Source organism: Kribbella sindirgiensis (assembly GCF_004331435.1).
Lineage (GTDB): Bacteria > Actinomycetota > Actinomycetes > Propionibacteriales > Kribbellaceae > Kribbella > Kribbella sindirgiensis.
On record NZ_SJKA01000016.1, the window covers coordinates 115,343 to 168,878 of the forward strand.

Sequence of the window (53,536 nt, forward strand, 5' to 3'; positions counted from 1 at the left end):
ATCGACCTCAAGAAGGTCCGCGTCATCCCGAGCGGCTGCGCGAACTCGACGTACCCGTTCTTCTGCGAGTACGTCGTCTCCAAGCTCAAGGCGAACAACGCGTTCGGCAAAACACCGGAGGAGCGCGAGAACTACATCGAGACCGCCGGCCTGGTGATAAAGACCTCGCTGGACCGGAAGATGCAGGCCGCCGCCGACATCGCCGTCGCCAAGCACTCGAAGGCGACCGACGACGTGGTGGCTGCGATCACGATGGTGGAGCCCGGCACCGGCCTGGTGAAGGCGATGGCGCAGAGCCGCCTGTACGGTTCGAAGAAGGGACAGACGGCGTACAACTACAACGTCGAGAAGTCCTACGCCGGCGGGTTCGGCGGGTTCCAGAACGGTTCGACGATGAAGGCGTTCACGATCGCCGCCGCGATCGGCAAGGGCGTGCCGACGACCTACCGGATCCGCTCGCCGCAGACGATCAGCCTGGGCGGCCAGAACTTCAGTACCTGCAACGGCCCGATCTCGGTGCCGTCGTACGACCCGAAGAACTCGACGCGCACCGTTCTCGATCCGTCGATGGTCCAGGCGGCCAAGGCCTCGACCAACACCTACTTCCTGCAGCTGTCGCAGCAGATCGGTCTGTGCCCGATCACGACCATCGCGTCCAAGCTCGGCATGTACAACGCGCAGACCCTGAAGCCGCTGGAACAGGTCGTCTCGTTCACGCTCGGTTCGGCCGGTCTGATCACGCCGCTGATGCTGTCCAACGCGTACGCGACGTTCGCCGCCCGCGGCATGTACTGCAACCCGCAGATCGTCACGTCGATCGCCTCGCTCAAGACCGGCAAGTCGATCCCGACGCCCGGCCCGAACTGCCACCGGGTGTTGTCGCCGAGTGTCGCGGACGGCGTCAACTACGTGCTGCAGCAGGTGATGGCCAAGGACGGGACCGGCGGGAAGCTGAAGTTCGGCAAGAGCGACCTGGCCGGCAAGACCGGTACCACCAACGAGAACCAGGCGGTCTGGTTCGCCGGCTACTCGTCGAGGCTCGCAGCGGCTTCCGTGGTCGCCGACGCCGATCCGAAGCTCGAGAACATGATCGGCCAGGTCTTCAACGGCAAGAAGCTCAAGGACGCCTCGGGTTCCGGCACCGCCGGCCCGATCTGGGAGGCCGCGCTGCAGGGTGCCTTGCAGGGGTTCCCGACCACCAAGTTCGTGAAGCCGGACGACATCATCATCCGCGGCAAGGTGAAGGACCTGCCGTACCTGAAGGGCATGACGCCCGCCGACGCGGCCGCGAAGCTGCTGTCGATGGGCTTCAAGGTCCAGATGAGTCACGGTCCGCAGGTCGACTCGGACGCGCCGGCCGGGACGGTCGCCTGGACGAACCCGCGGCAGGAGGACGGCGCACCCGAAGGCGCGATGGTCCTGCTGTACATCTCCAACGGCAGCAAGGCCAAGCCACCAACGCCACCGGTCACCCCGCCGACGCCGCCGGGGACCATCAAGCCGCCGCCGGGGATCCCGACCTGTATGCCGTGGGACCCGCGCTACCCCAAGTGCAGACGCGGCTGACCCGCCCTGTTTCCGCGCTCCGTCGGGTCATCACTAGGCTGGGGGCCAACACCTAGTACTTGGGAAAGGACTCCCCCGTGAGTGTCGATGAGCTGACTGGTCAGGTTGAGCGTGCGCGTCTGGATTACGAGGCGCTGGTGGCCAAGGGGCTCAAGCTCGATCTGACGCGGGGGAAGCCGTCGCCCAAGCAGCTGGACGCGGCGAACGGTGTGCTGGAGCTGAGCGGCGACCCGGTGAGCGCGGACGGGACGGACCTGCGGAACTACGGCGGGCTCAACGGGCTGCCGGAGGTGCGGGCGATCTTCGCCGAGGACCTGCAGGTACCTGTGGAGCAGCTGCTCGCGGCCGGGAACTCCAGCCTCGAGCTGATGCACGACGCGATCGTGTACGCCCTGCTCGGCAAGGTGCCGGGCGCCGAGCGGCGGTGGGCCGACGTGGAAGGGCTGGCGTTCCTCTGCCCGGTCCCGGGGTACGACCGGCACTTCGGGATCTGCGAGCGGTACGGGATCAAGATGATCCCGGTGCCGATGACCGCCGAAGGCCCGGACATGGACGTCGTCGAGCGGCTGGTCGCCGAGGACGCCGCGATCAAGGGCATCTGGTGCGTGCCGAAGTACAGCAACCCGGACGGCACCGTGTACTCCGACGAGACGGTACGGCGGCTCGCCGCGATGCAGACGGCCGCGCCGGACTTCCGGATCTTCTGGGACAACGCGTACGCCGTGCACCACCTGACCGACTCCCCCGCGCAACTCGCCGACGTCCTCGCGCTGTGCGCCGAGAACGGGAACCCGGACCGGGTGTTCGTGTTCGGGTCGAGCTCGAAGATCACGTTCGCCGGCGCCGGGGTCGCGTTCTTCGGGTCGTCGCCGGCGAACATCGAGTGGTGGCTGAGCCACACGGTCAAGCGGAGCATCGGGCCGGACAAGATCAACCAGCTGCGGCACGTGCAGTTCCTCCGCGACGCCGAGGGGCTGCGGGCGCACATGCGGACGCTGGCCGCGCTGATCCGGCCGAAGTTCGACGCGGTCGACAAGATCCTCACCGCCGAGCTCGGCGGCACCGGCCTCGCGTCCTGGACGGCGCCGGCCGGCGGGTACTTCGTCAGCCTGCAGGTCCCCGAGGGCTGTGCCCGCGAGGTCGTCGCCAAGGCGAAGGCGGCCGGCATCGCGATCACACCGGCCGGCGCCACGCACCCGTACGGCGACGACCCGACCGACCAGGTCATCCGGATCGCCCCGACGTACCCGGAGCTGCCCGAGGTCGAGGCGGCGATCACCGGCCTGGCCACCTGCGTCCGGCTGGTCGCTTCGGAGAAGCTCCTCGCCGATCAGGCCGGCTGAGCCGATTCAGGCGTGCGGTAGTTCGAAGATCAGACAGGTCGACGTCGCGTGGGCGAGCAGTTTGCCGCGTTCGTCGTACAGGTGGGACTCCGCGACCGCCGTACGGCGACCGCGGCTGACGATCCCGCCCTCACACCGCAGCAGGCCCGAGTCGACGGTGACCGGCTTGATGAAGCGCGTCATCAGGTCGAGTGACGTGTAGCCGACGCCGGCCGGCAGCGTCGAGTGGACGGTGCAGCCGGCGGCGGTGTCGAGCAGGGTCGCGATGACGCCGCCGTGCACGGAGCCGAGCGGGTTGTAGTGGAACTCGGCCGCGGGCATCAGCACCGTGACCTTGCCCTCCTCGGCCTCGAACCCGGTCGCCCCGACCAGTTGCAGGATCGGCGGCGCCGGGATCAGCCCGTCCCGCATCGCCTGCAGCATCTCCAGCCCGGTCGAGCCCCCGACCTGCGCCGCGGTCTCGGCCGGGTCGGTCCAGGTGAAGGTCCGGCTCCGCGCCGCCTGCTGAGTCTCCGTCATGGACCGAGCCTCACACCACCTACCTGGGTCTGTCAACGAGACTTAGCACTCAGTGACTGGCAAACGTATGAAATACAAGGGATTCAGCGGGTGGGGGTTTCTCTTCGCGGCGGGGTGGCTAGGGTGCTGCTGGGAGGATGGAAGTGAGGCAGTTCAATACGCCGCCGGAGTGGCCCGACCCGCCGACACCGGACTGGCGACCACCGCGACGGTGGCAGCCGCCGAAGTCGTGGCCGGCCGCACCGGCGGGATGGAGATTTTGGGTCGACAAGCACGGCCGAGCGGTGCGCGGACCGATCGGGAGGTACGGCGGACCACGTCCGCTGGCGGCCGCTGCGATCATCGCGGTGCCCGTGACTCTGATGGTGCTCGTGCTGCTGAGCCCGTTCGGTCGCGGCAGCGAATCCACGAGTACGGCGCCGGCGATCCGGCCGAGCGCGCCCGTGACGACACCGGTGCCATCGGCCCCGACCCGTAGCACCGAGCAGCCCGTACGGATCACCGCTCGAACGCCGACGCCGACACCATCGGAGTCCAGGACACCGTCGCCGTCCGAGGCGACCACACCGACTCCGACACCCACGCCTGTACCGACACCGGCACCGACGCCCACCGCCGTACCGACACCGACGTCCGCGCCGACGACCACGACAGTCGTGTTCCGGAGCTGTGCGGAGGCTCGTGCGGCGGGCAAGGCGCCGCTGCACCGCGGCGATCCGGGCTACTCGGCGGCGCTCGACCGCAACGGCGACGGCGTAGCCTGCGACCGCGGCAACTCCTGACGCCCCTGCGTTCAGGGGCGTACGACGAGGGGGCGGAAGGCCGCCTGGACCTGAGCGTTGCTCGGGGTCACGCTCTCTTCCTCCGTGGAGATGTTGTCGATGCGGTACGGGCAGGCCTCGCCCGACATCGTCACGACGGTGTTCAGCACCAGGCGCCCGGTGCGCAGCTCGTACACCTTGGCCGGCACTGTGACTTTGCGGAACGTCACGTAGCTGATCTCTCCCCCGTACGGGTTAGATTCCGGTACGTACGGGCAGGTCTGCACCGCGGCGCCCATTCCCGCCGCCTCGGTGCACACGACGATGGTCGCCCGGTACGGGTCGTCGATCGACCACGCGGCCGGCAGCTGGTCGGCGTACTGGGAGCCGTCGCCGAGGAAGATCGCCGGGTTGAAGCCGCGGCGGTACGGCTTCGCGCCGCTGTACTTCGCCGGACTCTCGCAGTACGACCCGCCCTGCACCAGGCTCCGGACGTTCTCCAACTCGATCGCCAGCGTGGCCTTCGCGAGTCCGGCGCGCGCCCTCGCGGTCTGCTTGGCCTTGGGGTACGTCGCGACAAGCCGCTGGTACGTCGCCCGCGCGGTCACCCAGTTCTCGCGGGACGCGTACCCGTCGGCGCAGGCCAGCAGGGCGTTCGGCTCGATCCGGGGTACGACGGCATTCGCGCGATCGAGCAGGTTCTTGGACAGCGTGCGGGTCCGCAACCAGGCGGTCATCGTGATCTGCCCGCACGGCTCCATCGCCTGCAGGTCCTTGACGAACCGATCCATCACGGCACCCGCGGTCGCCTGCTGCCGCGGGTCGGAGGCGATCGGCCCGAGGACGACGTACGCCTGCTGGAGGGACCTCACGTCGGTCAGTCCAGTGGCCGCGGTGAGGTTCCCCTTCGCCGTGTCGATCCGGCCGCAGGTCTCCACGTCGCTGTCGCCACGATCCATGTCCTGCCCGGCGACCAGACGGTCACCGAACCAGACCTTGTCCTGCGCCTGCACGACCTTGGTGCAGTCACCGGCCCGTCGCGCCGCGGTCACCTCGCCGGCGACGTCATCGGCGCCACGCTTCAGCACGACGCCCGCCGCCACGACCGCGAGCGTCACGACAGCGGCGACGATCCGCTTCGGGATACTGGCTTTCCGCACCGGTGGCCGGGTCGCGAGGTACAGACCGTGCAGCACCTGCAGCAGTCCCCACCCCAGCAGCCCGAACTGGTACGCCAGGTCCTTGCGCTGGTACATGAGGACGAGGAGTGCCGCCGTACCGGCGAGGCCGAGGAGACCGAAGATCCAGCGGCGGATCAGGAAGTAGCCGAGGCCGAGCAACGAAGCGTTGCCCAGGGCAACCGCCAACGGGTCGTGCGGACGCAGCCGCTTCGGCGGCTTTCCTGGGTACGGCGTGCCCTGCGGCGGAGGTGGCGGTTGCTGGTAGGTCATCTGTATCGCTCTCAGTCACGAGTGGTCACCGCCCACTGTGACGTCGTCCACCTCCGCCCGCGGCCCGCTGGCCGGTTCCTGTCACCCGAGCCGGATGGACTTCTTGTTCATGAACTCCTCGATACCGGCCGGGCCGAGTTCACGGCCGAGGCCGGAGCGTTTGATGCCGCCGAACGGGAGGTCGGCCTGGGAGCCGCCGGCGCGGTTCAGGTAGACCATGCCGGCGTCGATCCGGTCGGCGACGCGGCGGTTGCGGTCGGGGTCGGTGCCCCACACCGACGCGCCGAGGCCGAACGGCGTGTCGTTCGCGAGTTCGACCGCGTGGTCCTCGTCCGTCGCCTTGAAGACGATCACGACCGGACCGAAGATCTCCTCGTAGTACGCGTCCATCGCCGGCGTGACATCGGTGAGGACGGTGGCTTCGAGGTAGGCGCCGGGCGTGATCCGGTGCCCGCCCGCGCGCAGCGTCGCACCCTGGTCGACCGCCTTCGCGACCTGGGCGGCGACCTCGTCGGCGGCAGCGGCCGAGGCGAGCGGCGGGAGCTTCGTCGCGGGATCGGCCGGGTCGCCGGGGACGTAGTACTCCGTGACGCGTTTCGTCAGCCGGTCGACGTACTCGTCGTACAGGCCGGCCAGGACGATCATCCGCTTCGGGGCGTTGCAGGACTGGCCGCAGTTGCGCATCCGCGCGGTCGCGGTGGCGTTGACGGTCTCGTCGAGGTCGTCGGTGTCGAGGACGATCAGCGGGTCGGAGCCGCCGAGTTCGAGCACGGTCTTCTTCAGGTTCTTCCCGGCCTCGGCCGCGACCGAGATCCCGGCCTGCTCGCTGCCGGTCAGCGAGACGCCGGCGATCCGCGGGTCGGCGAGGATCGCGGGGATCTGCCGGCTGGACGCGTACGTGTTCACGTAGACGTCGTCCGGTACGCCGGCCGCGTGCAGGATCTCCTCGATCGCGCGCGCCGACCGCGGGCAGATCGAGGCGTGCTTGAGCAGGATCGTGTTCCCGAGCACCAGGTTCGGCGCGACGAACCGGGCGACCTGGTAGCACGGGAAGTTCCACGGCATGATCCCGAGCAGGGCGCCGATCGGCCCCTTGGTGATGACGGCCTTCCCGTCCCTGAGGTCGATCGGTTCGTCGGCGAGCAACGCCGTACCGTGCTCGGCGTAGTACCGGAAGATGTCGACCACGATTCCGACCTCGCCGCGGCCCTCGTTGACCCGCTTCCCCATCTCGAGCGTCATGATCGCGGCCAACTCGTCGGCCCGCTCCGCGAACAACTCCGCCGCCCGAGCGACCACCGCGGCCCGCTCCCCCACCGAGCGCCCGCGCCACCCCGGATAGGCCCCGGCCACCCGCCCGATCGCCGCCCGCACCTCCTCCTCCGTCGAGTTGGCCACTTCCTCCACCAACACCCCACGCGCCGGATCGGTGACTGAGTACATGGGCTACCTCCATCCAAATCCACGAAACGCCACCATACTGTATACAGCATCCCCTCGATCTGTCGCCGTCCAACTTTGGCAGCGCGCCGTGTGCTGTTGTGACATTTGCGTCCTGGGGGCATGCTCATGGCTGGTCCCGTTGTCCCGCCTCTTGATCGGATGCCCGCCCGTGTCTGAGCAACGGAAGTTTCGTCGTGTTGTGCGGCTGGTCGCTGTGCTGGCCGTTGTTTCGGTGCCGTCGATGGCGCTCGCCGCGCCGAGTGCACCCCCGGACCCCGCGAACGCATGGCAGTACCCGCACTGGCCGCAGAAGCAGCCCTGGCAGGAGTCGGGGCCGGACGCCCGCGTCGCGAAGACCCTGTCGAGCGGGTTGCCGGGCCCGATCGACCCGCAGAACTGGGAGAACCCGGACCACATGACGTGGGACGACTACGTCAAACCGCCGGGCACGAACTGGGCCGACCCCAACGTCAAGGGGTCCGAGCGGACCTTCAAGGGCGCGCTCGTCCTGCTCGACTACCCGAACCAGGACTTCGTGGTCACCAAGCCCAAGGGCTCGACCGTGTTCGGCAACCCGAGCGCGGCCGCGAACGGCGTACCGCGTGAGCAGGTCGCGAGCTTCTACCACGACTTCCTCAACAAGCCCGAGCCACTGAACCACGGTCACACGCTGCACGAGTACTGGATGGAGGACTCCGGCGGCCGCTACGGCGTCGACCTCACCGCGTTCGGCCCGTACCGGATGCCGGGCAAGTCGCACGAGTACGCGATGGAGTTCCAGGGCGGCACGGCCTGCCCGGCCGGCGACAGCTGCAACCGCGACATCCGTACCGACGGCCGCGCCGCGTGGGTCGCCGACCAGGGTCCCGACGTACCGGCGGGGTACGACTTCGTGTTCTTCCTCAGCGCCGGGCAGGACGAGTCGTCCACCTGGCAGGAGTTCGGGATGATGAAGTTCCCGACCAAGGAGGACGTCACCGACGACTTCGGACCGCCGGACCCGGCGCTGCCGAACTGGTCGAACACCCGCTACGTCGACTGGACCTCGTGGGCGGCCGGCGCGTCGATCTGGCCGAACGCCGGCGGCGGCTCCTCCACCCAGGCGGAGAGCTCCGGGATGGCGGTGTTCGCGCACGAGTTCAGCCACATCCTCGGCATCGGCGACAACTACAACAACCCGTACGGCGTCCCGCCCAGGCGCGCGTACACGGGCATCTGGGAGATGCTCAGCCGGGGCAGCTTCAACGGCCCGGGCGGCCCGCACAGCCGCTGGATGATTCCCGCGACCGGCGGCGCGTCGATGGGCGCGCAACACATGCTCCGGAACAAGATCAAGCTCGAGATGGTCGACGAGCAGAACGTCCTGCGGCTGTCCCGCGAGGCGCTCGCGACGTCGGGTGTGGTGATCGCTCAGGTGACGGCGCGGAGCGTGAACCCGGGCGCTCGCGATCTCTCCGGCGTGAACATCGAGCTCGGCGGCGCCGGTGATCTCGACGCGCCGTGCGACGCGACGAAGGATCCGCTCTGCGACGGCCGCGGGTACCAGAACTACACGGTCGAGGTCGTGGACCGGATGGGCACCGACTCGTTCACGCCCGATGCCGGCGTGCTGCTCGCGAAGACCAAGAACCAGGACCGCGCGCCGTTCGAGTGGGTGATCGACGCGAACCCGCAGGACATCAACCTGACCGACTACGTGCTGCCCGACGGCACGAAGGTCCCGATCACGATCGGCGACTACCGGCAGTTGTCCGACGCACTGTTCCACGCAGGCACGAACTCCGGCAGCGAGTACGAGTACACCGACACCGCCAACCGCCTGCACTTCTATATCACCAACGTGCACCGCAACGCTCAACGCGAGCTGTCGTACACGGTCGCGATCCGCTCGCTCGACGGCGCCGGCGCGCAGAAACGCGGCGTACGGCTGCTGCCCACGGTCGCGAAGCCGGACCGTGGCGGCGTCCAGACGTGCAACTTCACACTCACGAACACCGGCAAGGCCGGTACGACGTCCGGCCCGGAGGACATCACGCAGTACGTGAAGGGCGACGTCTACCGCCTGTCCGCGAAGTCCAACGGCTGGCCGATCTCCCTGCCCAACGCCCTCGCCACCGCGAACGCGGGCCAGCAGGTCACCGTCCCCGTCCACACCAAGGCCGGCACCGGCCCCCTCGCCAAGATCACCCTCACCGCCACCTCCGAAAGCGACCCGACCAAGTCAGCGTCCGCGACCTGCATCGCCGTCAAGGGCTGACAGCAGCGCGCCGGGTGTCCATCCGAGTTGGACACCCGGCGCGGCGTGCAGGTAGTCGACCACCTGCGCCAGCCCCCATCCGTGCGCCTCGATCAGCCCGGTCGCGATCCAGTGCAGGTACGACGCGGTTGGCGCGACCGGAGCGAGGTCGGCGACTGTGCCGTGGGTGACGGTGAACATCGGCAGGCCGTCCAGTTCCCCCAGTCGTACGACGGTCTCGTACCGGCCCGCGCCGAGTGAGTGGAGCTCGGCGACCTCCGGAACGAGAGCAACGAGCTCCCTCGCGTAGGCACCGCCCGGCTCGCGCCACATCTCCTGGGCTGCCACATCGGCCAGCTGGTCCAAAGTGACGAGATAGGCGCGGCCGGCGAGCTGCTTGGGTGCGGCTGCGTTGTAGAACGCCGAGCCACCGCCCCACACCTTCGACGCACCCGCGAACACCAGCCCGCCCGGCACTGTGACTGCCGCGGTCCGCTGGGGTGAGGTCCGATCGCGGCAGCCCGGATAGACGCGAGCGCCGCCGCGCGGGCGGCCGCCGTACAGGTAGCAGCTGAACCGTTCGAGGGCGAGGTTGGACCCGTAGGCGACGTACCAGACACGTTCCACGGAACCTCTGTCAACTCCTCGGGCTTCTGATTGCTATGGGCAACAACAAGCTGAGCGCCGCCTTGTAACACTACATGCTCACCCTCACGCGTGGACACGGAATCGCACTCTGTGGATAACTCGGATTCCCTTGAAAACAAGGGCATCTGGCTTTGAAAACTGTCGGAGGGGGTGTCTACGCTGTGGGTATGGAGATTCTCGGGGACCGACCGGTGTGGTCGATGAGCGGCGACGAGATGGTGTCTGCTCTCGACGCAACGTATGCCGAGATCGCCCGCCTGAAGACCTACGCCCTGCACCTGACCGGCGGCCTCGAGACGATCGGCTACGCCAAGGAAGTCGGCGCCGGCACCACCGCGCGGTTCCTGACCTTCCGGTACCGCATCGACGCCACCGAGGCGCGCCGCGACGTCCACCTGGCCAACGCGCTACCGAAGTATCCCGCTGTCGCGGCCGCGCTCCCCAACCCTGCCCCCGAGGCCGCCGTTGACGACGCCGCCGAGGGCGATACTGGCCGTGGGGTGCTGTTGCATCCAGCACAGGCCGAGGCGATCGTGTCCGCGTTGGACAAGGTGCCCACCACGGTGCCGGTCGAGGACCTGGCAGTCGCGGAGCGGGAAATGGTGGAGCTTGGCCGCACCCATGGTCCGCTCGACCTCCGCAAGGCCGGCGTACAGGTCCGCAACCGGCTCGACACCGACGGCCCCGAACCCGCCGAACAGGAGGCGTACGACCGCGAGACCCTGACATTGAAGACCGTCGACAACGGCGTCGCATTCACCGGGTTCCTGGCCAACGAGAACGCCGAACTGTTCCGCACCCTGATCGACACCCACGCCAAACCGCACAGAACCGTCGACGGCGCCCTCGATCCCCGCTCCCGCGACCAGCGCCAAGCAGACGCCCTCACCACCGTTCTCAACACCGCCACGAGCGCCGTCACCAACACCGCTCCCAGTCCCGCCACTGGCGGGCTCATCCCTGGGCACGGGCAGAAGCCGCAGATCATCGTCACCATCGACTTCAACGACCTCAAGGCCGCCGACGCGACCGCGACCGGTCAGCTGATCTACGGTGACGCCCTGTCCGCGGCCACCATTCGGCGCCTGGCCTGCGACGCGCACATCCTGCCCGTTGTGCTCGGCTCGGACTCCCAGCCACTCGACGTCGGCACCACCGTCCGCCTGGCCACCGGCCCCATGCGCAAGGCTCTCATCACTCGCGACAAAGGCTGCGTGTGCTGCGGAGCCCCACCTCTGTACTGCGACGCTCACCACGTCATCAGCTGGATCGACGGCGGCGAAACCAACATCACCAACCTCGTCCTCCTGTGCAAACGCTGCCACCGAGACCTGCACGCCGGCCACTGGAACATCAACATCACCGACGGCACCGTCCACGTCACCCGCCCCACCTGGGCCACCCCGGCCCCGGTCCCCCGTGGCAGATACCGCCCACCGACAACCACTCGCCACCCCACCGAGACCCCACCGGCTACAGCTCCACCCGGCCCAGGCACGTCCGGCGTACCGGCACGCGCCTGGCCTCGGGACACCGATCCACCCTGGATCACCCCCGAAGCCGCCGCACGCCTCAACCCCTGGGGCGACACCCCCAACGAGCAGCCGACGGGGATCGATGGTGGGCTCGGTACGGAAAGTGAGTTGGACGCGACCGTCGATCGCCGAAGCAAGGCCGCGCTGGACAGCGACGGCGTGTTCGACCCGTGGAGTGATCTTGCCCCAGGATGCGCTGAGGACCTGAACGCCGTTGCGGACGGCTCGGAAACCGCAACGGCCCCCTGGGATGAGGTCCGCGATTCACGCGGCGACGGTGCAGCGGCGTAGAACGACGTACCGACTTCTGACGAACCCACCGTCGCGCCGGCGTGCCCATCCGAGCCGTTTGCGGGCCGGCCGGGCGCCCAGCACTAGCATCAGCGCATGCCTTTGCTCGTGGATCCGGCCTTACCTCAGGGGACGTTGCGGGACATCGCACAGCCGCGCCTGGTGATCGATGGGCTGGTACTGCGGCCGTGGCGGAGGAGCGACGCCGCAACGGTGCGGGCCGCATTTGCCTGTCCCGATATCCAGCGCTGGCACGTTCGACGGGTCGACAGTCTCGACGAGGCTGATGAGTGGATCACGCAGTGGGCCGACCGGTGGGCCAGTGAGACCGCGGCGAGCTGGGCAGCTGTCGATGGAGACGACCAGCCGCTCGGCCAGGTCGGGCTGCGCGACATCTCTCTCGCCGAGGCGTCAGCCTCGCTGTCCTACTGGGTGGCCCCGGCCGCCCGGCGCCGATCCATCGCCGCGAGATCCGTGGATGCCCTGTCTGGCTGGGCTTTCGGGCTGATCGGCTTCAACCGGCTGAACGTCCACCACTCCACCGCCAACACCGCGTCCTGCCGGGTCGCCGAGCGCACCGGCTACCGGCTCGAGGGCACCCTGCGGCAGGCGATCAAGCACGCCGACGGCTGGCACGACTGGCACATCCACGGCCGCCTGCGCACCGATTCCTGAGCAGCAACCGGCGGCCCCACTTCGATAGTGAGCCACCAGATCATGCTTGGAATAGTTTGAAAGTCACCCGGTGTGGACAGCAGAGTTCATCTACCGTCGGTTAATCGTTCAGGCTAGGGTGCCAGCCACGCCGTACTGGTGACACAGACTCCATCCGCCCCGTTAGGAGACTCGCATGCCAGCTATCAATCGTCGTAGGTTTCTGCAGATGGCCGGAGGGTCGGCCGCGTTTGCCGCGATGGCGAACAGTATCGAGCAGGCCGCCGCGATCCCCGCGCACCGCCGGTTCGGCAGCATCCAGGACGTCGAGCACATCGTCGTCCTGATGCAGGAGAACCGGTCGTTCGACCACTACTTCGGCAGCCTGAACGGCGTCCGCGGGTTCGGTGACCCGCGACCGGTCACGCTGCCGAGCGGCAAGCCGGTGTGGTACCAGAAGAGTGCCCTCGGCCAGGAGACCCTGCCGTTCCGGCCGGAGGCGGACAACCTCGGCCTGCAGTTCATCCAGGATCTCGCCCATGGCTGGTCCGACGGTCATCTGGCCTTCAACAACGGCAGGTACGACCAGTGGATCCCGGCGAAGAGCACCACCACGATGGCGTACCTGACCCGCGAGGACATCCCGTTCCATTACGCGCTGGCGGACAAGTTCACGATCTGCGACGCGTACCACTGCTCGTTCATCGGCTCGACCGACCCCAACCGCTACTACATGTGGACTGGCTACACCGGTAACGACGGTACGGGCGGCGGCCCGGTCCTGGGGAACGACGAGGCCGGCTACGGCTGGACGACGTACCCGGAACGCCTGGAGCAGGCCGGTGTCTCGTGGAAGATCTACCAGGACATCGGCGACGGCCTGGACGCCGCGGGCAGTTGGGGCTGGATCGACGACGCGTACCGCGGCAACTACGGCGACAACTCGCTGCTGTATTTCAACAACTATCGCAACGCCCAGCCCGGGAATCCCCTGTACGACAAGGCCCGCACCGGCACGAACGCGAAGGCCGGCGAGAGCCTGTTCGCGCAGCTGACCGCTGACGTGCAGGCGAACCGGCTGCCGAAGATCTCCTGGATCGCGGCGCCCGAGGCGTTCACCGAGCACCCGAACTGGCCGGCCAACTACGGCGCCTGGTACATCTCCCAGGTCCTCGACGCGCTCACCGCGAACCCCGAGGTGTGGAGCAAGACGGCGCTGTTCATCACGTACGACGAGAACGACGGCTTCTTCGACCACGTCGTACCGCCGTACCCGCCGATGGATGCCAACCAGGGCCTGTCGACGGTCGACCCGAACCCCGATCTGTACACCGGTTCGAAGGCCGCGCACGGCGCGTACGGTCTCGGCCAGCGGGTGCCGATGCTCGTGGTGTCACCGTGGAGCACCGGCGGCTACACCTGCTCCGAGGTCTTCGACCACACGTCGATCATCCGGTTCATGGAGTCCCGGTTCGGCGTCCACGAACCGAACATCTCGCCCTGGCGGCGGGCGATCTGCGGCGACCTGACGTCGGCGTTCGACTTCGGTACGGCGGCGACGCGGCCGGCCACGCTCCCGGACACCAGCGCGTACGAGCCGCCGGACAACAAGCGGCACCCGGACTACGTGCCGACGCCGCCCGCGGTCGGCAAGGTCCCGGTGCAGGAACGCGGGCGCCGCCGTACCCGGCCGTTGCCGTACGCACCGGTCGTCGACGGAGCCGTTGCCGACAGCAAGTACAGGTTGACCTTCAGCTCCGGCGCGCAGGCGGGCGCGCAGTTCCTGATCACGTCCGCGAACCGCTCCGACGGCCCGTGGACGTACACCACCGAGGCCGGCAAGACCGTCGCCGACAGCTGGAACCCGATCTACTCGGCAGGCGTCACCGACCTCACGGTCCACGGCCCGAACGGCTTCCTCCGCACCTTCAAGGGCAAGCCCGCCACGGGCCTGGAGATCACCGCCCGCGAGAAGGCCGCCACCGGCAACGTCGTCCTCACCCTCACCTCCGACACCGCCCGCCGCGTCACCATCACCAACACGTACGCCGGCACCACCCAGACCCTCGACCTCCTCAAGGGCACCACCACCCGCACCATCACTACCACCAGCGGCTGGTACGACGTCTCGATCACCACCACCGACCCCACCTACCTCCGCCGCTTCGCCGGCCACGTAGAAACCGGCACCCCCAGCCTCAGCGACCCCGCCATCAAAACGGTCTAACTCAACACCGCGACCCCGGCCAGGGTCAGGTACACACCTCCGGTGGTGTGCCTGATCCTGCGCCGGGCTCGCGGTGAGTGGTGGAGCCGCGATGCGACGGTGCCGGCGATGGTCGCGTAGGTTGCGTCGCAGGCGGTGGCCAGGAGGACGAAGCAGGTGCCGAGGACGAGGATCTGCGTCGGTCCGGACCCCTCCGCCGGACGGACGAACTGTGGGAGGAACGCGAGGAAGAACAGCACCGTCTTCGGGTTCAGGAGGTCGACGAGGAGACCATCGCGGATCATCCGGAGGCGGCTCCTCGGTACGGCGCGGTGCTTGGGTGTGCTGTCGCTCGGCGGGCGGAGTTCGCGTACTCCCATCACCAGCAGGTAGGCGGCGCCGGCGTACCTGATCAGCCGGAACAGGTCGGGAGACGACGCCAGGACCGCGCCGAGCCCCGCGGCGGCTGCGATGACGTGGACGAGTGCTCCGAGTTCCAGGCCGACGACCGACGCGAGGCCGGCTGCTCTGCCGTGGCGCAGGGTGCACGCGACGACGTACGCGACCGACGGCCCTGGTACGACGAGCACCACCAGAGCTGCCAGGCTGAAGGACAGGACTGTTGTCCCGCTTGGCATGGTCCCCCCGATCCGGGCCTTTGTTCGCTTGCGAAGGGACGGTACGGACGGGCGCTGCCAGTTCGCTGTCAGTCCGGGACCCGATGGATCGGTAGAGTGGGTGGCCATATCTCTCGGGGGTGAGATGGGACATCTCGACATTCGGCTGCTCGGCCCGTTCGAGATCCGGCGGGATGGGCTGGTGGTCCAGGTTCCGGGCCGGAAGGTGCGGGCGCTGCTGGCGATGCTCGCGCTGAGTTGCGGGCGGACGGTGTCGTTCGACGCGCTCGGTCGCGCGCTCTGGAGTGACGATCCGCCGCAGCGGCTGCGGGGCAGTCTGCAGACGTACGTCGGGCGACTGCGCCGCGTGCTCGGCGACGACGCGGTGACGACCGAGCCGGCGGGGTATCGCCTCGACGTGCCGGTGGAGAGTGTCGACGTACTGCGCTTTCATCGGCTGCTCGACGACGGGAAACTCGAGCAGGCGTTGGAGTTGTGGCGCGGCGAACCGTTCGAGGGCTCGCTCTCGCAGTGGTTCGAGGAACACGAGGCTCCCGCCCTGGTGGAGCGCTATCTCACCGCCTGGGAGCAGCGAACCGACGCCGACATCGCCGACCTCCAGAAGCTCACCACGCGCTACCCGCTCCGGGAGACGTTGTGGCTAAGGCTTCTGAGCGCACTACGCGACACCGGGCGGCAAGCCGAAGCGCTCGAGTACTACGAGGCGTTCCGCGCCCACCTCGCCGACGAGCTCGGAGTCGATCCCGCGCCGGAGCTCCAAGCCATTCACCGGAGCCTGCTCGGCACCAAGACAGCGGGCATCCCCCGCGACCTCACCCGGTTCTTCGGGCGCGACGAGGAGCTCGCGCAGCTGGGGCAGGCACTGCGCGACTCGCGGCTGGTCACGATCGCCGGCTCCCCGGGCACCGGCAAGACCCGGCTGAGCCGTGAGGTGGCCGCGCGGAACGGTTCCCGGTACGCCGATGGCGTCGTACTCGTCGAACTCGTGTCCACGCCGCCACACGCACTGCTCACCGAGATCACCGAGGACGCCGACGTCCTGGTCGTCTTGGACAACTGCGAGCACGTCGTCGACGAGGCGCGCACAGCCGCGATCCAGGTTCTCGCGACCTACCCCTCGGTCCGCATCCTCACCACGAGCCGCGTCCCGCTCGGCGCCCCCGGCGAGCAGGTCTTCCGGCTAACGCCCCTCGCACCCGCACCGGCGAACCGGCTCTTCGCCGACCGCGCCGCCCTCGTGTCCGGCGCGGCGCCCGCTGACGAATCGACGGTCGACGCGATCTGCCGGAAACTTGACGGCCTGCCGCTGGCGATCGAGCTCGCGGCCGCCTGGAGCCGGGTCCTGTCTCCGCGCGAGATTCTCGAACGGCTCGACCCGCTGTTGCAGGACGCCGACGGCACCATGCGCGCCGCGCTCGACTGGAGCTACCACCTGCTACCCGCACCACAGCAACTGCTGTTCGAGCGGCTCGCGGTGTTCTCGGGCAGCTTCGATCTCGCCGCCCTGGAGTACGTCGCCGACCTCGGCGACGAACTGCTCCGCGCTCTCACCGGACTCGTCGACCACTCCCTGGTGATCACGGACCGGCTGCCCGACGGAGGGATCCGCTACCGGCTGCTGGAACCGGTGCGTCAGTACGCGGCGACGGCCCTCGGCGAAGCACCGTCGATCCGGGCCCGCCACGCGACACACTTCCTGGCCGTCGCACAGCAAGGCGACTCCGATCTGCACGGGAACGACCGGGGCCGCATCTTGATCGGCCTGCAACGCGACGAGGGCAACTTCCTCGCTGCGCTGAGCTGGGCGCGATCGCAGCCCGGGGACACCGGGTTGCGGCTGTCCACGGCCCTCGCCTACTACTGGGAGGTCCGCGGGTTCGTGAACGACGCGCGCACCTGGTTGGAAGAGTCCCTCGACCGTGGGGAGCCGGCGCTCCGTGCGGTCGCACTGGCAAGGCTTGGCCGGCTGGCGTGGCGTCAACGCGACTACGAAGCCTCCACACTCGCCTACCAGGAGAGCCTGGACCTGAATCGGCAGCTCGGCGATGATCCCGGGACAGCCCGGGCGCTGCGCAATCTCGCACTCGTCGCAGCGGCCACAGGCCAGGCGCCGTACGCCGTCGACCTGTGTGCGCAGAGCATCGCCAAGTTCCGCCAGTACGGCGACGAACGCGGCCGCGGCTGGACCCTGTCCGTGCTAGGTCTGGCGTACTGCGAGCAAGCGGCGTGGGCCGACGCCGGCCCCTGTTTCCACGAGGTACGCGAGATCGGCCGATCGACCGGTAGCGCGGCACTGACGTTCGCCGGCCGTCTCGGCGTCGCCTACATCGCGGCGGAGGGCGGTGAGGTGCGGGTCCACCGCGAAGAGCTGTCCGCGATTGTCGCCGACCTGCGCACGGCATCCGGTCTGATCGAGGATCCGGAGTGGTTGTGGGCCAGCATGAGCCTGGCGGCCAGCGAGGGGCGGGTGCGTGCCTCGCTGCGCCTCGCCGGGGCCGCGACCGCGCTGAGCCGTCGCGGCGGCCGCATGTCGGACGCGACCACAGTGCACTGTGATGCCATCGTCGAACGGCTTCGGCGGCAGGTCGGCGGCAGAACGGCCGATCGGCTGATGGCGGCCGGCCGGCGACTCACCCAGGACGAGTTGATGGCCGAGGCGCTGGCGCCACCCACGCCGACCGACAGGCCGCTCAGCAGCCGGGAGCTCGAGGTCGCCGACCTCGCCGGACAGGGCCTCAGCAACGAGCAGATCGCGTCCGCGCTGGTAATCTCCCGTCGTACGGTCGAGTCGCACCTCGAGCACATCCGGCAGAAGCTCGACCTGTCCGGCCGGTACGAGATCATCGCCTGGGCGCTGTCACGATCCGGGTGATCACGGATGTGCCGGTCGACGGTGTCCGCGCAGGCTGGAGCGATGAACGACTACATCTTCGACACCGGCAGCGAGCTCGGGCACCATCACCTCGACCATCTCGGCAGGCTCCTGGACACCCCGACCACCTGGCGCCTGGAGCGGCTCGGCCTGACACCGGACCAGCGCTGCCTCGAGCTCGGCGCGGGCAGCGGTTCGATCGCGAACTGGCTGGCCGCACGCACCCGCGAAGTGGTTGCCGTCGACATCGACACGACCCAGCTGTACGACGTCGCGCCCGGCGTCCACGTGATCAAGCACGACCTGCGCGACGGTCTCCCGGTGGACGGACCGTTCGACCTGATCCACGCCCGGCTGCTGCTCCTCCACCTGCCCGAACGCGAGCAGATCCTGCAACGGCTGGTCACCGCGCTGGCGCCCGGCGGCCACCTGATCCTCGGCGACATCACCGACCGGCCGCTCGAACTCCTCGCCGTACCCGAGCCGGCTGACCGGGACCTGTGGGAGAAGATTCAGCACCTGTCCCATCACGTCGTCAGCCCGGCGCGCGGGGTCAGCTGGACCTGGGCCCGCGAGACGGCAGAGCGGATGACCGCGGCCGGGCTGGTGGATGTCGACGTGATGGACTACTCGCAGACGGCCGCCGGTGGCACCGACGGGTGCTTGCTGCACCGCAACCTCAACCAGCAGGCCGAACCTCTCCTGCTCGCGGCCGGCGCCACGGCTGACGAGCTCGCCCGCTACCGCGAACTGATGCTCGATCCGCGCTTCCGGGCGTGGTTCTACCAGCTGCTGTACACCAGCGCCCGGAAGCCCGGTTAGAGGATCGGCGCCTCCGGTGCCGGGGCCGCCTGGGCGTCGGTCTCTTCGAGGTCGTCCAGTTCGTCGACGGCGATCCGGCTGGTCCAGCGCTGGTCGGGGTCGGGTTGCGGGATCGAGTCGAGGAGGAGCTTGGTGTACGGGTGCGAGGGCTCGTGCATCACCGTGGAGACCGGGCCGCGCTCGACGATCTGGCCCTTGGTGATGACCATGACCTCACCGCCGAGGTAGTAGACCGTGGACAGGTCGTGGGTGATGAACAGCGTCGTCATCCCGTGCTCGGTCTGGAAGTCGAGCAGGATGTCCAGGAAGTGCTTGCGCACCTGGGCGTCCAGCATCGACACCGGCTCGTCGGCGATGATGAACGACGGACGCAGCATGTGGACGCGGGCCAGCATGATGCGTTGCCGCTGACCGCCGGAGAGCTGGTGCGGGTACCGCCCGAGCACGTTCTCCGGTTCCAGCCGGACCGCGCGCAGCGACTCCTCGATCAGTGTGAGCCCGGCCTCACGGGTCGAGGCGAGCTTGAACTTCTTCACCGCCTTCCAGAGCACGCGATCGACCCGGTAGAACGGGTTGAAGATCGCGTACGGGTCCTGGAACACGGGCTGGACGTCGCGCCGGTACTCGTCGTACTCGGCCCGGTTCAGCTTGAAGATGTCCTTCCCGCCGTACAGCACGGATCCGGCCGTCGGCTTCTGCAGGCCGAGGACGTTGCGGGCGATCGTGCTCTTCCCGCTCCCGCTCTGGCCGACCAGGCTGACGATCTGCGGCGGCGACGCGGCCAGGCTGAAGCTCACGTCGTCCACCGCGGTGATGTAGCCGTCGGCGACCCCACGGGCGTGGAATCGTTGCTGTACGCCACGAAGTTCGAGTTCAGACTTCATGAGGCCCTCCGTCCGACCTTCGGGATCGACTCGATCAGCTGCCGGGTGTAGGCATCCTGCGGGTCCTTGAAGACCTGCCGTACGTCGCCGACCTCGACCAGCTGTCCCTCGTACATGACCGCGACCCGGTCCGCGAGCTGCGCGTGCACGCCCATGTCGTGCGAGATCACCATCAGCGTCACCCCGAAGTCGGTCCGCAGATCCGCGAGCGACTGCAGGATCACCCGCTGGATCGTCACGTCCAGCGCGGTGGTCGGTTCGTCCGCGATCACCAGGTCGGGTTCGAGCGCGACCGCGATGGCCATCAGCACCCGCTGCTTCATCCCGCCGGACAGCTCGTGCGGGTACATCCGGGCCACCCGCGGCTCGAGACCGACCTGTCCGAGCAGCCGCGGGATCAGCTCGTGCAAGGAGTTCTTGCGATCCGGCGCGTGCTCCAGGATCACGTCCTTGAACTGGTCCTGCACGCGCATCACCGGGTTGAGCGAGCTCATCGAGCCCTGCGGGAGGTACGAGAGCGCGCTCCACCGCAGTACCCGCAGCTCCTCGCCGTGCACCTTCAGCAGGTCCACCGGCGAACGGCCGGCCGGGTTGAACAGCACCGAGCCGCCGGTCACCTTGCCCGGCGCCTTCAGGAGCCGGAGCAGTGCGACCGCGAGCGTGCTCTTCCCGCTGCCCGACTCCCCCGCGATCCCGAGGATCTCACCGCGGCGTACGTCGAGATCGATCCCGCGGACCGCTTTCACATCGCCGCGGTTGGTGGAGTACGCGACCTCGAGGCCCTTGATCTCCAGCACTGAGTCACTCACCGGCCACTCCTCTCAACCGCGGGTTGTAGACCTCTTCCAGTCCGATGTTCACCATGTTGAGCGCCGCGAACAGCAGCGTCAGCAGCACGATCGGGACGACGAACATCGGCCAGGCCCCGAGCGTCAGCGCGCCGGTGGTGATCGCGTTGAAGATGATCTGGCCGAGGTCGACGACACCGCCCGGTCCGAGGCCGATCACTTCCAGGCCGACCAGTCCGAAGATCGCGCCGAGCGCCGAGGACGCGAACCCGACGCCGATGAACGGCAGCAGGTTCGGCAGCAGTTCGGTGACGATGATCTCCAGGTCGCGGGCCTTGCTCACCCGCGCCAGGTCGACGTACGGCCGGGTCCGCAGGCTCAGGACCTGCGAACGGATGGTCTTGGCCGCGAACGGCCAGGCGAAGATCGAGATCATCACCCCGACCTGGAACAGCGTCACGTTCTTCGCGTACGCCGAGAGCGCGATCAGCAACGGGAACGTCGGGATCACCAGCAGGATCCCGGTGAACGTCGACAGGATGCCGTCGATCCAGCCGCCCTTGTAACCGGCCACGAACGCCACGATCACCCCCACGACGGTGGAGATGATGCCCGCGATCGCCCCGATCTGGAGCGAGACCGAGAGCGCCTTCACCACCATCGCGAACACGTCCCGGCCGAACTGGTCGGTGCCCAGCAGATGCCCGGGTCCGGGCACCAGCCATTTCTCGTACGCCGCCACCTCGATCGGGTCCTTGCCACCCCCGATCGCGTTCACGATCAACGGGCTGAACAACGCCAGCAGCACCATCACCCCGAGGATGAGGAGACCGATCGCGAGGCGCCGGCTGTTCCGGATCGTCCGCAGTACCGCGGTCAGGATTCTCATCGTCATCACTTCCAGTACTTGACCCGCGGGTCGAGCAGCGGGAGCAGGAGGTCGAGGAGGAGTACGGCGGTGAGCACCGAGAAGATCGCGATATCGGTGACCCCGAGGATCGTGTTGAAGTCGAGCTGCTGGATCGCGGTGACCAGCGTGGTCCCGAGACCCGGGTAGTTGAACAGCTGCTCGACCAGCACGTTGCCGTTGAAGATGAAGCCGAGCGAGATGCCGAACGCGGTGATCTGCGGCAGGTAGCAGTTCCGCAGCGCGTACCGGGTCAGGATCCGCCAGCCCTTCAGGCCCTTCGCCTCGGCGTACACCAGGTAGTCCTCGCCGAGCACCGGGACCATCAGCATCCGGGTGGACAGGATCCAGCTGAGCGTCCCGATCACCACGATCGACAACCCCGGCAGCAACCCGTACTTGAGCACGCTGCCGATGAACTCGGGCGTGATCCCGGGACTGATGTTGGAGTCGTACGCCGATCTCGCCGGCAGCACACCCATCGAGTACGCGAAGATGTACACCAGGATCAGCGCGACGAAGAAGTACGGAACGTGGGAGAGCGCGATCGACAGGTTGGTCGCGATCGCGGAACCGAGTTTCCCGCGCCGCCAGCCCGCGATCGCGCCGAGGAGCACGCCGAGGATCCAGGACAGTACCGCGGAGATCCCGAGCAGGCCGATGGTCCAGGGCAAGGCTCTGAGGATCACGTCCTGGGCCGGCGTCGGGTAGTTGATGAGGCTCGGGCCGAGGTCGCCGTGCAGAACGAGTTTCTCCATGTACTTCACGTACTGGGAGAACATGTTCCCGGTGAGACCGAACTCCTGCTGGTAGCGGGCGATGAGCTCGGTGCTCGCCTGCTGGTTGTACATGTAGTTCTGCTGCAGCGTCTGGATCAGCGTCTGGACCGGGTCGCCCGGAATCAGGCGGAAGAAGAAGAACGCGATGGTGAGCGCTCCCCAGAGCTCCACGAAGTAGATCCCGACCCTTCGGATCGCGTACGCCGCCAGCGGATGCCGCGACAGCCAGGCCCGCACCCCCCGAGAAGGTGCGGAGTCCTGGCTCTTGTCGACTGCTACCACCGGCGGGGCATCCGCCGTCACGCCGGTCCCTTCTGGCCGGTGGCCTGGATCTTGCCGAGCACCAGGGTGAAGTGCGGCCACCAGTTCAGCGGCACCTCGTACAGGTTGTCGTCGGTCGGCCAGTCCTTCCAGAACGCGGTGTTGAAGAACTGCGGGTACCCGGTCTGGATCACCGGCAGCAGCGGCAGTTTCTGGAAGTAGATCTCCAGGGCCTGCTTGAGCAGCGGCTTGGCTTCCTCGCTGTCCGGGTCCATCCCGGACAGCTTCTGCGAGATCGCGTCGAAGGCCGGGTCCCGGAACCGCATCTTGTTCTTGCCTGCGGCGTTCTTGCCGATCGGCTGCGCCTTGCTGCTCTCCCAGTCGGTGTACAGCTGCTCCGGGTCGATGGCGAACCCGGCCCAGCTGGAGTCGATGTCGTACTCACCGCGCTGGAACTTCTCGTCGTGCACGCTGCCGGACAGGCTGCGCAGCGTGCAGGGCACCCCGATCTTGGCGAGATCGGTCTTCAGCACGTTCGCGATCGCGTACTCGGCCTTGTCGACCTGCGCGGGCGTGATGATCTCGAGGTTGATCTCCTTGCCCTTGTAGGTGCGCTTACCGGCGGCGTTCTTCGGCGCGATCTCGTCGAGCAACTGCGTCGCCTTGTCGAGGTTGTACTCGAACTTGTACTTTCCTGCGAGCTCGTCGTCTTTCCACTTGTCGTTGGTCGGGTAGTCGGCCCACGGGTAGATCGCGGGCGGCACCTTGACGTCCCACACCGACGTACCGATCTTCTCCCGGTCGAGCGCGTAGTTGATCGCCCAGTGCATCTTCTCCTCGGCCATCACGCCGCGGGTCGGGTCGCAGTTCAGCCACATCACCCGCGGGTTCGGGTCGTGGAACTGCGTGGTGACCAGGTTCGGGTACCCGGTGTTGGCCAGCTGCGTGGCGTGCTGCGCGTCGATCGAGCCGACGTCGAACTCGGCCCGCTCGAACGCCAGTGACGCCTGGTCGAGCTGCTTCGAGGTGCTCTGGAAGATCACGTACTGCGGCTTGACGTCGAGCTTGTCCTTGTTCCAGTAGTTCGGGTCTTTCTCCCAGACGAACATCTTCTGGTTCCGGATCGCCTGCTTCAGCTTGTACGGGCCGGAGCGCACCGGCGGGTTGTCCTTGTACTTGGTCAGGTCCTGCGACTTCCAGATGTGCTCGGGCATGATGTTGTTCGGCGCGCCCGCGATCGCCGCGATGAAGTTGTAGTGGAACCGCGGCGTCGGCTTCAGGAACTTGACCACCGCGGTCTGCGCGTCCGGCACCTCGACGGTCTTGACGAACTCCTTCAGGTCGCCGCCGCCGCCGAACAGGTCGGGCCGGTCCTTGAGCGCCATCACGGTGAACCTGAAGTCGTTCGCGCCCAGCGGCTTCCCGTCGTTCCAGTGCGCCTTCGGGTCGAACTTCAGGGTCAGCTCGGTGTGGTCGTCGTTGTACTTGTACTCGGTCGCGAGCCACGGCGTGAGCTTGCCGGTGGCGAAACTGAGGAAGAACAGGGGCTCGGTGGCCAGCTCCACGCCGGCGCCGCCCGGTGATCCGTTGGGGATCATCCCGTTGAAGCTGTCGAAGACGGTGTACTCGACCTGACCCACGATCACCGTCTGCTCCCGCGGGACGGGGATGTTGGCCTTGCCGATCTGGATGGACTTGGTGGCGACCGGCTTGTTGGTGTTGGCCGGCTTGTCGGAGTAGGAGCCTCCGCCGGAACAGGCGGCCAGGAAGGCGGTCAGCGCCGCGGCGCCGCCGCCGATCATGCTGCGCCGGGTCAACTGGTACCGGACGACGTCCTCGACATCTTCGTACTGGTCTTGCGGGCGCGGCGCTGGGGCTTCGTTCATGACGAAGGTCACCTCCGTTTACGTTGCGTGGACTGGCGGATCACCGACCGAGAGGTGTCACGGACTATAAGTAGGCCTGACAACGTTGACAAGAGTTCGCTACCACGTTGAAACCGAGACGTCATAACCGCAGATCAGTCGATATATCAAGCTATGACAACGTTGCTCGCTCTACGTGACTCCCCCAGGCGGAAACGCTTCCGCCGATCGTCACGCCGTGTAGATCTCGGGCCGGGCGGCCGATTCCGGTCAGTCGTAGACGGCGTCGACCAGAAGTTCCACGGATCGGTCCGGTTCGTTGAGAACCGCGCGGATCACATGCCGCCGGTCCCAGCGCCCAGCCGACCACGCGAGGGCCTTGGCGAGCCCGTCGAACGTCGCCGCGTGCGGTGCGCCCTCGGCGTCCACCCACCACGAGACCTCGACGCCGTCGACGGTGAGCTCCTCGTGTTCCCACCAGGTCGCCGGGACCTCGGGGACGAGCTCGCGGACGAGCGCCGGCACGTCGGCCGCCGTACCGTCCCCGTTGATCTTGCCCTCGGCAACTTCTTGGGCGAGCGGTACGTCGAACAGGTCGCTGAGCCCGTCCGCCGCGGCGCCGGACCCGATCACGAACCCGCCGAGGTCCTCGCGCTGTACCCACATCGGCCCGTCGACCACCACCGCGCCGTCCGCGCCGGTCACCCGGGTCCCGCCGTCGGCGTCCAGCACGCGGACCTGGGCCGGCGCGGCGCCCGGGAACAGCTTGAGGGTCCCGAGCCGGTTCCACAGCCGCAGGATCGACGCCTCGTCGACGTCTCGCTCGGGGTCGGCGAGCCGGTCGAGGACGAGTTCGATGCCGTCCGCGTCGAGATCGCCGACGTCACGGACCAGGCCGACCGCCGTACGGACCTCGGGATCGAGTCCGGCCGTCCAGGCGGGCGCCTCGTCGAGGAACGTCGCGAGCACCGGTTCGGCGTCGGGGTCCGCGCGTCCGGCGAGCGGTTCGCCGTCGTCGAGCAGGACGTGTTCACGGATCCACCAGGCGGCGTACGACGGTACTCCGAGCGGCCTGTCGTCCGGGCCGACGACCCGGACCTGGGTGACCAGCGCGCGGCGCAGTTCGGGCTCAGAACCCAACAGCTGCAGGGCTTTCGGCCAACTGCCGTCGGTGACCCAGTCGAGGTCGCGGATCGCTTCGAGCTCGCCGACAGTGGCACCGAACCGGGATCCGTCGGGCGCGACGTCGTACGCCCAGTCCTCGATGCCGTCGAGATCCTGGAGGGCTTCGGGAAGCCGGTCGAGTGCGACGTCGGACGCGCTGACGAGGCCGAGCGAGGTGAGAACGCCGACGGCTTCGAGCGCGGGCAGGCCGTAGCGGTCGAGGACGTCGCCGGCGATGGGCGCGACTTCGTCGGCGTCGAGCACGGCCTGCGCGCCGGAACCTTCGACCACCAGGGCGTTCGCGGGAACGAGCTCGCCGTCCGCGTCCCGGAGTACGAGGTCGGACAGCCACCACAGGCCGTCCGCCTGCGTCGGGTCGGCGGCGACCAGGCTGAGGACGGCGTGCGCGATCGCGTCCGGGTCGTCGGCGTCCGCGGAATGCTTGACGGCGGCACGCACGGCCCCGTCCTCGAGGAGCGAGCGTGGGGTGGCGGGGATCGCGCCGAGGCGTTCGAGGACGGGGTCGACCGCCTCCGGGTGGACGACGCGAACGCCGTACGCACCGAACGCGGCGAGCGTGTCGAGAGGGATCTCGGGTCCGGGGAGGAGGAGTCCGCGGGCGCCGCGGACGAGCCGCCCGTCGGCGAGCGGGACGGGGAGGGTGCCGAGCGATTCGCGGATCAACGGGTCGGTGACCATGGTCGCGAGGGAGCCGTAGAGCGCGCGCCACCAGTCGGGCGACTCCTGCCCCCCGAGCTGGTCCACCACCTCCGCGAGCTCGAGACGCCTTACCTGCAAGGCATCCAGGGCTAGGCGGTCCTCACGGCGCGCGTGAATCAGCCCTGGCAGGAGCGGCGCGAGTACGGCGTTGAACGCTTCGTCGGCGCCCTCCACCACGACGGCTTCAACCGGGCGCAGCTGTCCACCTTGGAGGATGGGGGTTGTGGGCAGCACCGCGAGGATCGCATCCCGAAGCATGCGATCCAAGGGGCCCGCGGCGAGTCCGGTCGGCACGAGACGCAGTACGTCGTCCCCAGCCGCGGCCCGCTCCGCCAACATCTCCGCGTACGCCGCCGCGGCTTCTTGGACGAGCCGGTCCGTCAGCGGGCCTTTCGCGACGTGGCGACGGGTGGAATCGAGCGGAAAAGTTGCCAGGAGCAACGCCGGGAGGGAGAACGGTTCGTCGGTAGGAGTGGGTGCGTGGACGACTGGTGACAGTTCAGCGTGCGGGTTGCGAGGGAGGGCCCAGACGACGGACCAGGTGGGGCGGGTGCGTTCCTCGGTGGGGCGGTCGGCGAGGAGGTGTTCGCGTTCGGCGGTGGTGAAGGTGCCGGCGGCGCGGTGGATGTGCCAGCGGTCGGCGGCGTTCTCGAGGATGCGGTGGGTGTCGCCGGTCTCGATCTCGATGCGTTCGAGGCCTGGGAGGGCGAGGAGGAGCGCGTCGTCGGCTTCGGTGAGCAGGCGGCGTACGAGGTCGGCGGCGGCCTCGTCGCGGAGCGGCAGGATGACCGCGGTGTCGTAGCCGGCCGGCGGTTCGCCCTCGGTCGCGAACGGCAGCCGCAGGACCGGCACCTGACCGTCACGACGCCGCAGTTCGGTGTCGAGCGCCGCACTGTTGAGGTCGGCGATCGCCGCGGCGGTGTCGGCCTTCGAGAACCGCACGCCCCCGGTCCGCGACAGGACCACCGGCTCATCCGTCACCGCAAGCACCGCGGAGAACCCAACCCCGAACCTTCCCACCGCGGCGCCTCCGCTCTCCCCAGCCGCCGCGCTCTGTGCGGGGCGCTTGGCGGAGGCTCGGAGGGTGGCCAGGGATTCGACGCCTTCTGCGTCCAGCGGTGTGCCGGTGTTGGCGACGACGAGGGTGTTTTCGCGGAACTCGTACAGGACGCGGCCGGGGGTGCCGGCGCGGGTGGCCGCGTCTGCGGCGTTCTGGGCGAGTTCGATCACCAGCCGGTCGACGTACCCGCCGAGAGCGAGTTCCTCCTCGGCGTTCGCGTCCTCCCGGAACCGCACCGGCGCCGCCGCCCACCCGGCCAGCACCCGCTCGCAAGTCCCCGCAGTACCGAACACGTCGTCAGTCACCGGGGCACCGTACCCCCGGGCACCCGGTTCGTCCCGAACGGGCAGCGGTTACTGGAACGGACAGCCCGGGTTCGGTGCGTCTTCGGACAGCGGGCTGCCCGTCGGAAGCACATAGAGGACGTCCAGCACGAGCGGTTTCGTCCCGAGGTTGCGCCCGACGTGCACGTGGTCCGCCCCGCTCGGCTCGGTGAACGCGGCGCCGGCCTTGTAGATGCCGTCCGTTGTGCAGTCGTGGTTGGAGTGGGTCAGCGTGCCCGCCTTCACGAACGCGTACAGCGTGCCGTCGTGGAAGTGCCACCCGGTCGTCCCGCCGGGCTGGATGGTGATCTCGCGCAGCACGTAGTCGGTCCGCCCGACCGTCGTCTTGGACAGGATCGTCCCCGTGACGCCCGATCCCGGCGTCGCATCGGCGGCGGACGGGCTCAGGCCGATCACGAGACCGCCGGCGGCGACCGCGGCGAGTGCTCCCCGAATGCGCATCGAGGTATTCCTTTCGTCCGGTAGAGAGTTCGGCTCATCATCTATCGTGGTGCGGTGATCCCTTCCGGCAGTCGGTACGTCGCACTCGGCAGCTCGTTCGCGGCCGGACCGGGGATCCGCCCGATCGTGCACCCACCCGCGGGCCGCTCGGGCAACAACTACGCGCGGCTCGTCGCGACCGAGCTCGGCCTGGAGCTGGTCGACGTCTCGTACTCCGGCGCGACCACCGCGCACGTGCTGGACACCCCGCAGGACGAGGCGCCGCCGCAGCTCGACGTCCTCACGCCGGAGACCGCTCTCGTGACGATCACGGTCGGCGGCAACGATCTCGAGTACGTCGGGACGTTCCTGCGCGGGAGTTTCCTGAACACGGTCGCGAAACCCGCGACGATCCTCGGCCGCCGGGTGGCGAACCGGATCCGCGCGCGGGTCAGCTACCTCAAGGACGACGCGGCGTACCAGACGGTCACGGATTCGCTGACCAGGGTGGTCGAGAAAGCCAGGGAGCGCTCTCCGGAGGCGCGGATCCTGCTGGTCGACTACCTGAGTCTGGTCGGGCCGGCGACCCGGCCGCGGCTCGACGTACCGCTCAACGAGGAGCAGCTGCCGAGCATCGCGATGATGGCCGACGGTCTCGCGGGCGCGTTCGCGAAGGCGGCTGCCGCGTCCGGCGCCGACTTGGTCGCGGCGTCGGCGGCGAGCCGGGAGCATGCGATCGGATCGGCCGAGCCGTGGACCACCGGATTCACGCTGCGGCCGTCGTACCTGGGCGGCCATGTCTCGTACCACCCGAACGCGGCCGGTATGCGCGCCGTCGCCGACCTGATCCTCGAGACGCTCCGCACATGAAGGTGCGCGAGGCAACCATCGCGGATGTCGACGCCGCCGTCGCCACGCTGACGCGCGCGTTGGCCGACTACCCGATGAGCCGCGCGTGTTTCGACCCGGACGGATACCTCGAACGACTCACGGAGTACCACCGCTTGTTCGTGAGCGGTATCGGGCTGCCGCACGGTCGCGTCTGGGTGACCGACGACGTCAGCGCGGTCGCGGTCTGGCTCCCGCCCGACCTGCCGGCCGATGCGTTCGCGCCGTACGCGGCCGCGTTTCAGGAACTCGCCGGATCCCAGGCCCCATTGACGGCGGAGTACGGCCAGGCGATCGCGCTCTTCCATCCTCGCGACCCGGTCTGGCTCCTCGCACTCGCCGCTGTCGACCCGGAGCACCAGCGCCAGGGACTCGGCCGCGCAGTCATCACCCCCGGCCTCGCCACCGCGGACGCCGGGCACTCCCCCGCCTTCGTGGAAACCCAGGACCCGGCGAACATCACCTTCTACGAGTCACTGGGCTTCACAGTCATCGCCGAACTCGAACTCCCGCACAACGGCCCAATGCACTACTCCCTCTATCGCGCCGCGCGCTGAGCCGGTGTGTGGACGTACGGCGTCGTGGTGGTAACTGCGAGGAAGCCGAGCCGCTGGAGGATCGGGGAACTGTCGTCGGAGGCGTCGACGTGGAGGTACTTGTAACCGAGCTCGACCGCTCGCGCCGCGCGGACCGCGACGAGCGCCTTGTAGATACCCTTGCCGCGCCACTCGGCAAGCGTCGAGCCGCCCCACAGACCCGTGAACTCGGTGCCCTTCTTGTAGACAGCCCACGCGGCGGAGACCACCTGTCCGTCGGCCTCGGCGACGTAGACATCAGTACCGCCCGCGTGCCGGCGTACCAGGTCGTCGGTCAGCCAGGACCAGTCCTCGCCCCAGACTGCTGACTCCATCGCGGCGATGCGTTCGAAGTCCGCACGCTCGCTGACGCACCGGATTGTGATGCCGTCGACCGCGCCGCGGCCGTGGAGGCGCTCCGCGACGGCTGCGCTCTCGGCGACGAGAACGGTCTCCTGGTCCTCGGGCTCGAACCCGGCGGCCTGCAGCCGGTCCGGGAGGTCGGCCGGCTGGTCGTGACCGCGCAGCTTCCACTCGACGGCCTGGCCCTTGGCAGCGAAGTAGTCGCGCTGCCGGGCGATCAGGGCGTCGATCTCGGCGCCGTCGAGACCGTCGAGCGAGCGGTAACTCACGAAGCCGCGGCTCGAGTACTCGACCCGGATCACCGGCCCGTCGGTGCTCGTCGGGACGTCCGCTGTCTCACTGGTCCCCCGTAGCTGGTCGTCGTACGCCGCGAGCAGGTCGTTCTTCAAGGCATCGGTCACGGGAGGACTTTGGCATGCCTCACCCAGATCCGCCGCACATTTCGGCCGGTTGCGAGCTTCCGCGCCTTCCGGCTCGTACGGCGACCGCGCCCGGCCGGCTGGCTGAGGCCGTGCTCGTTGTCGCGCCCGGTGTTTGCGAAGTGGCTCAGTGACACCATCAGGTTCAGCGGTTCCATCGGTCCGTCCTCCGGTCTCTCGGTGCTTACACGGGGACGTCGGATCCGGTCGACCGAACTTGACATGGAGCAGCTAGGAATCCTTCTCGGTGACGAGGACGAGGCGCCGGAGCAGGCTGTCGAGGCGGGTTCGGTCGGCTGTCGGCAGGTGGTGGATCAGTTCCTCCTCGACCCGGAGGATGTCGCCGATCCCGCGCTCCCAGAGGGCATTCCCCGACCGTGTCAGGGTGGCGACGACGTTGCGGCGGTCGTCGCGGTCGTGCGTGCGTTCGACGTACCCGCGGCGCTCGAGCGCGTCCAGCCGGTTGGTGAGGGCGGCCGGCGACATCCCGAGCTGCCGGGCCAGTTCACCGGGCGTCGCGCGGTACGGCGTACCGCCGCGGCGCAGCATGTGGAGCGTCTTGAACTCCCACAGTTGCAGCCCGTACGCCGCCAGCACGGCCTCTCGCCGCCGCTCGAGGTACCGCGTCAGCACCTGGAGGCGGACGGTGATGCCCTCGACGTCCCGATCGAGGCCGTCGAGCTCCCCGGCCCACAGGTCGACATGTGCGTCCACGAAGTCTTTCACCCGGTGAAGCTTAGTTGTCATATATTTCGATGTCGAAATACCGTGGCGTACATGAGCCAACTCGCAGCCACCGAGGTTGCCACCGCCGCCGCCCACCTGATGCGTGCCGGCCAGTGGGCCGCCGCAACCGATCTCCTGACCGCCGCAAGCCCTGCCGACCCCGACGAGCGTCAGATCCTCGCGCTCGCACTGGCCGAGGTCACCGTCGACCAGGACTTCGGCCAGCAGACCGACTACGCCTCCGCCGCGCTCGCCGCCGTGCCCGGCGATTCGTGGGATCTCGCGATGCTCAACTTCCGCAAGGACTACGGGAGCGCACTGTTCCGGGCCGGCAGCAAGGACCTGAGAGAGCGCGCGCTCACACTCATCGAGGAGGCACCCGACGACGGCCGACGCGGCACCGTGAACTTCTGGGCAGGTGCGATGGCCGACAACGTGTACGAACAGCCGGCGGAGGCCATCGAGTACTACCGGATCGCGCTGGAACTGGGTGAGAAGTGCGACGACGAGTGGCTCGTCGCGATGGCGCTGAGGCATCTCGGGTACCACGCGCACGTGGCCGGCGATCTGGCGCTTGCGCGGTCGCAGTGGGAGCGGTCGACCGAGCTCCTGCAAAAGGCCGGGTACCTGCGTCCCGCGCTCGCCCAGCAGACAATGCTCGCGGTCCTGCTCCGCGACGAGGGCGACGCGGCCGGATCACGCGCGCTCGCGACCGAGGTCAACCGGTGGGCCCGGCAGCTGGGTATCCCGTTCATCATCCAGGAGACCGCAGAACTCATGGCCTGAGCGGTACGCCGAACTCGGCGGGAACCCCGGCGCTGAACGCGACATGATCCGGCGGGCGGTCGGGCGACACGAGGCCCACGGACCGCAGCAGCGCGTCGGCGTCCAGTGCGGTGAGTCTCGCGCTGTGGAGGATCCAGGGCGGGTGCTCGTTCGGCAGGTACCAGGTGCGACCCGCACGCTGGACGTGCAGCCCCCACCGGGCGGTGAGGAAGTCCTCCAACGGGCCGGCCCGCAGGCGTTCGCCCATCTCGACGCCGACAAGCGCTTGGACGCCGGACCGGCGAACGGTCGACGTGTACGTGTGGTGGTTGCCGTGCCGTTCATGGCACATCCGCGCCCAGCGGTACGGCAGCCCGAAGACCGTCCGCGCAGTCGCCACGACGGCCAGCCGGTTCGCGTCGAGACTCAGGAACACCACACCACGCCGGCCGGTCTCGTCGACGGAGTACAGCCGGATGTTCGTCTCCAGGAACGAGCCGAAGTACGGAACGGCCGGGCCGTGCGGCAGCCCGGTCCCGACCATCCGGAACGGGACCAGGCCGACGTACGTCCGTCCCTCGAACGTGTCCGGCCTGGTCCCCGGCGGGAAGAAGTGCGCGATGTCGGCCGGTGCGAAAGCCCAGTGCACAAAGGTCAGATCCAGCCACCGCTGCCGCAGGATCCGCGGCCGCGACAACCCCGGCGCCACCGGCCAACTCATGTCATCGAGCGTAACCTCCTACGACGAGAACGCCGCGTCGAAGGATGCGGTTGGCGGGTCGAAAGCGAGCGAGCGGACGAACTGGACGGCTTCGGCGGCGCCGACCAGGCGGTCCATGCCGGCGTCCTCCCACTCGACCGAGATCGGGCCGTCGTACCCGATCGAGTTCAGCATCCGGAAACACGCCTCCCAGGGGACGTCGCCGTGCCCGGTCGAGACGAAGTCCCAGCCGCGCCGCGGGTCGCCCCAGGCGAGATGCGATCCCATCCGGCCGTTGCGGCCGTTGCCGACCTGGCGCTTCGCGTCCTTGCAGTCGACGTGGTAGATCCGGTCCTTGAAGTCCCACAGGAACCCGACCGGGTCGAGGTCCTGCCAGACGAAGTGCGACGGGTCCCAGTTCAGCCCGAACGCCTCCCGGTGCCCGATCGCCTCCAGCGTCGCGGTCGTCGACCAGTAGTCGTACGCGATCTCCGACGGGTGCACCTCGTGCGCGAACTTCACACCCACCTCGTCGAACACGTCGAGGATCGGGTTCCACCGGTCGGCGAAGTCGGCGTACCCGGCCTCGATCATCGCCGGCGGCACCGGCGGGAACATCGCGACCGTCTTCCAGATCGACGACCCGGTGAACCCGACCACCACGTCCACGCCGAGTGCCCGGGCTGCCCGCGCGGTCGTCTTCATCTCCTCGGCCGCCCGCTGCCGGACACCTTCCGGGTCGCCGTCGCCCCAGATGTGCGCGGGCAGGATCGCCTGGTGCCGCTGGTCGATCGGGTCGTCGCAGACCGCCTGCCCGAGCAGGTGGTTGGAGATCGTCCACACCTTCAGGTTGTGCTTCTCGAGGATGTCCAGCCGGTCCCGGACGTACGCCGGGTCCTCGGCGGCACGCCGTACGTCGAGATGGTCGCCCCAGCAGGCGATCTCCAGCCCTTCGTAGCCCCACGAGGACGCCAGCCGGGCCACCTCCTCGAACGGCAGGTCGGCCCACTGGCCGGTGAACAACGTGATCGGTCGTGCCATGTCCTTCTCTCCTTGTCGAGTACTACTGCAGAGGTGTCCCCGGCGGCGTCCGGAGCGCTTGTCCGCCGCCGGGGACTGTCACCGTGGGTCTCGCTGGGCCGTCGCCCGTCTGGGGCCGAACCAGCCGGGGCGGCGGCAGGTGTACGGCGGCGAGTCCCCACGGCGACGTCATCGGCCGAGCCGCGCCTTCAGGTCCTGGCCGACCGCGGTCAGCAAGGTCCGCGCCGGTACGTCGGCGACCGTGCGGGCCGTGGCCAGGTACAGGGTGAGGGCGACGGACGCGGGCACGACCTGGTTGCGGGCCGCGGCGCGCTCGGCGGTTCTCAGGTGCGCCTTCAGCACCACGGCAGTTGCCAGCGGCACCTTTCCGGCGGCGCGAAAGCGGTCGACCAGCTTGACAGCCTCGGCGTACGACGCAACGACCGTGAACGGCACGTTCTTCACCGAGGTGTTCCCGGCGAGATCGGTAGCCGTAACGGTCAACGCATGCGCCCCGAGCCCGAGCACAGCACCATCGACCGCTCCCGTTGTCGCCTTTCCATCCAGGGCCATCACCACGGTTCCCGGACCGGAGAGCGCATCCGTAGCGGTTGCCTGCACCGTGGCGGTTGACGCGACTCCGAGGGTCGCCGCCAGTCCGGTGACCGTGCTGCTGGGCGGTGTCTGGTCGATCTTCACCGTGACCGACGAGGGTTCCGACACGTTGCCGGCGGTATCACTTCCGCGCACCGCCAGCGTGTGCGTTCCGTCGGCGGTCAGGGCGACCGGGGCGGTGTACTCGGACCAGTTGCCGTCGCCAACCTTCTGCTCCAGGTACACCTGGCCGGCCTGATCATCCATGCCCATCGCGGTGGCCGTCACCGGTCCCGTCCACCAGCCTGCTTGCCCCGAAGGCGTCGACGGGTTCAGCCCCAGGGTGACGGTGGGCGCTGTTGTGTCGGTAACTCGCTTGAAGTAGTCGAACTTCGCGGTCTTCGACGCCGCTTGGTCGACACCGAAGGCGTAGACGCCGAACTTCGCCGAACCCAGCGCGGTGTTCGTCACCGGCGCGAGCGCCGTCCAGGACAACCCGTCGGAGCTGTACGACCCGGTGAAGGTCGAACCCGCCTTCGACAGCCTGAGGTACCAGACGCCTTGGGTTGGGCTAGGAGCGTTCGGCTGGGGCGACTGGACCACGTCGGCCAGTTCGCTGCGCAGTTCTATGCCTCGGGTGACCGTGCTGCCTGCGACGTTCGTGGTCAGGTAGTCGAGCTTCACGTAGTTCGCGTCGTCGGCGTAGACCAGCAGACCAGCCTGCTGGTACGCCTCGTCGAACGTCGACGCGTCCACCTTCGTCTCGATCGTCCAGTCGCCGTCCGGTGCCTCCTGGAGCACCAGGTTCTTCGGGCCCGAGTTGTCGCTGCCGTAGATATCGCCGCTACTCGTGTCGATCTCCAGCCCGCCGCCGGTCACCCGGTACGCGGCTGGATCGGGCCGTACGACGTCCGTCCAGCGGCACGCGTCGAGCGTCGTACCGTCGAACTCGTCGTCCGGTGCGGGCTGCTCGGCGGTGTCGTCGGGCGTGATCGCGAAGTAGTCGAACGTCGCCGCGATCGGCAACGCCTCGGTTCGGTTCGTGAGCCCGAACAGCCCGATGCGGGGATTCGTGATCCCGGCGAGCTGCTTCGTCTCCGGCATCTCGGTGAACGTCGCGCCGTCGGCACTGTACGAGGCCTTCAAGTTCGCGCCGTCCGAGGTGAACCGCACCCAGACCGTGTCCGGGTAGGCCGCGCCGAGGTTCGCCGTGTTCGACGCGGCGACCTCGTTCGGTGCGCCGTTCTCCTCGCGGATGAACTGGAAGATCCGGTCAGCGGCGGACGCCGTGGTCGACCGGCCTTGCAGAACCATCTTGGCGTAGTTGTCGTCGTCGCCGTAGACGATCAGCCCGGCCTGCTGGTAGGCCAATCGCGCGGGCAACGTCACTTTGGCGGTCGCCGACCAGGCACCGGCCTGCAGCGGTTGCAGAACGATGTTCGGTGTGCCGGTGTTGCCGGTGCCGTAGATATCCGTTGCCGTCAACGGGATCGACAGCACACCGTTCGCCACCGACAGTTCTTGGTTGCCGCGGACAACTGCCGACCAGCGGGCGGTGTCGAGCGTCGTGCCGTCGAAACCGTCCGAGCGACCTGTCAGGCAGGTCGGCGCCGACGGCGAGTCGACGGTCACATCAACCTTCGCCACACCTACCGCTCCCCGCGCATCGGTTACCGTCGCCGTCACCGTGTGTTTGCCGGGAGCTGTGAAGGTGTGCGAGGCGGCCGGGCCGGTGGCGGTCGAGCCGTCGCCGAAGCTCCACGCGTAGGTGAGGGGCAGGTCGCCCTCGGGGTCAACGGCCGCCGCGGTGAAGTCGACCGCCAGCGGCGCCTTGCCTTGGGTGGCCGAGGCCGTGACCGTGACTGCCGGGCGCTGGTTCTCCGTGACTCCCTTGCCGATGAACTTGACCCAGTTGACGTTCAGCTGCCCGGTCGTCTTCACGAAGTACAACGGACCGCTGTCGAGTGACGCTCCACTGACCGCGCCGGTGAAGTCGCCGTACGTCTGCCAACCGCCCGTCGGCGTCACCTGGATGGTGGCTACGACCGGGCCGCCGGTCGGCGAGCCCTGGCGAACCTGCACCGTCGCGCCGGCGTCGGGTGACGCGGCCCGCAACTGGATCTGGTCGATGTTGGTCAGGTTGGTCGGTTTCCAGCCCCACCAGTCGCCGTCCTCGATGAACCCGATGTTCTTCCCACCGCCCGCGGTGTCACCGGTGTCCTCGACCTGCACACCGGGCGCCGACCCAGGCCCACCGGTTTCGTTGAAGAACTCGGCTTCCCGCAGCTTGGGCTGGAGCTGGACGATCTTCTGCGTGGTGATCCTGCCGGTCCCGGGCGCGCCTTTGTCGGTGTAGGTCACCTTGACGATGCCGAAGATGTTCGCCCCGACGTGCCCCTGGTCGCCGGGCAGCGGGAACGTGCCTTCACAGCCGTGGTACTGCTCGTAGTCGTGCGCGTGCTCGTCATGCCCGAGCGCGGGCTGGGTGACGACGTCGTTGCAGTCGACCGTCCCGTCCTCGGGGTCGGTGACGGTGACCTTGTAGCGGATCGTGTCACCGAACTCGAAGAACCCGCCGTCGACCGGGGCCTCGATCGTGACCGTCGGCGCCGTGTTCCCGGCCGTGATGGTCCGGTTCGAGACCGCCGTCCGGCCGTCCGGATCGGTGACGGTCAGCCGCGCGGTGAAGACACCGGCGGTGGCATACGTGTACGACGGTTTCGCGTCGGTACTGTCCGTCGTACCGTTGCCGTCGAAGTCCCAGGCCAGCGTCACGGGTTGCCCGTCCGGATCCCGCGACCCGGTCGAGTCGAACGCGACCGTCAACGGCACCGGACCGGACGTCTTGTCGGTCGCGAGCTGCGCGATCGGCGCCCGGTTCCCTTGTACGTAGTCGATCCGGTAGATCCCCGAGTCGGCGTTGTTCCCGCCGAACCCGCTCCCCCACTCGATCACGTACAGCGCGCCGTCCGGCCCGAACTGCAGCGCGTGCGGCCGGACGAAGTTCAGTGTCTGGAACATCCGCGACACGTCGGCGACGCCGCTGCGGTCGTCGTTCAGCTGCACGGAGAACAGCCGGCTGTCGTTCCAGTCCGCCCAGACCGCCTTGCCGTCGAAGTACTGCGGCCACTTCCGGTCCGACGGGCTCGCCGCGTCGTACCGGTACGCCCCACTCGTCATCGGCGCACCGCTGCCACCGATTTCGGGCGTGCCGGTGGTCGACTTGCCCTGCCACATCGTCGCGGGGATCGCCGCGGGCAGTTGGGTGATGCCGGTGTTGTTCGGCGACTCGTTGACCGGCGCGTTGCAGTTGAAGGTCGCGCCAGAGGTTCCGGTCGCGAAGTCGTAGTTGTTGTACGGCGTGTTCGCGCCGACGCAGTACGGCCAGCCGTAGAAGCCTGGCTGGGACAGGATGTTCCACTCGACGCGACCGTCCGGCCCGCGCGTCGGCGACACCGCGCCGGCGTCCGGTCCGTAGTCCGCGACGAACAGGTGATTGGTCGTCGGGTCGATCCCGATCCGGAACGGGTTCCGGAAGCCCATCGCATAGATCTCCGGCCGCGTCTTCGCGGTACCTCCTGGGAAGAGGTTTCCAGCGGGAATGGTGTACGACCCGTCGTCCGATGGGTGGATGCGGAGGATCTTCCCGTTCAGCACATTGCTGTTGGCCGCCGACCGCTGCGCGTCCCACGCGGCGCGTCCGGCCCGCTCGTCGATCGGCGCGTAACCGTCGGAGTCGAAGGGATTGCTGTTGTCGCCGGTCGCGATGTAAAGGTTGCCGTTGCCATCGAACTCGAGCGCGCCGCCCGCGTGACAGCACTGGTCGCGTTGCGTGTCGATCCGCAGCACCTGCTGCTCGCTCGCGAGGTCAAGGGTGTCACCAGTCACCTTGAACCGCGAGACCCGGTCGAACGGCTCCGCGCTCACCGGCGAGTAGTACAGGTAGACGAATCCGTTCGACGCGAACCCGGGATCGAGCGCGAGTCCGAGGAGCCCGAATTCCTGGCCCGTGTAGACATTCAGCGTCCCGGCCGTCACCACCGAGCCGTCGGTCTTGACGATCTTCACCGCACCGTTGCGGTCGATGTAGAAGACCCGGCCGTCGTCTGCGATCGCCAACTCCATCGGGTTCGACGTGTCGTCGTCCAGCGTGACCTTCTCGTAGCTGGCGCTCAGCGACGCGCCGCAGTCCGCCGGCTGCACACCGGCCGCGGTCCTGATCCCCCCGAGCAGCTGCTTGCGGAACGTCGGATCGGCGTACGACTCGATCGTGTGGCCCATACCCGTGTACCAGGCGCGGCCGCCGTCGTAGTCCTGGCACCACGTGATCGGGTGCTCGGGGCCCATGTTCCCACCGCTGTACGACGACTCGTCGAGCGACGCGAGGACGTGGACGGTGCCGCGCGGATTGGTCCGGTAGTTGTACCACTCGTCGGTGCGCTGCCACAGCGTCGGCGCATCGACCGTCGACGGGTGCGCGTGGTCCTCCACCTTCACCGTCGCGGTCGGCGTACCGGCGGGGTGGCTGTCGAAGTAGCTGCCGACGAGCTGCCCGTACCAGGGCCAGTCGTACTCCGTGTCGGACGCGGCGTGGATGCCGGCGTACCCGCCGCCGCCCCGGATGTACCGCTCGAACGCGGCCTGCTGGTCCGCGTTCAGCACGTCACCGGTCGTGGACAGCCAGATGACGACCTCGTACTTCGCCAGCTCGGTGTCGTTGAACATCGTGGCGTCCTCGGTCGCGGTGACCGTGAAGCCGTTCTCGGTCGCCAGGTCCTTGATCGCCTGGATGCCGGCCGGGATCGAGTCGTGCCGGAAACCGGCGGTCTTGCTGAAGATCAAGGCGTTGAAGGTCTCGTCACCGTGCCCGGGATGCGCCCGGGCCGGTGAGGGGGTCAGTAATGCCGCGAACAGGGCGAGCACGAGTAGACATGCCATCGTGCCGTGTCTGCGTAGCTGGATCATGCGGAGCTCCTCATGGGACGGACAAGGGTGCGCGCTCCATCAACTACAGTTCCCGTGCTCTGCCCTGCGCGGGATGTACTACCGGTCAGATCAACGGACGCCGAGCAGGTGCTCCATCGCCAGCTGGTCCAGCCGTTCGAACCCGAGACCGCGCTCGGCCAGCGCGTCCGGGTCGTACGTCGCGTTACGAAGATCGTCCAGCGACTCACCCTCGGCCAGGGTGGACTCGGACAGCTCCGCGACGCGTGCGGCGGCGAGTGCCTCCGCGACCTCCGGGTCGGCACGGAACGCCTGCACCTTGTCGCGCAGGATCAGGTAGTTCCGCATGCAGCCGCGCGCGGTCTCCCAGACGCCTTCCTCGTCCTCGGTCCGCGGCGGCTTGTAGTCGAAGTGGATGTAGCCCTCGTACGCCGGGTAGCTCCCGGCTCCCTGCAGTACGTCGACGGTCCAGAAAGCCTCGCGCAGGTTCCCGGCCCCGAACCGCAGGTCCTGGTCGAACCGCGGACCGTGCTGCCCGTTGAGGTCGATGTGGTACAGCTTCCCGTGCCACAGCGCCTGCGCGATCCCGTGCGCGTAGTTCAGCGACGCCATCTGCTCGTGCCCGACCTCGGGGTTGATGCCGACCAGCTCGGGGTCGGCGAGGTCGTTGATGAACGCGATCGCGTGCCCGATCGACGGCAGCAGGATGTCGCCGCGCGGCTCGTTCGGCTTCGGCTCGATCGCGAACCGGATGTCGTACCCCTGCTCGCGCACGTACGCGCACAGCAGGTCCATCGACTCCTTGTAGCGGTCGAGCGCGGCCCGCACGTCCTTCGAACCGCCGGACTCCGCGCCTTCACGACCGCCCCACAGCACGTACGTCGTCGCGCCCAGCTCGGCCGCGAGGTCGACGTTGCGCAGTACCTTCGACAGCGCGTACCGCCGTACCTGCCGGTCGTTGGCGGTCAGGCCGCCGTCCTTGAAGACCGGGTGCGCGAACAGGTTCGTGGTCATCATCTCGACGACCATGCCGGTGTCGGCGAGCGACTTGGTGAAGCGTTCGAGCGTCTGCGCCCGGGTGCCGTCGTCCGGTACGACGTCGTCGTCGTGGAACGTGACCGCCGCGGCGCCCAGTTCCGCGAGCTTCTCGACCGCGTGCACCGGGTCCATCGCCGGGCGGACCGCCGTACCGAACACGTCGACGCCCTGCCAGCCGACGGTCCACAGCCCGAAGGAGAACTTGTCGTCCTTGGTCGGGGTGTAACTAGTCATTCCGGAATCTCCTGCCATTGTCGGGATGCCGAGCTGGCCTCGACCGCGGCCAGCACGCGCTGGACTCGCAGCCCGTCGGCGAACGACGGTTCCGGATCGGCGCCTTCGGCGATCGCGGTGACCAGGTCGACGACCTGATGGGTGAACCCGTGCTCGTAACCGAGCAGATGTCCCGGCGGCCACCAGGCGGCGACATACGGGTGGTCGGGTTCGGTGGCGAGGATGCGGCGGAAACCCGCCGTCCTCGAGTCCTCGGTGGCGTCGTAGTAGTGCAGGAGATTCATGTCCTCGAAGTCGAACGCCAGACTGCCGAGGCTTCCGTTGATCTCGATCCTGATGGCGTTCTTCCGCCCGGTCGCGAACCTCGTGGCCTCGAAGACCCCGAGTGCGCCGGAGCGGAACTGCGCCAGGAACACCGCAGCGTCGTCGACCGTGACCGGTCCGCGCTCGGTTCCCGCCGTACCGGCCAGGCCGGAGTGCTCGGCCGCGACCGGGCGTTCCTTCACGAACGTCTCGAGCCGAGCGCTCACCTCGCCGATCGTGTCGCCGGTGATGTACTGCGTCATGTCGATGATGTGCGCGCCGATGTCACCGAGTGCGCCGGAGCCGGCCTTCTCCTTGTCCAGCCGCCAGGACAGCGGCGCCTCCGGATCGGCGATCCAGTCCTGCAGGTACTGCGCGCGGACGTGCCGGATCGTACCGAGCTTGCCGTCGGCAACGAGCTGGCGGGCGAGCGCGATCGCCGGCACCCGGCGGTAGGTGAACCCGACCATCGACCTGATCCCCTGGGCCTTGGCCTTCTCGGCGGCCGCGGTCATCGCCTCGGCCTCCTCGACGGTGTTGGCCAGCGGCTTCTCGCACAGGACGTGCTTGCCGGCCTCCAGGGCTGCGATCGCGATCTCGGCGTGACTGTCGCCCGGCGTGCACACGTCGACCAGCTGGACGTCGTCGCGCGCGATCAGCTTGCGCCAATCGGTCTCCGTCTCCTTCCAGCCGAGCTTCGTCGCCGCCGCTTGCACAGCCTCGGCGTTGCGACCGCCCAGCACGTTCATGGCCGGGTCCAGCGGCAGGTCGAAGAAGCGCGGCGCGCTCCGCCAGGCCTGCGAATGGGCCGCTCCCATGAACGCGTAGCCGATCAGGCCGATGCCCAGGTTCGTCATTGCTCTCCTCTTAGCTCTCGAATGCGGTGGGCAGGTACTGGTCCACGTTGTCCTTGGTCACCACCGGCGCGTACAGCTGGACGGTGCGCGGCACCTCGACCTCCACCAGGTCGCCGAGGGCCTTCTTCTGCACCAGCAGCCGCGCCAGCCGGACGCCGTCGGCGCCCTGCGTGGACGGGTAGATGACGGTGGCCTTGAGCAACGAGCTGCCGGACTTGATGTCCCGCATCACGTTCGCCGAACCGGCCCCGCCGACCACGAAGAACTCCTTGCGGCCGGAGTTCTTGATCGCGGCCATCACGCCGACGCCCTGGTCGTCGTCGTGGTTCCAGATCGCATCGATCTTCGGCGCCGCCTGCAGCAGGTTCGCCGCGGCCTTCTCACCGGACTCCACGGTGAATTCGGCGGCCACCCGGTTGCTGACCTTCAGGCCGCAGTCGGCGAGCGCCTCCTTGAAGCCCTTGCTGCGGTCCTGAGTCAACGGCAGCGAGTCGATCCCGGCGATCTCCGCGACCACCGCGTCCTTCTTGTCCTTCAGCTGCTGGCAGACGTACGTACCGGCCGACACGCCCATCCCGTGGTTGTCACCGAGGATCGTCGTACGGGCCGCGAACGGACTGTCGAACTCGCGGTCCACGTTCACGACCGTGATGCCGGCCTCCATCGCCTTCGTCGCGACCGGGGTGAGCGCGGCCCCGTCGAACGGCAGCAGGACGATCGCGTCGACCTTCTGGTTGATGAACGTCTCGACCTGGCTGATCTGCAGGTTCACGTCGTTGGTGCCTTCGGCGACGACCAGCTCGACGTCGGAGTACTTCTTCGCCTCGGCCTGGGTGGCCTTGGTGATCGCACCCATCCAGCCGTGGTCGGCGGCCGGTGCGGAGAAACCGATCTTGACCTTCTTGCCGGGCTCGTCGTTCTTCACGGCCGCCTGCTCGGCGGGCTTGTTGCCGCTGTCCTCCTCGGCCTTCGGGGTGTTGCTCGTGCAGGCGGCCAGTGCGACCACGCTGAGGCCCGCGATCACCAGGGTGCGGGCGGAACTTCGGGACATCTTTGTCCTCCTCTAGGTGCCGGTGGTACGACGCGCCAGCCGTTGCTGGAGGAGGACGGCGACCACGATGATCGCGCCCCTCGCCACCGACTGGGCGGAGATGCTCAGGTTGTTCAGGGTGAAGACGTTGTTCAACGTCGTGAAGATCAGTACGCCGAACACGGTGCCGACGATCGTGCCGCGGCCACCGGACAGCAGCGTGCCGCCGATCACCACCGCCGCGATCGCATCGAGTTCGTACAACTGACCGTGGGTCGAGCTCCCCGTGGTCGTCCGCGCCATCAGCATCACCGCGGCGATCCCGCAGCACAGCCCGGCCAGGACGTACAGCGCCACGGTGTGACGCTGGACCTTGATCCCCGCCAGGCGAGCGGCTTCGGCGTTCCCGCCGACGGCGAACGTCCGGCGGCCGAACGTGGTCCGGTTCAGCAGCACCCAGCCGGCCGCGGCGACCAGCAGGAAGATCCAGACCAGCACCGGTACGCCGATCAGCGAGCCGCCGAAGAAGTCTTCGAACGAGCCGACCGTGATGATCTGGGTCTTCCGGTCGGAGATGATCTCGGCCAGACCACGCGCCGACGCCAGCATCGCCAAGGTCGCGACGAACGGCACGATCTTGCCGTAGGCAACCAGCAGGCCGTTGACCAGACCGCACGCGGCGCCGACCGCGAGCGCCGTACTGACCATGAAGATCCAGTGGTAGTCGGCGGCCAGCTGCTGGGTCGCCAGCGTGGTCGCCCAGACCGACGCCAGCGCGACCATCGCGCCGACGCTCAGGTCGATCCCGCCGCCGGTGATGACGAACGTCATCCCGACGCTGACCACCCCGATAACCGCGGCCAGCCGCAGGATCGTCAGCACGTTCGCACCGGTCGCGAACGTGTCGCCCGCGGTCGCGATGCCGACGAGACACAGCAGCACCAGCGCGACCACGAGGCCCAGGTTGCGGCCGAAGCCAGACCTCAGCAGATCCGTCCTCGACCGCGGGATCGCCGGCTGGGTGACCGTGTCCTGTCTCGATGGTGTCGTGATGTCCTCACTCATCACCTCGCCCCTCCTTTCATCAGATCGAGCCCTCCATCACCAGGTCCAGGACCTGGTGCTCGTCGATCTCTTGCGCGGGCCCCGTGTGGACGGCTCGCCCCTCCCGCAGTACGACGACCCGGTCCGACAGACCGAGCACTTCCGGAACTTCGCTGGACACCAGCACGATCGCGACCCCGTTGGACGCCAGCTCCCGAATCAGCGCGTAGATCTCCGATCGCGCACCGACGTCGACACCCCTGGTCGGCTCATCGAGCAGCAGCACCCGGCAGTCCCGGAGCAGCCAGCGCGCGAGCACGACCTTCTGCTGGTTGCCTCCCGACAGGTTGCGCACCGGTTGATCCACACCCGCCGGACGGACATCCAGCGCCACCGCCAGCTTCGAGGCCGCCTCCCGCTCGGCCCGGTTGTTGAGGAATCCGGTGCTCGCGAACCGTCCGAGCGTCGACACCGTGATGTTCTTGAACACCGCCTCGTCGAGCAGCAGCGCCTGACTCTTCCGTTCCTCCGGTGCGAGTCCGACACCGGCCTTCACCGCGTCCTGCACACGCCCGGGACGCAGTACGGCACCGTCGACCCGGACGAATCCGGTCGCCGCGCGTCGCGCGCCGTACACCGTCTCCAGTACTTCGGAACGCCCGGAGCCGACCAGCCCCGCGAGGCCGAGGATCTCGCCGGCGCGCACCTCGAACCCGATCCCGGCGAACTCACCGGGCCGGCTCAGATCCACGACCTCGAGGACGACCGGCGCTGCGGCCCGGACCTCGGTGCGGGGCGGGAACACGTACTCGATCGAGCGCCCCGTCATCAGCTGGATGAGTTCCTTGGTCGGCGTCTGGCGGGCGTCGAGGCCGGTCGCCACGGTCGCGCCGTCCTTCAGCACCGTGACCCGGTCGCCGATCTCGCGGATCTCCTCGAGCCGGTGCGAGATGTAGACCACCGCGACCCCGCGGTCGGTCAGGCCGCGGATCACCCGGAACAGGTTCGACACCTCCTCCGGATCGAGCACCGCGGACGGCTCGTCCATCACGATCAGGCGGGCGTCGCGGGACAGCGCGCGAGCCATGCTGACCACCTGCTGACCAGCGGCCGGCAGCGAACCGACGGTCCGGTGCGTGGGGATCTCGGCGTGCCCGAGGCCCTGCAGGATCGCGCGTGCCTTCGTGTTCGCCTCGTGGATCCGGCTGAAGCCGTAGCGGGACGGTTCGTGACCGAGAAAGATGTTCTCGGCAACGGTCAGGTCCGGTACCAGGTCGAGCTCCTGGTAGATCGCCGCGATCCCGCGCTGGATCGCCGCGGTCGGGCTGTTCAGCTGGACCGGCTCGTCGTTGATCCGGATCATGCCCGCGTCCGGCTGGTGCGCGCCGGTCAGCACCCGGATCAGCGTGGACTTCCCGGCACCGTTCTGCCCGAGCAGGCAGTGCACCTCACCGGCCCGTACGTCGAGATCCACACCGTCGAGCGCCCGTACGCCGGGGAACTCCTTGACGATCCCCATCATGTTCAGCAGGTCCGTCATGACGCCGCCCCGATCCGCGTCGGGTCGACGAAGACCTGGTCGAGCGAGATCTGCGCACCGCCGCGGACGGCCGCCGCGAAACCGAGCTCCGACCGGACGACCCGGCAACCGCCGCCGTCCGGTGCGATCACCCGTTCCTGGATCGCCTTCTCCAGTGGTTCTTTCAGCCACGGCCCGAGGACGGCGAAGTAGCCGCCCAGTACGAGCACGTCCGGGTTCAGGATGTTCACCAGGATCGCTCCCCCAATCCCCAGCCAAGTGCCGACGTCCTTCAACGCGGACAGCGTCCGCGCGTCCCCCGCTTCGGCCCGCCGGGTGATCCCGGCCAGCCGTTGCTCCACGTCCAGCGACGGGTCCCGCACCGGGTCGTCCCTGTCCGTTGCCTTGTGCAACAGTGCGGTCAGCCCGACGACCGTCTCCCAGCACCCGGTCCGCCCGCACCCGCACGTCCGCCCGGGCGGAGCAACCGGCATATGCCCAACCTCACCGCTGTACCCGGCGCCCCCGTGCAGCAGGTGCCCGTTGGACACAATCCCCCCACCCACACCAACCGCCCCGGTCAACAACACAAGATCATGCGGGACACCCCCGCTGCGGTCGTCCTCGGTCCGATGCAGCTCGGCGTACGCGGCGAGCGCCGCGAGGTTCGCCTCGTTCTCAACGTGCAGCGGGTAGCCGGGGTCGCCGAGCCGGGTGCGCATCTCCTGGGCGACCGAGACCTCGCCCCACCCCAGGTTCGGCGCAAGCTTCAGCTCCCCCGTCTCCCCTTGCACCAGTCCAGGCACAGCGAGCGTGACTCCGGCGAGCTCCCCGCTCCGAGCCTCGACGGCGTCGACGGCTTCGCGGACCAGTTCGGCCAGCCGGTCGAGCGTCGTACCGGGTTCGAGATGTGCGACGTCGACCGGGACCCGCTTCTCGAGCACCACGTCGCCGGCCAGGTCGAGGGCCGCGACCGCGAGGTAGTCGACATTGATCTCCGCGCCCACCCCGCAAACACCGGTGCCGTCCAGCTCGACGAGCTGCCCCGGCCGACCAAGCGCGCGGCTGGAGTCCGCCGGCCCTTCGCGCAGCAGACCGCGATCGACGAGCTCGGCGACCAGGCTGCTGACGGTCGCCTTGTTCAGACCGGTCTCGTCCGCGATCCGGGCCCGGGACCGGGGGCCCAGGTCGCGGACGTGCCGCAGTACCACGGAGAGGTTGTTGCGCCTTAGCGACACGTGATCGGCGGCAACGCCCCGGCTCCCCGGGCGACGGCCGTCCGTCAGCGTCATCTGGGCACCCCTCTCCAGATTTTGTCTGTTGACCCAACAAACTAAGTTCACGCCGCGAGGTCGTCAAGAGTTCCGCAACAGTCAAGTTCTTGCAAGAGTTTGTCGACGTTTGTACGCTCGCCACACGCTCTCCTGCCCGCCCCCACCAGGAGCACCCCATGAAGCTCACGCGCCGTACCCTGCTCGCCTCCACCGCCGCGGCCGCTCTGGCCGGCAAGTCCCAGTTCGCCCCCCAGGTCGCCGCCGCCGCCAGTCCCCCGGGCGACGTCGTCGGGAAGGTCACCGTCGGCTACCAGGGCTGGTTCGCCTGCGCCGGCGACGGCGCACCGATCAACGGGTGGTGGCACTGGAGCCAGAACTGGGGCCAGCCGCCGTCGCCGACGAACACCGCGATCGTCAGCTGGCCGGACGTCCGGGACTTCACGTCGACGTACCAGACGGCGTACGCGAATCTCGGGAACGGGCAGGCGGCCCGGCTGTTCTCGTCGTACGACCAGCAGACGGTGAACACGCACTTCCAGTGGATGCAGCAGAACGGCTGCGACACGGCGGCGCTGCAGCGGTTCAACCCGACCGGCGGCGAAGGACCGACGCGGGACGCGATGGCCGCGAAGGTGCGGCAGGCCGCGGAGCAGTACGGGCGGAAGTTCTACATCATGTACGACGCGACGGCCTGGACGTCGATGCAGTCGGAAATGAAGGCGGACTGGACCTCGAAGATGAGCTCGTACACGTCGTCACCGGCGTACGCGCGGCAGAACGGGAAGCCCGTCGTCTGCATCTGGGGGTTCGGGTTCAACGAGCCCAACAAGGCGTGGCCTGCCGACGTCTGCCTGGACGTCGTGAACTGGTTCAAGGGGCAGGGCTGCTACGTGATCGGCGGCGTACCGACGCACTGGCGGCCGGGCAACGAGGACTCGCGACCCGGGTACCTGGACGTGTACCACGCGTTCAACATGCTGTCGCCGTGGATGGTCGGGCGGATCAGTGACATCGCGGGCGCCGATCACTACTACAACAACGTGAATCAGCAGGACCAGGCGGACTGCAACGCCCATGGGATCGACTACCAGCCGTGCGTGATCCCCGGCGACCTGCAGTCCGGGCACCGGCGGCACGGCGACCTGATGTGGCGCCAGTTCTACAACCTCACCCGCGTCGGCGTGCAGGGGCTGTACATCTCGATGTTCGACGAGTTCAACGAAGGCAACCAGATCGCCAAGACCGCCGAGACGTCGGCCTGGATCCCCGCGAGCTCAGGCATCCGCGCCCTCGACGAGGACGGCACCCCATGCTCCTCCGACTACTACCTTCGGCTGACCAATGACGGCGGCCGCATGTTCAAAGGCCAAGCACCGTTGACCTCGGTGCGCCCGACCGTACCGATGCCGGTCCAAGGACCTGCCGGCGTGATCTTCTACGAGCACGTGGACTACGACGGCGCTGCCGGCGCGGCGCTCTCCAAGGGCACCTACACCCGGGCGCAACTACAGGCCGCCGGCGTGCAGGACAACTGGGCTTCCTCGGTGAAGATCCCGTCAGGCTGGACGGTCACGATCTACGCCGAGGACAACTTCAGCGGGCAGTCCTGGGTGCGTACGGCGGACACACCGAACTTCGTCGCGCTGTCGCCGAACGCGAACGATCACCTGACGTCCTGCCGGATCTCCTAGAAGAGCTCCATGCTGTCGGCGGTTGCGGTGATGACCGGGTTGTCGAAGTAGAGACGGCAGGCGATCGCGTGGCCGGCGCAGGTGAGGAGGGACGGGCCGGCGGCGTCGACGACGCGGTACCCGACCGGGTGGACGCAGCGTTCCACCTCGCCCTCGTTCTCGCGGCCGCAACCGAGAACGTGGCAGGTGACGGTGTCACCGACGTTCATCAGGGTCAGGCCGTGCTCGGGACACACACCCCAGCCGACGCCGCACGCCTGCCCCTCGTTCGCGGCCAGCCGGACGAGTTTGCCGGCGGTGACCTCCAGCTTGCTCGCCAGGTCGCGGAAGGTGGTCGCGGCCTGGTCGAGGTCGCGCCGGAAACGCCGCAACTCGACGGACTCGGGCATGTTCTGCGTCGCGGCGTGCAGATCCTCGGCCAGCGTCATCGCCGCGACCGCGATCTCGTCGACCCGGACGGGCGTGTTGAACTGGCGCAGCGTCGTACCGCTCTGCTGCCGCGGCCGGTCGCGCACCTCGGACAGCCAGTCCGAACGCGGTACGACGTCCTGCGGCTGGTCCAGGCGGATCTCACCGACCTGCTGCTCCGCGTGCCACTCCGATGGTGGTTCAAGGTCAGTGGTCGGTTGCGGAGCGTGACCATTAGCTCCGTTGGCCGGTCCGATCCCGTTCATCGGGATCCGGCTTTCCTGCGCTGTCCGCCCGTTCATACAGCCTCACTCGTCCAGTGCATGACACCCGCCATTGCGCGTCCCCTGTAGTGCCTCTGGTGGCTGATCGTGCCATGTATGCGGTACCCACGACCAGAGGAACAACAACGGCGTGACCCACCGCTCCCCCGCACTTGCGGACCGCAACGATCAACCCCCAGGCAGTGCCAGAATTCCCCATCCCAGGGGCACCAAATCACACCGTGCGGGTTACCCAACGTGGTTTTGACATTTCCCCACGGACCGTCGCCGGGCCGTTGCTGTCAGGAGCTTCTTTCGAGGTGGTGGCGGAGGAACGCCACGGTCCGCGTCCGGGCGTGGTACGCCGAGTTCGGAGGGTCGTCGCGCAGGTCCCGGGTGAGCACCGAATGCGCGCCGCGCCCGTACCCGTCCGGGTTGCCCGGCGCCGAGTCCAGCTCGATCACCTCGAACGCGTCACCCAGCTGTGCACGCAGCGTGACGAACCGCTCGGCCGGCGCCATCCGGTCCTTGCTGAACCGCATCCCGAGGACGCACAGCCCATCCGTCCGCGTGCGCTCCTTGACCACCTCGAGCTCCTGTTGCGACAGTCCAGGATCACGCCGCAGCTTCGCGCTCACCGCGAACGGTGTCGACGGCTGGCTCAGCACCGGCGCCTTCACCACGTCCTCGACCGCGGTCGCGAGCGCGAACCCTCCGGTGAAGCACATCCCGATCACACCGACCCCGCGGCCCGGTGTCCGCGCGGCCAGATCGGTCGCGACGGCTCGCAGGTACTTCGTGATCGGGCGCTCGGCGTTCGCCGCGAAACACCGGAACTCCTTCGAGACACACAGTCGCGCGATCACCCCCAGCGCGTACCCGGTGGTCTCCGGGCGTCCCGGCGTACCGAACGGCGACGGGATCACGACCGTGAATCCCTCGCTCACCAGATGCTCCCCGAACGCGGCCACCTCGGGCGTGAGCCCAGGGATCTCCGGGATCAGCACGACACCAGGTCCCTCACCCTTCTCGAAGCAGTCATAGGTCAGGCCGCCGCCGGTGAACGGCGCCCTCCGCCAGGAACCCAGGTCCGCATGCATAGGGAGAAGTGTGCATCACGGGGCGTAGTGCTGGACGGCACCGCCTTGGGAGAGGTCGACGAGGGTGTGGGCCAGGTCCTTCGCTTCGGCCAGTACTTCTGTCAGGTCCATGGTCGTGAGTTGGCGATCGCGCACCACGACCTGGCCGGCGACGAGCACGGTGACCACGTCGGAGGCTCGCACGGAGTACACGAGCGCAGCGCGCGGGTCGTGGATCGGCTGGTTGTGCGGTGCGCTCAGGTCGACCAGGGCGATGTCGGCTTGGCGGCCGGGCTCGAGTACGCCGATCTGGTCCGTCAGCCCAGCGGCCGCAGCGCTTCCCCTCGTGGCGAGGCGGAGAGTGTCGGAGAGGGTCATCCATTCGGCGTCGTGTTCACGCTGCTTCTGGGTGAGGGCGACCATGCGGATCGCTTCCCAGACATCGAGAGTGTTGTGTACGGCGGCCCCGTCCGTCCCGACGCCCACGTCGACGCCGGCCGACCGCAGTCCCTTGATCGGGGTCACCTCGCCCATCGCGAGCTTGAGATACACCTTCGGGCAGGACGCCACCGTCGTACGGTCGGCGTACCGCTGGAGAATCGGCAGATCCTCCTCCCGGATACCGCAGCCGTGCGCGATCAGCGCCCCGGCCTCGAGAACACCGGTCCGCTCGAGCACCTGAATCGGCGTAACACCGTGCTTCTCGACCGAGGCCCGCGTCTGGTCGACGGTCTCGGCCGCATGCAGGTGGATCCGTCGCCCGTCGGCTCGATCCGCCGTACGCCGCAGATCCTCGTCGGTCACCGTGTACGTCGCGTGCGGACCGAGACTCGCGGTGATCCTTGGATGTCTTGTGCTCAGGTCGCGGGTCATCTCGAACGCGGCGTCGATCGCGTCCTGTCCTGCCGAGGAGAAGAACGTCGGGGCGAGATCCGCCCTGATCCCGGACTCGATCGCTGCGGCGGCAATCTGGTCGGCGTGGAAGTAGTGATCGACGAACGTGGTCACACCACCGAGCAACATCTCCGCACACGCCAACCGCGCACCGACCCGCACCCGCTCCGCCGTCAAATTCACCTCCATCGGCCAAATCCGCCGATTGAACCAGTCCTCAATCGCCAAGTCCTCCGCCGCCCCCCGCATCATCACCATCGGACTATGCGTATGCGAATTGACCAACCCAGGAACCGCCAACAACCCGTCCCCGTCGATCACCTCGAAGAGCGGTTCCCTCGTACCCGGCGCTCCTGGCGCGGCTAGGCCGCCTGTTGGCGTGATCGCGACGATCCTGTCGTCCTGCACATGGATGTCCTGCGCCTCGTCGACCCGACACTCCCCCTGCTCAGGAACGACCAGCACAGAAACATTGCGGATCAGTACTCGCGACATTCAACCTCCCGACACGCTGCCCTCGACATAAAGCAGTCTTGTCGATCCACAGGTCCACCCCCGCGACGCTGCCGGCGGCCTGAGCCAACTCGTTGGTGACCGACGACGTCCACACCAGACTGCCCACGCGTTCCCGCACAAGACCCCTCCCGGCCATCCGGTCGCTCTGCCCATCACGCTTGCAGGCGTACCACCGCAGGCGCCCCGAGCCTCACGGGATAAGTCACGCAGCACACGCGTTCACGGGTCAGACCACGGGCCGCGGCAGAAGAGAGATGGGAGGTGGGCGCGAACGGGGTGAAGCATGAACAGCTGAGGACGAGTTGAGGCAGGAAGTGCTGAGGCAGAGCCCGCGGCGCAGGAGACGACGGGCGGCGGGGGCGGGCGGCGAGGGCGGGCAGCGGGCAGGACGAGGGCCCGGGGCATCGACCTAGCCGCGCGCAAGTTGAATGCGGCGGCGACCCAACGGGGACTGACGGGGACTCATGGGTCGGTTCGGTGGGTGCCGGTGGGGTCGACGTGGAAGGTGAAGCCGTGGGGTGTCTTCCATTCGAGGGTCTTGTTGTCGATCCGGCGCACGCTCCATCCGCGCGCGTGGGTCTTCACTCGGTGCCCGAAGCGTCCGAGGGGTGCGAGGTTGGTGGTGCTGGTCTGTCCGCTGGGTCCGTGTGGGTCGTAGGTCTTGATGTGGTCGAGGTCGATGGTGTTGGTGGTTTCGCGGGTGCCGTAGGGGAAGAGTTCGACGGGGTGGGTGAATCGGACGCGGTCGCGGATCCGGGTGGGGATCTCGTACGCGTCGACGCTGACGGCGTCGTTGAGGTCGATGACCGGTTTGACGGTGTACGGGCCGTACCCGACAAGCTCGCCGAGCTGGGCCGCGAGCAGCGGCCCGATGTCCTCGGCACGCAGTACGCCACTGCCGGTAGCCAGCGTGTAATCGGTGAGATGCACAACCACCTCGGTCTGCCCCGGCCGCACCTGCCCAGCCCGCGCCCGGTCTACCCGCCCCGTACCCGGACGCACCTGTCCCCTGACCTCGTCACCCGGCCGCGCCGGCACATCCGAGCACCCGCCTTCGCCCGACTGGCCCGGATCACCTGATCTACCCGAGCCACCCGAGCTGCCCGGCTCGCCTGACCTGCCCGGCTCGCCTGACGTGCCCGAGTCACCCGAAGTCTCCAGGATCGGCGGCCTCGGAGATCCCGGCGACCTGTCACGCGGACTGCCTGGGCTGGCCGAGTCAGCCGGGTCGTCCTGGACGCCTGGGGTGCCCTCGGCGCCCTGGGGAGCCGTGCTACCCGAAACCACCGGGTCCACCGGGTCCACCGGGTCGGCCGGACGGACTGTGCCGGGCGGGATGGTCGGGACGACGGGGCCGGTGGGGCGGCCGGGATAGCTCGGGTCGGTGTAGGCGTCTTGCTTGATCTGCGCGAGCCGGGCGCGGAGTGCTCGCAGCGCGGCAGCATCCATCGCCGAACCCTGGTCGGGTTCGGTTCGCGGGTCCGCTGGACCGGGAGATGTTCGCCGGTCGAACGGGTCGGTCGGTGAGTCGGGATCGTGGGGCGCGGCGGCTTCCAGCCACGGATCGTCCGGCGGACCCACCGGCTCCACGTCCTCCATCACCACCGAGTCGTCCTGCACCACGTCGTCCTGCACCACGTCGTCCTGCACCACGTCGTCCTGCACCACGCCGTCCTGCACCACGCCGTCCTGCACCACGCCGTCCTGCACCACGCCGTCTTGCAGCGGCAGAGCGTTCGGCATTGCCGCCTCGTCCTGAACCACCGAGGCGTTCTGCGCCACCGCGTTCTGCGCCACCGAGTCGTCCTGCACAGCGTCGTTCTGGGCCGCGGGGCTGTCGGGGGTTGTGGGGCTGGTTGGTTCGGGCGTGTTTGGTTCGGGGGTGGCTGGTTCGGGGGTGGCTGGTTCGGGGCTGGTGGGGCTGGTTGGTGGGGTGGTGGGGTTTGGGTGGGGGTGGTTGCGGGCTTGGTTGAGGAGTTCTTGGGTGTAGCGGGGGTCGGCGAGGATTTCGATGGCGTCGGCGCGGCGGTGTTGGACGGGGCGGGTGTCGCCGAAGGTTTTGAGGGCTTCGGCGATGTCGGTGATGGTCGCGTTGCAGCGGTTCACGGCTGCGGCGGCGGCTTTGATGTAGATGGTTTTGTTGCCGTGGCCGTCGCCGCGGCCGATGTGGACGCCGCGGTCGTCGGCGGCCGCCGCGGCTTCGTCGGCTGCGGCG

Annotated in this window: 41 protein-coding genes and 1 pseudogene (1 of these 42 only partly in view); 13 read left to right on the forward strand and 29 right to left on the reverse strand. The window is 68.4% G+C overall.

What is annotated here, in order from left to right; genetic code table 11:
• Together E0H50_RS33600 and E0H50_RS33605 are read left to right on the forward strand one after the other, a co-directional pair.
• Positions 1-1,566, forward strand: the 3' portion of a protein-coding gene (locus E0H50_RS33600; RefSeq protein ID WP_131295028.1) for a transglycosylase domain-containing protein. Its footprint begins 840 nt before the window's first position; only the last 1,566 of its 2,406 coding nucleotides appear in the window; its start codon lies off the left edge, out of view; it ends in the stop codon at positions 1,564-1,566.
• A gap of 77 nt (positions 1,567-1,643) precedes the next feature.
• Positions 1,644-2,909, forward strand: a complete 1,266-nt coding sequence (locus tag E0H50_RS33605; RefSeq protein ID WP_131295029.1) for an aspartate aminotransferase type Ic — start codon at positions 1,644-1,646, stop codon at positions 2,907-2,909.
• Positions 2,910-2,915: 6 nt separating this feature from the next.
• Here the strand turns inward: E0H50_RS33605 and E0H50_RS33610 are convergent, their stop codons facing one another.
• Positions 2,916-3,428, reverse strand: coding sequence for a PaaI family thioesterase (locus E0H50_RS33610; RefSeq protein WP_131295030.1), 513 nt, complete (start codon positions 3,426-3,428; stop codon positions 2,916-2,918).
• Positions 3,429-3,546: 118 nt separating this feature from the next.
• On the reverse strand, positions 3,547-4,077 hold the full coding sequence (locus E0H50_RS44055) for a hypothetical protein (RefSeq protein ID WP_238151545.1): 531 nt from the start codon (positions 4,075-4,077) through the stop codon (positions 3,547-3,549).
• A gap of 7 nt (positions 4,078-4,084) precedes the next feature.
• Between E0H50_RS44055 and E0H50_RS44060 the strand changes: the two genes are divergently transcribed.
• A complete protein-coding gene (locus tag E0H50_RS44060; RefSeq protein WP_238151546.1) occupies positions 4,085-4,210 on the forward strand; it encodes an excalibur calcium-binding domain-containing protein in 126 nt (41 codons plus the stop codon).
• Positions 4,211-4,221: 11 nt separating this feature from the next.
• Here E0H50_RS44060 and E0H50_RS33620 read toward each other — a convergent pair whose 3' ends face one another.
• Together E0H50_RS33620 and E0H50_RS33625 are read right to left on the reverse strand one after the other, a co-directional pair.
• Entirely contained in the window at positions 4,222-5,640 is a 1,419-nt protein-coding gene (locus E0H50_RS33620; RefSeq protein WP_131295032.1) for a tetratricopeptide repeat protein, read from the reverse strand.
• 81 nt (positions 5,641-5,721) lie between these two features.
• Positions 5,722-7,083: an NAD-dependent succinate-semialdehyde dehydrogenase gene (locus E0H50_RS33625; RefSeq protein ID WP_131295033.1), complete on the reverse strand. Its 1,362-nt coding sequence runs from the start codon at positions 7,081-7,083 to the stop codon at positions 5,722-5,724.
• 199 nt (positions 7,084-7,282) lie between these two features.
• On the opposite strand from E0H50_RS33625, the gene E0H50_RS33630 reads away from it, so the two are divergent.
• Positions 7,283-9,340 (forward strand): M6 family metalloprotease domain-containing protein, encoded by a 2,058-nt coding sequence (locus E0H50_RS33630; RefSeq protein WP_238151547.1) that lies wholly within the window; start codon positions 7,283-7,285, stop codon positions 9,338-9,340.
• Here the strand turns inward: E0H50_RS33630 and E0H50_RS33635 are convergent.
• Positions 9,305-9,946: a histone deacetylase gene (locus tag E0H50_RS33635; protein ID WP_131295034.1), complete on the reverse strand. Its 642-nt coding sequence runs from the start codon at positions 9,944-9,946 to the stop codon at positions 9,305-9,307. The two genes, E0H50_RS33630 and E0H50_RS33635, sit on opposite strands and share 36 nt — an antisense overlap.
• A gap of 188 nt (positions 9,947-10,134) precedes the next feature.
• On the opposite strand from E0H50_RS33635, the gene E0H50_RS33640 reads away from it, so the two are divergent.
• From E0H50_RS33640 to E0H50_RS33650, 3 genes are all read left to right on the forward strand, one after another.
• Positions 10,135-11,793, forward strand: a complete 1,659-nt coding sequence (locus E0H50_RS33640) for an HNH endonuclease signature motif containing protein (protein ID WP_238151548.1) — start codon at positions 10,135-10,137, stop codon at positions 11,791-11,793.
• A 96-nt stretch (positions 11,794-11,889) separates the two neighbouring features.
• Positions 11,890-12,468 (forward strand): GNAT family N-acetyltransferase, encoded by a 579-nt coding sequence (locus E0H50_RS33645; RefSeq protein WP_131295035.1) that lies wholly within the window; start codon positions 11,890-11,892, stop codon positions 12,466-12,468.
• A gap of 175 nt (positions 12,469-12,643) precedes the next feature.
• The gene (locus E0H50_RS33650; protein WP_131295036.1) at positions 12,644-14,674 is read left to right on the forward strand and encodes a phosphocholine-specific phospholipase C; all 2,031 of its coding nucleotides are present in this window, start codon (positions 12,644-12,646) and stop codon (positions 14,672-14,674) included.
• Here the strand turns inward: E0H50_RS33650 and E0H50_RS33655 are convergent.
• On the reverse strand, positions 14,671-15,291 hold the full coding sequence (locus tag E0H50_RS33655; RefSeq protein ID WP_165547391.1) for a LysE family translocator: 621 nt from the start codon (positions 15,289-15,291) through the stop codon (positions 14,671-14,673). The genes E0H50_RS33650 and E0H50_RS33655 overlap by 4 nt on opposite strands.
• A gap of 124 nt (positions 15,292-15,415) precedes the next feature.
• Here E0H50_RS33655 and E0H50_RS33660 point away from each other — a divergent pair, with 124 nt between their 5' ends.
• On the forward strand, positions 15,416-18,163 hold the full coding sequence (locus E0H50_RS33660) for an ATP-binding protein (protein WP_165547392.1): 2,748 nt from the start codon (positions 15,416-15,418) through the stop codon (positions 18,161-18,163).
• Between the two features lie 42 nt (positions 18,164-18,205).
• Complete coding sequence (locus E0H50_RS33665; RefSeq protein ID WP_165547393.1) at positions 18,206-18,985, forward strand: class I SAM-dependent methyltransferase; 780 nt, start codon at positions 18,206-18,208, stop codon at positions 18,983-18,985.
• On the opposite strand, the gene E0H50_RS33670 is transcribed toward E0H50_RS33665, so the two are convergent.
• From E0H50_RS33670 to E0H50_RS33700, 7 genes are all read right to left on the reverse strand, one after another.
• Positions 18,982-19,869, reverse strand: coding sequence for an ABC transporter ATP-binding protein (locus E0H50_RS33670; RefSeq protein WP_131295040.1), 888 nt, complete (start codon positions 19,867-19,869; stop codon positions 18,982-18,984). The two genes, E0H50_RS33665 and E0H50_RS33670, sit on opposite strands and share 4 nt — an antisense overlap.
• Positions 19,866-20,678, reverse strand: coding sequence for an ABC transporter ATP-binding protein (locus E0H50_RS33675; protein WP_131295041.1), 813 nt, complete (start codon positions 20,676-20,678; stop codon positions 19,866-19,868). Before E0H50_RS33675 ends, E0H50_RS33670 begins: the two co-directional genes overlap by 4 nt.
• Positions 20,671-21,546, reverse strand: a complete 876-nt coding sequence (locus E0H50_RS33680; protein WP_238151549.1) for an ABC transporter permease — start codon at positions 21,544-21,546, stop codon at positions 20,671-20,673. Before E0H50_RS33680 ends, E0H50_RS33675 begins: the two co-directional genes overlap by 8 nt.
• Positions 21,547-21,551: 5 nt before the next feature.
• Positions 21,552-22,646: an ABC transporter permease subunit gene (locus E0H50_RS33685; protein WP_131295043.1), complete on the reverse strand. Its 1,095-nt coding sequence runs from the start codon at positions 22,644-22,646 to the stop codon at positions 21,552-21,554.
• Positions 22,643-24,490, reverse strand: coding sequence for an ABC transporter substrate-binding protein (locus tag E0H50_RS33690; protein WP_131295044.1), 1,848 nt, complete (start codon positions 24,488-24,490; stop codon positions 22,643-22,645). Before E0H50_RS33690 ends, E0H50_RS33685 begins: the two co-directional genes overlap by 4 nt.
• A 249-nt stretch (positions 24,491-24,739) precedes the next feature.
• Entirely contained in the window at positions 24,740-27,718 is a 2,979-nt protein-coding gene (locus tag E0H50_RS33695) for a sacsin N-terminal ATP-binding-like domain-containing protein (protein WP_238151550.1), read from the reverse strand.
• Positions 27,719-27,766: 48 nt separating this feature from the next.
• Positions 27,767-28,198 (reverse strand): cupin domain-containing protein, encoded by a 432-nt coding sequence (locus E0H50_RS33700; protein ID WP_131295045.1) that lies wholly within the window; start codon positions 28,196-28,198, stop codon positions 27,767-27,769.
• A gap of 54 nt (positions 28,199-28,252) precedes the next feature.
• Between E0H50_RS33700 and E0H50_RS33705 the strand changes: the two genes are divergently transcribed.
• Together E0H50_RS33705 and E0H50_RS33710 are read left to right on the forward strand one after the other, a co-directional pair.
• Positions 28,253-29,047: an SGNH/GDSL hydrolase family protein gene (locus E0H50_RS33705; protein ID WP_202868447.1), complete on the forward strand. Its 795-nt coding sequence runs from the start codon at positions 28,253-28,255 to the stop codon at positions 29,045-29,047.
• Positions 29,044-29,622 carry a GNAT family N-acetyltransferase gene (locus E0H50_RS33710; RefSeq protein ID WP_131295046.1) on the forward strand — a complete coding sequence of 193 codons (579 nt, stop codon included), beginning with the start codon at positions 29,044-29,046 and terminating at the stop codon, positions 29,620-29,622. The genes E0H50_RS33705 and E0H50_RS33710 overlap by 4 nt, the downstream gene beginning before the upstream one ends.
• On the opposite strand, the gene E0H50_RS33715 is transcribed toward E0H50_RS33710, so the two are convergent.
• The 3 genes from E0H50_RS33715 to E0H50_RS33725 form a co-directional block, all read right to left on the reverse strand.
• A complete protein-coding gene (locus E0H50_RS33715; protein ID WP_131295047.1) occupies positions 29,604-30,404 on the reverse strand; it encodes a GNAT family N-acetyltransferase in 801 nt (266 codons plus the stop codon). The two genes, E0H50_RS33710 and E0H50_RS33715, sit on opposite strands and share 19 nt — an antisense overlap.
• Positions 30,401-30,580 carry a hypothetical protein gene (locus E0H50_RS33720; protein ID WP_131295048.1) on the reverse strand — a complete coding sequence of 60 codons (180 nt, stop codon included), beginning with the start codon at positions 30,578-30,580 and terminating at the stop codon, positions 30,401-30,403. The genes E0H50_RS33715 and E0H50_RS33720 overlap by 4 nt, the downstream gene beginning before the upstream one ends.
• Before the next feature lie 73 nt (positions 30,581-30,653).
• Complete coding sequence (locus tag E0H50_RS33725; protein ID WP_238151551.1) at positions 30,654-31,148, reverse strand: MarR family winged helix-turn-helix transcriptional regulator; 495 nt, start codon at positions 31,146-31,148, stop codon at positions 30,654-30,656.
• Positions 31,149-31,199: 51 nt separating this feature from the next.
• On the opposite strand from E0H50_RS33725, the gene E0H50_RS33730 reads away from it, so the two are divergent.
• On the forward strand, positions 31,200-31,934 hold the full coding sequence (locus E0H50_RS33730; protein ID WP_131295049.1) for a hypothetical protein: 735 nt from the start codon (positions 31,200-31,202) through the stop codon (positions 31,932-31,934).
• On the opposite strand, the gene E0H50_RS33735 is transcribed toward E0H50_RS33730, so the two are convergent.
• From E0H50_RS33735 to E0H50_RS33775, 9 genes are all read right to left on the reverse strand, one after another.
• Positions 31,924-32,634, reverse strand: coding sequence for a YqjF family protein (locus tag E0H50_RS33735; RefSeq protein WP_131295050.1), 711 nt, complete (start codon positions 32,632-32,634; stop codon positions 31,924-31,926). The two genes, E0H50_RS33730 and E0H50_RS33735, sit on opposite strands and share 11 nt — an antisense overlap.
• 18 nt (positions 32,635-32,652) lie before the next feature.
• On the reverse strand, positions 32,653-33,654 hold the full coding sequence (locus E0H50_RS33740; protein WP_131295051.1) for a sugar phosphate isomerase/epimerase family protein: 1,002 nt from the start codon (positions 33,652-33,654) through the stop codon (positions 32,653-32,655).
• Between the two features lie 168 nt (positions 33,655-33,822).
• Positions 33,823-39,192 carry a ThuA domain-containing protein gene (locus tag E0H50_RS33745; protein WP_131295052.1) on the reverse strand — a complete coding sequence of 1,790 codons (5,370 nt, stop codon included), beginning with the start codon at positions 39,190-39,192 and terminating at the stop codon, positions 33,823-33,825.
• A gap of 90 nt (positions 39,193-39,282) precedes the next feature.
• Complete coding sequence (xylA, locus tag E0H50_RS33750) at positions 39,283-40,443, reverse strand: xylose isomerase (protein WP_131295053.1); 1,161 nt, start codon at positions 40,441-40,443, stop codon at positions 39,283-39,285.
• A complete protein-coding gene (locus E0H50_RS33755) occupies positions 40,440-41,603 on the reverse strand; it encodes a Gfo/Idh/MocA family protein (protein WP_131295054.1) in 1,164 nt (387 codons plus the stop codon). Before E0H50_RS33755 ends, xylA begins: the two co-directional genes overlap by 4 nt.
• A gap of 10 nt (positions 41,604-41,613) precedes the next feature.
• On the reverse strand, positions 41,614-42,654 hold the full coding sequence (locus E0H50_RS33760; RefSeq protein WP_131295055.1) for a substrate-binding domain-containing protein: 1,041 nt from the start codon (positions 42,652-42,654) through the stop codon (positions 41,614-41,616).
• 12 nt (positions 42,655-42,666) lie between these two features.
• On the reverse strand, positions 42,667-43,698 hold the full coding sequence (locus E0H50_RS33765) for an ABC transporter permease (protein ID WP_131295056.1): 1,032 nt from the start codon (positions 43,696-43,698) through the stop codon (positions 42,667-42,669).
• Between the two features lie 19 nt (positions 43,699-43,717).
• Positions 43,718-45,217, reverse strand: a complete 1,500-nt coding sequence (locus tag E0H50_RS33770; RefSeq protein ID WP_131295057.1) for a sugar ABC transporter ATP-binding protein — start codon at positions 45,215-45,217, stop codon at positions 43,718-43,720.
• Entirely contained in the window at positions 45,214-46,488 is a 1,275-nt protein-coding gene (locus E0H50_RS33775) for an ROK family transcriptional regulator (protein ID WP_131295058.1), read from the reverse strand. Before E0H50_RS33775 ends, E0H50_RS33770 begins: the two co-directional genes overlap by 4 nt.
• Before the next feature lie 158 nt (positions 46,489-46,646).
• Here E0H50_RS33775 and E0H50_RS33780 point away from each other — a divergent pair, with 158 nt between their 5' ends.
• Complete coding sequence (locus E0H50_RS33780; RefSeq protein ID WP_131295059.1) at positions 46,647-48,161, forward strand: lectin; 1,515 nt, start codon at positions 46,647-46,649, stop codon at positions 48,159-48,161.
• On the opposite strand, the gene E0H50_RS33785 is transcribed toward E0H50_RS33780, so the two are convergent.
• From E0H50_RS33785 to E0H50_RS43215, 4 genes and pseudogenes are all read right to left on the reverse strand, one after another.
• Entirely contained in the window at positions 48,158-48,871 is a 714-nt protein-coding gene (locus E0H50_RS33785; protein WP_131295060.1) for a hypothetical protein, read from the reverse strand. The genes E0H50_RS33780 and E0H50_RS33785 overlap by 4 nt on opposite strands.
• 263 nt (positions 48,872-49,134) lie before the next feature.
• Entirely contained in the window at positions 49,135-49,932 is a 798-nt protein-coding gene (locus E0H50_RS33790) for a dienelactone hydrolase family protein (protein WP_131295061.1), read from the reverse strand.
• Between the two features lie 15 nt (positions 49,933-49,947).
• On the reverse strand, positions 49,948-51,300 hold the full coding sequence (locus tag E0H50_RS33795) for an amidohydrolase (protein ID WP_131295062.1): 1,353 nt from the start codon (positions 51,298-51,300) through the stop codon (positions 49,948-49,950).
• A 483-nt stretch (positions 51,301-51,783) separates the two neighbouring features.
• A pseudogene (locus E0H50_RS43215) lies at positions 51,784-53,536 on the reverse strand (hypothetical protein); the annotation flags it as partial.

Excerpts from the sequence above, each read along its gene's own strand:
- E0H50_RS33660 (WP_165547392.1), top strand. The coding sequence starts at position 15,416 with ATGGGACATCTCGACATTCGGCTGCTCGGCCCGTTCGAGATCCGGCGG.
- E0H50_RS33645 (WP_131295035.1), top strand. The coding sequence starts at position 11,890 with ATGCCTTTGCTCGTGGATCCGGCCTTACCTCAGGGGACGTTGCGGGAC.
- E0H50_RS33760 (WP_131295055.1), bottom strand. The coding sequence starts at position 42,654 with ATGTCCCGAAGTTCCGCCCGCACCCTGGTGATCGCGGGCCTCAGCGTG.
- E0H50_RS33730 (WP_131295049.1), top strand. The coding sequence starts at position 31,200 with ATGAGCCAACTCGCAGCCACCGAGGTTGCCACCGCCGCCGCCCACCTG.
- E0H50_RS33775 (WP_131295058.1), bottom strand. The coding sequence starts at position 46,488 with ATGACGCTGACGGACGGCCGTCGCCCGGGGAGCCGGGGCGTTGCCGCC.
- E0H50_RS33665 (WP_165547393.1), top strand. The coding sequence starts at position 18,206 with ATGAACGACTACATCTTCGACACCGGCAGCGAGCTCGGGCACCATCAC.
- xylA (WP_131295053.1), bottom strand. The coding sequence starts at position 40,443 with ATGACTAGTTACACCCCGACCAAGGACGACAAGTTCTCCTTCGGGCTG.
- E0H50_RS33625 (WP_131295033.1), bottom strand. The coding sequence starts at position 7,083 with ATGTACTCAGTCACCGATCCGGCGCGTGGGGTGTTGGTGGAGGAAGTG.
- E0H50_RS33650 (WP_131295036.1), top strand. The coding sequence starts at position 12,644 with ATGCCAGCTATCAATCGTCGTAGGTTTCTGCAGATGGCCGGAGGGTCG.
- E0H50_RS33770 (WP_131295057.1), bottom strand. The coding sequence starts at position 45,217 with ATGACGGACCTGCTGAACATGATGGGGATCGTCAAGGAGTTCCCCGGC.
- E0H50_RS33700 (WP_131295045.1), bottom strand. The coding sequence starts at position 28,198 with ATGCGCATTCGGGGAGCACTCGCCGCGGTCGCCGCCGGCGGTCTCGTG.
- E0H50_RS33785 (WP_131295060.1), bottom strand. The coding sequence starts at position 48,871 with ATGAACGGGCGGACAGCGCAGGAAAGCCGGATCCCGATGAACGGGATC.
- E0H50_RS33680 (WP_238151549.1), bottom strand. The coding sequence starts at position 21,546 with ATGAGAATCCTGACCGCGGTACTGCGGACGATCCGGAACAGCCGGCGC.
- E0H50_RS33670 (WP_131295040.1), bottom strand. The coding sequence starts at position 19,869 with ATGAAGTCTGAACTCGAACTTCGTGGCGTACAGCAACGATTCCACGCC.
- E0H50_RS33640 (WP_238151548.1), top strand. The coding sequence starts at position 10,135 with ATGGAGATTCTCGGGGACCGACCGGTGTGGTCGATGAGCGGCGACGAG.
- E0H50_RS33765 (WP_131295056.1), bottom strand. The coding sequence starts at position 43,698 with ATGAGTGAGGACATCACGACACCATCGAGACAGGACACGGTCACCCAG.
- E0H50_RS33735 (WP_131295050.1), bottom strand. The coding sequence starts at position 32,634 with ATGAGTTGGCCGGTGGCGCCGGGGTTGTCGCGGCCGCGGATCCTGCGG.
- E0H50_RS33755 (WP_131295054.1), bottom strand. The coding sequence starts at position 41,603 with ATGACGAACCTGGGCATCGGCCTGATCGGCTACGCGTTCATGGGAGCG.
- E0H50_RS33790 (WP_131295061.1), bottom strand. The coding sequence starts at position 49,932 with ATGCATGCGGACCTGGGTTCCTGGCGGAGGGCGCCGTTCACCGGCGGC.
- E0H50_RS33720 (WP_131295048.1), bottom strand. The coding sequence starts at position 30,580 with ATGGAACCGCTGAACCTGATGGTGTCACTGAGCCACTTCGCAAACACC.
- E0H50_RS33690 (WP_131295044.1), bottom strand. The coding sequence starts at position 24,490 with ATGAACGAAGCCCCAGCGCCGCGCCCGCAAGACCAGTACGAAGATGTC.
- E0H50_RS33740 (WP_131295051.1), bottom strand. The coding sequence starts at position 33,654 with ATGGCACGACCGATCACGTTGTTCACCGGCCAGTGGGCCGACCTGCCG.
- E0H50_RS33620 (WP_131295032.1), bottom strand. The coding sequence starts at position 5,640 with ATGACCTACCAGCAACCGCCACCTCCGCCGCAGGGCACGCCGTACCCA.
- E0H50_RS33795 (WP_131295062.1), bottom strand. The coding sequence starts at position 51,300 with ATGTCGCGAGTACTGATCCGCAATGTTTCTGTGCTGGTCGTTCCTGAG.
- E0H50_RS33745 (WP_131295052.1), bottom strand. The coding sequence starts at position 39,192 with ATGATCCAGCTACGCAGACACGGCACGATGGCATGTCTACTCGTGCTC.
- E0H50_RS33710 (WP_131295046.1), top strand. The coding sequence starts at position 29,044 with ATGAAGGTGCGCGAGGCAACCATCGCGGATGTCGACGCCGCCGTCGCC.
- E0H50_RS33655 (WP_165547391.1), bottom strand. The coding sequence starts at position 15,291 with ATGCCAAGCGGGACAACAGTCCTGTCCTTCAGCCTGGCAGCTCTGGTG.
- E0H50_RS33610 (WP_131295030.1), bottom strand. The coding sequence starts at position 3,428 with ATGACGGAGACTCAGCAGGCGGCGCGGAGCCGGACCTTCACCTGGACC.
- E0H50_RS33780 (WP_131295059.1), top strand. The coding sequence starts at position 46,647 with ATGAAGCTCACGCGCCGTACCCTGCTCGCCTCCACCGCCGCGGCCGCT.